Annotated in this window: 53 protein-coding genes and 2 pseudogenes (1 of these 55 running past the window's edge); 22 read left to right on the top strand and 33 right to left on the bottom strand. The window is 74.9% G+C overall.

The annotated features are described in order from the left end of the window. Positions 1–414, bottom strand: the 5' portion of a protein-coding gene (locus tag ACGFIZ_RS03065) for a M1 family metallopeptidase (protein WP_393415219.1). 1044 nt of this gene lie to the left of the window's left edge; the window shows 414 of its 1458 coding nt (coding positions 1–414); the start codon lies at positions 412–414; its stop codon lies off the left edge, out of view. Between the two features lie 297 nt (positions 415–711). Here ACGFIZ_RS03065 and ACGFIZ_RS03060 point away from each other — a divergent pair. Further along, positions 712–888: pseudogene (locus ACGFIZ_RS03060) on the top strand (phytochelatin synthase); the annotation flags it as partial. A 76-nt stretch (positions 889–964) separates the two neighbouring features. Here ACGFIZ_RS03060 and ACGFIZ_RS03055 read toward each other — a convergent pair. From ACGFIZ_RS03055 to guaB, 3 genes are all read right to left on the bottom strand, one after another. Then, positions 965–2365: a M1 family metallopeptidase gene (locus ACGFIZ_RS03055; protein ID WP_393415216.1), complete on the bottom strand. Its 1401-nt coding sequence runs from the start codon at positions 2363–2365 to the stop codon at positions 965–967. A gap of 77 nt (positions 2366–2442) precedes the next feature. Further along, positions 2443–3561, bottom strand: a complete 1119-nt coding sequence (locus tag ACGFIZ_RS03050; RefSeq protein WP_393415213.1) for a GuaB3 family IMP dehydrogenase-related protein — start codon at positions 3559–3561, stop codon at positions 2443–2445. Positions 3562–3592: 31 nt separating this feature from the next. Beyond that, on the bottom strand, positions 3593–5185 hold the full coding sequence (gene guaB, locus ACGFIZ_RS03045; RefSeq protein ID WP_393415210.1) for an IMP dehydrogenase: 1593 nt from the start codon (positions 5183–5185) through the stop codon (positions 3593–3595). 267 nt (positions 5186–5452) lie between these two features. On the opposite strand from guaB, the gene ACGFIZ_RS03040 reads away from it, so the two are divergent. Next, positions 5453–5863 carry a DUF5319 domain-containing protein gene (locus ACGFIZ_RS03040; RefSeq protein ID WP_393415207.1) on the top strand — a complete coding sequence of 137 codons (411 nt, stop codon included), beginning with the start codon at positions 5453–5455 and terminating at the stop codon, positions 5861–5863. Positions 5864–6122: 259 nt separating this feature from the next. On the opposite strand, the gene ACGFIZ_RS03035 is transcribed toward ACGFIZ_RS03040, so the two are convergent. Beyond that, complete coding sequence (locus ACGFIZ_RS03035) at positions 6123–6941, bottom strand: response regulator transcription factor (protein WP_393415204.1); 819 nt, start codon at positions 6939–6941, stop codon at positions 6123–6125. Between the two features lie 253 nt (positions 6942–7194). On the opposite strand from ACGFIZ_RS03035, the gene ACGFIZ_RS03030 reads away from it, so the two are divergent. Next, complete coding sequence (locus ACGFIZ_RS03030; protein ID WP_347666492.1) at positions 7195–7578, top strand: WhiB family transcriptional regulator; 384 nt, start codon at positions 7195–7197, stop codon at positions 7576–7578. A 307-nt stretch (positions 7579–7885) separates the two neighbouring features. Here ACGFIZ_RS03030 and ACGFIZ_RS03025 read toward each other — a convergent pair whose 3' ends face one another. The 3 genes from ACGFIZ_RS03025 to groES all read right to left on the bottom strand — a co-directional run bounded on the left by ACGFIZ_RS03025 (position 7886) and on the right by groES (position 11693). Further along, positions 7886–9535 (bottom strand): sulfite oxidase, encoded by a 1650-nt coding sequence (locus ACGFIZ_RS03025; protein ID WP_393415201.1) that lies wholly within the window; start codon positions 9533–9535, stop codon positions 7886–7888. Positions 9536–9661: 126 nt separating this feature from the next. Beyond that, entirely contained in the window at positions 9662–11308 is a 1647-nt protein-coding gene (gene groL, locus ACGFIZ_RS03020) for a chaperonin GroEL (protein ID WP_393415198.1), read from the bottom strand. Positions 11309–11378: 70 nt separating this feature from the next. Continuing rightward, positions 11379–11693, bottom strand: coding sequence for a co-chaperone GroES (gene groES, locus ACGFIZ_RS03015; RefSeq protein ID WP_145773611.1), 315 nt, complete (start codon positions 11691–11693; stop codon positions 11379–11381). 391 nt (positions 11694–12084) lie between these two features. On the opposite strand from groES, the gene ACGFIZ_RS03010 reads away from it, so the two are divergent. The 8 genes from ACGFIZ_RS03010 (at position 12085) to ACGFIZ_RS02975 (ending at position 19431) form a co-directional block, all read left to right on the top strand. Continuing rightward, a complete protein-coding gene (locus ACGFIZ_RS03010; RefSeq protein WP_393415194.1) occupies positions 12085–12885 on the top strand; it encodes a Scr1 family TA system antitoxin-like transcriptional regulator in 801 nt (266 codons plus the stop codon). Beyond that, complete coding sequence (locus tag ACGFIZ_RS03005) at positions 12876–13064, top strand: DUF397 domain-containing protein (protein ID WP_393415191.1); 189 nt, start codon at positions 12876–12878, stop codon at positions 13062–13064. Before ACGFIZ_RS03010 ends, ACGFIZ_RS03005 begins: the two co-directional genes overlap by 10 nt. A gap of 124 nt (positions 13065–13188) precedes the next feature. After that, entirely contained in the window at positions 13189–14403 is a 1215-nt protein-coding gene (locus ACGFIZ_RS03000) for a methyltransferase domain-containing protein (RefSeq protein WP_393415188.1), read from the top strand. A gap of 21 nt (positions 14404–14424) precedes the next feature. Beyond that, on the top strand, positions 14425–14904 hold the full coding sequence (ybaK, locus tag ACGFIZ_RS02995) for a Cys-tRNA(Pro) deacylase (protein WP_393415185.1): 480 nt from the start codon (positions 14425–14427) through the stop codon (positions 14902–14904). 87 nt (positions 14905–14991) lie between these two features. Further along, positions 14992–16083, top strand: coding sequence for a sugar ABC transporter substrate-binding protein (locus tag ACGFIZ_RS02990; protein ID WP_393415182.1), 1092 nt, complete (start codon positions 14992–14994; stop codon positions 16081–16083). A gap of 93 nt (positions 16084–16176) precedes the next feature. After that, on the top strand, positions 16177–16983 hold the full coding sequence (locus tag ACGFIZ_RS02985) for an ATP-binding cassette domain-containing protein (protein ID WP_347666498.1): 807 nt from the start codon (positions 16177–16179) through the stop codon (positions 16981–16983). Then, positions 16980–18242: a sugar ABC transporter permease gene (locus ACGFIZ_RS02980; RefSeq protein WP_393415178.1), complete on the top strand. Its 1263-nt coding sequence runs from the start codon at positions 16980–16982 to the stop codon at positions 18240–18242. The genes ACGFIZ_RS02985 and ACGFIZ_RS02980 overlap by 4 nt, the downstream gene beginning before the upstream one ends. 7 nt (positions 18243–18249) lie before the next feature. Further along, the gene (locus ACGFIZ_RS02975; RefSeq protein WP_393415176.1) at positions 18250–19431 is read left to right on the top strand and encodes an ROK family protein; all 1182 of its coding nucleotides are present in this window, start codon (positions 18250–18252) and stop codon (positions 19429–19431) included. A 110-nt stretch (positions 19432–19541) separates the two neighbouring features. Here the strand turns inward: ACGFIZ_RS02975 and ACGFIZ_RS02970 are convergent, their stop codons facing one another. The 12 genes from ACGFIZ_RS02970 to ACGFIZ_RS02915 form a co-directional block, all read right to left on the bottom strand. Continuing rightward, entirely contained in the window at positions 19542–21392 is a 1851-nt protein-coding gene (locus tag ACGFIZ_RS02970; protein ID WP_393415173.1) for an ABC transporter ATP-binding protein, read from the bottom strand. After that, positions 21392–23095, bottom strand: a complete 1704-nt coding sequence (locus ACGFIZ_RS02965) for an ABC transporter ATP-binding protein (protein ID WP_393415170.1) — start codon at positions 23093–23095, stop codon at positions 21392–21394. The genes ACGFIZ_RS02970 and ACGFIZ_RS02965 overlap by 1 nt, the downstream gene beginning before the upstream one ends. A gap of 123 nt (positions 23096–23218) precedes the next feature. Beyond that, complete coding sequence (locus tag ACGFIZ_RS02960) at positions 23219–23473, bottom strand: hypothetical protein (protein WP_347666503.1); 255 nt, start codon at positions 23471–23473, stop codon at positions 23219–23221. A gap of 23 nt (positions 23474–23496) precedes the next feature. Further along, positions 23497–24543, bottom strand: a complete 1047-nt coding sequence (gene tsaD / locus ACGFIZ_RS02955; RefSeq protein ID WP_393415166.1) for a tRNA (adenosine(37)-N6)-threonylcarbamoyltransferase complex transferase subunit TsaD — start codon at positions 24541–24543, stop codon at positions 23497–23499. A gap of 2 nt (positions 24544–24545) precedes the next feature. After that, positions 24546–25004, bottom strand: coding sequence for a ribosomal protein S18-alanine N-acetyltransferase (gene rimI / locus ACGFIZ_RS02950; RefSeq protein WP_393415612.1), 459 nt, complete (start codon positions 25002–25004; stop codon positions 24546–24548). 11 nt (positions 25005–25015) lie between these two features. Next, positions 25016–25693: a tRNA (adenosine(37)-N6)-threonylcarbamoyltransferase complex dimerization subunit type 1 TsaB gene (gene tsaB, locus ACGFIZ_RS02945; RefSeq protein WP_393415164.1), complete on the bottom strand. Its 678-nt coding sequence runs from the start codon at positions 25691–25693 to the stop codon at positions 25016–25018. A gap of 258 nt (positions 25694–25951) precedes the next feature. Continuing rightward, the gene (gene ung / locus ACGFIZ_RS02940) at positions 25952–26653 is read right to left on the bottom strand and encodes a uracil-DNA glycosylase (protein ID WP_393415161.1); all 702 of its coding nucleotides are present in this window, start codon (positions 26651–26653) and stop codon (positions 25952–25954) included. A gap of 405 nt (positions 26654–27058) precedes the next feature. After that, positions 27059–27541, bottom strand: coding sequence for a tRNA (adenosine(37)-N6)-threonylcarbamoyltransferase complex ATPase subunit type 1 TsaE (gene tsaE / locus ACGFIZ_RS02935; protein ID WP_393415158.1), 483 nt, complete (start codon positions 27539–27541; stop codon positions 27059–27061). Between the two features lie 22 nt (positions 27542–27563). Then, complete coding sequence (locus ACGFIZ_RS02930) at positions 27564–28658, bottom strand: alpha/beta fold hydrolase (RefSeq protein WP_393415155.1); 1095 nt, start codon at positions 28656–28658, stop codon at positions 27564–27566. Between the two features lie 69 nt (positions 28659–28727). Beyond that, positions 28728–29846: an alanine racemase gene (gene alr, locus ACGFIZ_RS02925; protein WP_393415153.1), complete on the bottom strand. Its 1119-nt coding sequence runs from the start codon at positions 29844–29846 to the stop codon at positions 28728–28730. A gap of 160 nt (positions 29847–30006) precedes the next feature. Further along, positions 30007–31476 (bottom strand): NAD(P)H-hydrate dehydratase, encoded by a 1470-nt coding sequence (locus ACGFIZ_RS02920; protein ID WP_393415150.1) that lies wholly within the window; start codon positions 31474–31476, stop codon positions 30007–30009. Next, the gene (locus ACGFIZ_RS02915) at positions 31473–31601 is read right to left on the bottom strand and encodes a hypothetical protein (RefSeq protein ID WP_393415147.1); all 129 of its coding nucleotides are present in this window, start codon (positions 31599–31601) and stop codon (positions 31473–31475) included. Before ACGFIZ_RS02915 ends, ACGFIZ_RS02920 begins: the two co-directional genes overlap by 4 nt. A 236-nt stretch (positions 31602–31837) precedes the next feature. On the opposite strand from ACGFIZ_RS02915, the gene ACGFIZ_RS02910 reads away from it, so the two are divergent. Continuing rightward, the gene (locus ACGFIZ_RS02910) at positions 31838–32134 is read left to right on the top strand and encodes a hypothetical protein (protein WP_393415144.1); all 297 of its coding nucleotides are present in this window, start codon (positions 31838–31840) and stop codon (positions 32132–32134) included. Beyond that, positions 32131–33831, top strand: a complete 1701-nt coding sequence (locus ACGFIZ_RS02905) for an alpha/beta hydrolase (RefSeq protein WP_393415141.1) — start codon at positions 32131–32133, stop codon at positions 33829–33831. Before ACGFIZ_RS02910 ends, ACGFIZ_RS02905 begins: the two co-directional genes overlap by 4 nt. 189 nt (positions 33832–34020) lie before the next feature. Here ACGFIZ_RS02905 and glmS read toward each other — a convergent pair whose 3' ends face one another. After that, entirely contained in the window at positions 34021–35934 is a 1914-nt protein-coding gene (gene glmS, locus ACGFIZ_RS02900) for a glutamine--fructose-6-phosphate transaminase (isomerizing) (protein WP_393415138.1), read from the bottom strand. Positions 35935–36341: 407 nt separating this feature from the next. Between glmS and ACGFIZ_RS02895 the strand changes: the two genes are divergently transcribed. Both ACGFIZ_RS02895 and ACGFIZ_RS02890 read left to right on the top strand, forming a co-directional pair. Continuing rightward, positions 36342–37013 (top strand): hypothetical protein, encoded by a 672-nt coding sequence (locus ACGFIZ_RS02895; RefSeq protein ID WP_393415135.1) that lies wholly within the window; start codon positions 36342–36344, stop codon positions 37011–37013. 42 nt (positions 37014–37055) lie between these two features. Further along, positions 37056–38249 (top strand): pyridoxal phosphate-dependent aminotransferase, encoded by a 1194-nt coding sequence (locus ACGFIZ_RS02890; RefSeq protein ID WP_393415133.1) that lies wholly within the window; start codon positions 37056–37058, stop codon positions 38247–38249. 42 nt (positions 38250–38291) lie between these two features. Here the strand turns inward: ACGFIZ_RS02890 and ACGFIZ_RS02885 are convergent, their stop codons facing one another. Then, entirely contained in the window at positions 38292–38897 is a 606-nt protein-coding gene (locus ACGFIZ_RS02885) for a PadR family transcriptional regulator (protein ID WP_393415130.1), read from the bottom strand. Between the two features lie 103 nt (positions 38898–39000). Between ACGFIZ_RS02885 and ACGFIZ_RS02880 the strand changes: the two genes are divergently transcribed. Next, positions 39001–39843 (top strand): hypothetical protein, encoded by an 843-nt coding sequence (locus ACGFIZ_RS02880; protein WP_393415127.1) that lies wholly within the window; start codon positions 39001–39003, stop codon positions 39841–39843. Between the two features lie 2 nt (positions 39844–39845). Next, positions 39846–40289 (top strand): ATP-binding cassette domain-containing protein, encoded by a 444-nt coding sequence (locus ACGFIZ_RS02875; RefSeq protein ID WP_393415124.1) that lies wholly within the window; start codon positions 39846–39848, stop codon positions 40287–40289. Between the two features lie 61 nt (positions 40290–40350). Here ACGFIZ_RS02875 and glmM read toward each other — a convergent pair whose 3' ends face one another. The 7 genes from glmM to ACGFIZ_RS02840 all read right to left on the bottom strand — a co-directional run bounded on the left by glmM (position 40351) and on the right by ACGFIZ_RS02840 (position 45802). Further along, entirely contained in the window at positions 40351–41706 is a 1356-nt protein-coding gene (glmM, locus tag ACGFIZ_RS02870; RefSeq protein ID WP_393415121.1) for a phosphoglucosamine mutase, read from the bottom strand. 116 nt (positions 41707–41822) lie between these two features. Next, positions 41823–42287, bottom strand: coding sequence for a 30S ribosomal protein S9 (rpsI, locus tag ACGFIZ_RS02865; protein WP_145773639.1), 465 nt, complete (start codon positions 42285–42287; stop codon positions 41823–41825). A gap of 20 nt (positions 42288–42307) precedes the next feature. Beyond that, entirely contained in the window at positions 42308–42751 is a 444-nt protein-coding gene (rplM, locus tag ACGFIZ_RS02860) for a 50S ribosomal protein L13 (RefSeq protein ID WP_347666521.1), read from the bottom strand. 209 nt (positions 42752–42960) lie between these two features. Next, complete coding sequence (locus ACGFIZ_RS02855; protein ID WP_393415117.1) at positions 42961–44334, bottom strand: nitrate/nitrite transporter; 1374 nt, start codon at positions 44332–44334, stop codon at positions 42961–42963. A 122-nt stretch (positions 44335–44456) separates the two neighbouring features. Further along, the gene (locus ACGFIZ_RS02850; RefSeq protein WP_393415114.1) at positions 44457–44750 is read right to left on the bottom strand and encodes a hypothetical protein; all 294 of its coding nucleotides are present in this window, start codon (positions 44748–44750) and stop codon (positions 44457–44459) included. Continuing rightward, positions 44740–45000 (bottom strand): DUF6364 family protein, encoded by a 261-nt coding sequence (locus ACGFIZ_RS02845; protein WP_265007346.1) that lies wholly within the window; start codon positions 44998–45000, stop codon positions 44740–44742. The genes ACGFIZ_RS02850 and ACGFIZ_RS02845 overlap by 11 nt, the downstream gene beginning before the upstream one ends. Before the next feature lie 106 nt (positions 45001–45106). After that, positions 45107–45802, bottom strand: coding sequence for a class I SAM-dependent methyltransferase (locus tag ACGFIZ_RS02840; protein WP_393415112.1), 696 nt, complete (start codon positions 45800–45802; stop codon positions 45107–45109). A 146-nt stretch (positions 45803–45948) separates the two neighbouring features. On the opposite strand from ACGFIZ_RS02840, the gene ACGFIZ_RS02835 reads away from it, so the two are divergent. Genes ACGFIZ_RS02835 through ACGFIZ_RS02815 form a run of 5 tightly spaced genes read left to right on the top strand, consistent with a single transcriptional unit; the run spans position 45949 to position 53513 of the window. Next, positions 45949–48069, top strand: a complete 2121-nt coding sequence (locus ACGFIZ_RS02835; protein WP_393415109.1) for a molybdopterin oxidoreductase family protein — start codon at positions 45949–45951, stop codon at positions 48067–48069. Beyond that, complete coding sequence (locus ACGFIZ_RS02830; RefSeq protein ID WP_393415106.1) at positions 48066–49550, top strand: FAD-dependent oxidoreductase; 1485 nt, start codon at positions 48066–48068, stop codon at positions 49548–49550. Before ACGFIZ_RS02835 ends, ACGFIZ_RS02830 begins: the two co-directional genes overlap by 4 nt. Further along, complete coding sequence (gene nirB, locus ACGFIZ_RS02825; protein ID WP_393415102.1) at positions 49547–52084, top strand: nitrite reductase large subunit NirB; 2538 nt, start codon at positions 49547–49549, stop codon at positions 52082–52084. Before ACGFIZ_RS02830 ends, nirB begins: the two co-directional genes overlap by 4 nt. Beyond that, positions 52081–52425 (top strand): nitrite reductase small subunit NirD, encoded by a 345-nt coding sequence (gene nirD, locus ACGFIZ_RS02820; protein WP_347666529.1) that lies wholly within the window; start codon positions 52081–52083, stop codon positions 52423–52425. Before nirB ends, nirD begins: the two co-directional genes overlap by 4 nt. After that, complete coding sequence (locus tag ACGFIZ_RS02815) at positions 52425–53513, top strand: uroporphyrinogen-III synthase (protein ID WP_393415098.1); 1089 nt, start codon at positions 52425–52427, stop codon at positions 53511–53513. Before nirD ends, ACGFIZ_RS02815 begins: the two co-directional genes overlap by 1 nt. Positions 53514–53578: 65 nt before the next feature. On the opposite strand, the gene ACGFIZ_RS02810 is transcribed toward ACGFIZ_RS02815, so the two are convergent. The 4 genes and pseudogenes from ACGFIZ_RS02810 to ACGFIZ_RS02795 form a co-directional block, all read right to left on the bottom strand. Beyond that, positions 53579–54199, bottom strand: a complete 621-nt coding sequence (locus tag ACGFIZ_RS02810; RefSeq protein ID WP_393415095.1) for an ATP/GTP-binding protein — start codon at positions 54197–54199, stop codon at positions 53579–53581. Next, positions 54180–54545, bottom strand: coding sequence for a DUF742 domain-containing protein (locus ACGFIZ_RS02805; RefSeq protein WP_393415092.1), 366 nt, complete (start codon positions 54543–54545; stop codon positions 54180–54182). Before ACGFIZ_RS02805 ends, ACGFIZ_RS02810 begins: the two co-directional genes overlap by 20 nt. Positions 54546–54611: 66 nt before the next feature. Further along, positions 54612–55019, bottom strand: a complete 408-nt coding sequence (locus tag ACGFIZ_RS02800) for a roadblock/LC7 domain-containing protein (RefSeq protein ID WP_043965587.1) — start codon at positions 55017–55019, stop codon at positions 54612–54614. Beyond that, positions 55016–55800, bottom strand: a pseudogene (locus ACGFIZ_RS02795) (ATPase); the annotation flags it as partial. The pseudogene ACGFIZ_RS02795 and the gene ACGFIZ_RS02800, both read right to left, overlap by 4 nt.

Below are 55800 nucleotides of genomic sequence, written 5' to 3'. Positions count from 1 at the left end.
GGTCAGCCCGGAGGCGGGGGTGATCACCAGTTCGTCGCCGGTGCGGCTGTGCCGGGCCGGGGCGCCGTCCACGGTCACCTCGCGCACGCTCAGCCCGGCCAGGTCCAGGTTGAACGAGGACAGGTCGGTGGTGGCGGTCGCCTGCACGGTGGTGGTGCCGGAGAGCCGGTCCCGCGCGGGGTCGTAGCGGACCTTCACGATGTACCGGGTCACGTCGTACCCGCCGTTGCCGTACTTCGGGAAGTAGTCGTCGCCCACCCCCGCGGCCCCGGGCTCGAACTGCCGCACCCGGGTCGGCTGCTCGCTCTCCGCCGGTAGCGGCTCGGTCGGCGTCGATCCGCAGCCGGCCACCGCGAGCGCGGCGGTCAGCAGCAGACCGGTGCCGAGGCGCGCGCCCCGCAGGCTCAGCGTCATACCCGTCGTCCCCTTCCGGCCCCCGGTGCCCGGCCCGCCCGGCCGGCGCCCCGTTCCGCCCGCGGCAGCCTACCGAGCGCGCGCGACGGGAGCACGACGCCGCCGCCCGGCCACCGCGATCTTGCACTCCCACCCCTGACAACCCTGACAAATCGCCCCAACAGCGAGCCCGAGTTGCAAGATCGCGAACAGCGCTTCGGGCAAGATCCGCGCAACTTCAGGGAAACTGTGGCCACAGTGTGCGACGAGGGGACAGTTTCCCCGAAAATGCGACCAAACCGCAGGCTCTTGCCGCCTGACGGCACCACCCACTCCTTCGAAGGCGGCCACTACATCAGCATCGTCGGCTACCACGACGGCGGGAAGACCGTCACCATCGCCGACTCCGCCAACCCCGACCAGGCCTCCTACCAGATGAGCATCGACAACCTCGCCGACTGGATCGCCACCCGCGGCTACAGCGCCACCTCCTGACCCCAGGGTGTTGCGGGGATCGCTAGAACCCGCCCACGGGGACGGGCCCTTCGGCGTACCGGAGAGCTGAAGCGGGTCACGGGAGGGTGGGCGGCGTGTCGGCGGCTAGCCAGGCGTCGAACAGGGCGCCCAGTCGCCGGCCGGACACCCGCTCGGCGAGGGCGACGAAGTCCGCCGTGGTGGCGGTGCCGCCGCGCCGCTCGGCGGTCCAGGCACGCAGGATCCGGAAGAAGGCGTCGTCGCCGACGGTGCGGCGCAGGGCGTGCACGGCCAGCGCGCCCCGCTGGTAGACGGCGGTGCCGAACATCTCCGCCCGGCCCGGGTCCACCGACGGCTCCGACCAGTCCGTCGCGGCGTACCGCAGCTCGAAGCTGCGCTGCGCGGTCGGGCCGCCGTCGTGCTCGGCCCAGAGCCATTCCGCGTACGTCGCGAAGCCCTCGTTGAGCCAGATGTCGCTCCACCGGGCCAGCGAGACGCTGTCGCCGAACCACTGGTGGGCCAGCTCGTGCGCGACCACCCCCGGGTCGGGCCGGCCGGAGCGGAAGAAGCCCGGCCCGTACACCGGCCGGGACTGCGTCTCCAGCGCGTACCCCACGCGCTCGTCGGCGACGGCTATCCCGCCGTACGCCTCGAACGGGTACGGCCCGAACCGCTCGGCGAGGAAGTCGGCGATCTCACCCGTACGGGCCACCGACGCGGCGGCCGGTCCGTCGGCCGGCAGGCTCGCCGCCACGGCGGTCACGATCGGCCTGCCGGCGTGGGTGCCGGTGTCGACCCGGTAGTCACCGATCACCAGGAAACTCAGGTAGCTGGCCATCGGGGCCCGCTCGGCCCAGCGCCACGTCGTCCAGCCGCCGCCGCTGGTACGGCCCAGCGGCACCCCGTTGCTCAGCGCGGCGAGCCCGTCCGGGACGGTCACCTCGACCTCGTAGCCGGCCTTGTCCGAGGGGTGGTCGTTGACGGGGAACCAGGTGGCCGCCGAGTCGGGCTGGCCGAGGGCGATCGCCCCGTCGGGGGTGGCCAGGAACCCGCCGCCGCCCAGCGTGCTCTCGGCGACGGGTCGGGGCACCCCCGCGTACTCCACGTCGACCGTGAACCGGGCCCCCCGGGGCAGGCCCCCCGCCGGGGTGACGACCAGCTCGCGGCCGTCCCGGGCGTGCCGGGCGCGGGCGCCGTCGACGCGTACGGCGGAGACGGTCAGGCCGGCGAGGTCCAGGTTGAACCGGGACAGCCCCTCGGTCGCCGTGGCCGTGACGGTGGCGTGGCCGGTGAGCCGGTCGTCGGCCGGGTCGTAGCGGACCCGCAGCCGGTAGCCGGCCACGTCGTACCCGCCGTTGCCGTAACCGGGGACGTACGGGTCGCCCGCGTCGGCCGCCCCGGCGCGCAGCCCGGACCGGTCGTCGTGCCCGGTGCAGCCGGTGACCAGCAGCGCCAGCGTCAGCAGGACACCGCCCCACCGCCCGCGACCGCCGTTCACCCCGCCGAGCCTAGAACGCGGCGCGCGGGCGCGGACCGGAATCCGCACCCGCGCGCCGAATCAGACCGGGCAGACCGTCAGCGGTCGAGGACCAGGCCGACCTTCTGGAACTCCTTGAGGTCGCGGTAGCCGCACTTGGCCATCGCCCGGCGCAGGCCACCGAAGAGGTTGAGCTGGCCGTCCGGCTCGTCGGCGGGGCCGAAGAGCAGCTGCTCCATCGAGCCCAGCGGGTCGCCGGCCGCCTCGAACGCGCCGCGCGGCAGCGACGGGTGGCTGGCCGCGGAGTGCCACCAGGCACCGCCGGCCGGGGCCTCCTCGCACAGCGACAGCGGCTCGCCGAGCATCACCGCGTCCGCCCCGCAGCCGAGCGCCTTGGCGATGTCGCCGGAGGTCTTGATGTCGCCGTCGGCGATCAGGTGCACGTACCGGCCGCCGGTCTCGTCGAGGTAGTCCCGGCGGGCGGCGGCGGCGTCCGCGATCGCGGTGGCCATCGGCACCCGGATGCCGAGCACCGAGTCGGTCGTCGACCAGTCGTCGCCGCCGATGCCGACGATCACGCCGGCCGCGCCCGTACGCATCAGGTGCAGCGCCGTCTTGTAGTCGGTGCAGCCGCCGACGATGACCGGCAGGTCGAGGTCCGCGATGAACTCCTTGAGGTTCAGCGGCTCCTCGGTGGTGGAGACGTGCTCGGCCGAGACGATGGTGCCCTGGATGACCAGGATGTCCACGCCGGCGTCGAGGATGACCGGGGCCAGCGCCAGGGTGTGCTGCGGGGAGACCCGGACGGCCACGGTCCCGCCGCCGGACCGCAGCTCGCGCACCCGCTCGGCGATCAGGTGCGGGCGGATCGGCTCGGCGTACGCCTGCTGGAGGCGCCGGGTGGTGGGGGCGTCCTCGTCGAGGGCGGCCAGGTCCTCCAGCATCTTGGTCGGGTTCTCGTACCGCGTCCACAGGCCCTCGACGTTGAGCACGCCGAGGCCGCCCAGCTCGCCGAGCCGGATCGCCGACTGCGGGCTCATCGTCGCGTCCGACGGGTGCCCCACGCACGGAATGCCGAACGGGTACGCGTCCAGCTGCCAGGAGGTGGAGACGTCGTCGACGTCGCGGGTGCGGCGACTCGGCACGATGGCGATGTCGTCCAGGTGGTAGCCGCGCTGCGCGGTCTTGCCCAGCCCGATCTCGACCACGTCACGCATGGGGGACTCCAGTTGTCTTGGTGGGGGACGGTCAGCGGGAGTGGTAGTTGGGCGCCTCGACGGTCATCTGGATGTCGTGCGGGTGGCTCTCCTTGAGCCCGGCCGCGGTGATCCGGATGAGCTGGCCGCGGCGGTGCAGCTCGGGGATGCTCTCCGCGCCGACGTACCCCATCGCGGCCCGCAGCCCACCGGTGAGCTGGTGGGCGACCTGGGCGAGCGGGCCCCGGTACGGCACCTGACCCTCGACGCCCTCGGGGACCAGCTTGTCCTCGGCGAGCACGTCCTGCTGGAAGTAGCGGTCCTTCGAGTACGACTTGCCCTGGCCCCGGGATTGCATCGCGCCGAGCGAGCCCATGCCCCGGTACGCCTTGTACTGCTTGCCGTTGATGAAGATCAGCTCGCCGGGGCTCTCCTCGCAGCCGGCGAGCAGGCTGCCCAGCATCACGGTGTCCGCGCCGGCCACGAGGGCCTTGGCGATGTCGCCCGAGTACTGGATGCCGCCGTCACCGATCACCGGGACGCCGGCCGGGCGGGCGGCCCGGGCCGCCTCCATGATCGCGGTGATCTGCGGCACGCCGACCCCGGCGACGATCCGGGTGGTGCAGATCGCACCCGGACCCACCCCGACCTTCACGCCGTCGGCGCCGGCCTCGACCAGGGCCCTCGCCCCGGCGTACGTGGCCACGTTGCCGCCGACGATGTCGATGACCGTGTCCTTCTTGAGCCGGCGGACCATCTCCAGCACGGCCCGCTGGTGGCCGTGCGCGGTGTCCACGATCAGCACGTCCACGCCCGCGTCGACCAGGGTGCGGGCCCGCTTGTACGCGTCCTCGCCCACGCCGACGGCGGCGGCCACCCGGAGCCGCCCCGCCTCGTCCTTCGTGGCGTTCGGGTACTGCTCGCTCTTGGTGAAGTCCTTGACCGTGATCAGCCCGCGCAGCTTGCCCGTGGCGTCGACGATCGGCAACTTCTCGACCTTGTGCCGGCGCAGCAGGTCCAGCGCCTCGTCCTTGCTCACCCCGACCGGCGCGGTGACCAGCGGCGTCGGGGTCATGATCTCGCGGACCCGGGTGGCCGGGTCGGAGACGAAGCGCATGTCCCGGTTGGTGACGATGCCGACCAGCTGACCCTCACCGTCGACCACGGGCACGCCGGAGATGCGGTAGCGGCCGCAGAGCGCGTCGACCTCGCGCAGGGTGTCGTCGGGGCTGGCGGTCACCGGGTTGGTGATCATGCCGGACTCGGAGCGCTTGACCAGGTCGACCTGGAGCGCCTGGTCCTCCACGGAGAGGTTGCGGTGCAGTACGCCGATGCCGCCCTGGCGGGCCATGGCGATCGCCATCCGCGCCTCGGTGACCGTGTCCATCGCGCTGGACAGCAGCGGCACGTTGAGCTCGATGTTGCGGGTCAGCCGGGTACGGGTGTTGACCCGACTGGGGACGACGTCCGACTCGCCCGGCTGGAGCAGCACGTCGTCGAAGGTGAGGCCGAGCGGGACGACCCGGGCCGAGCCGGCGGGCAGCTCCGGCAGGTGGCCGCCCAGCCCGCCGTTGTCGGCGCCCGCGGCAGGTCCCGTGCCGTCCTCGGCGCCTACAGGAAAGTCGGTGCTGGGCGAATTCTCCACGTTTTGCTCTCCTGAGCTGTCTCGGGGGCTGCGAGCGGGATGGCGCGCGGGGGCGCCGGCCACGCGGCGTGACGGCGGGCCCGCCCCAATCGTACCCATCGGGCCCGCCCGCCCTCGTCGGTGCCGCCCGCCGGACGACGCAGCGTGACGACGGTCGCAGGGCGGCCTTCGACGCGGGGTGACCGGCGGGGACGGGAGACCCTTCGGCGGCGGGTGACCGGCGGGACGGGTGCGGACGGGACGGCGCGCGGGGTTTACGGTGAGGGGGTGCACGACGAGCCCATCGACCCGTTCAACGGCGACCCGGCCGATCCGGCGGCGGAGCTGCACGATCCGGACGACGACGCCGCGCTCGACCCGCTGACCGAGGTCGAGCGGCAGGACGTGCTCGAGGACCTGGCCGACCTGGAGATCTACCAGGCCCTGCTGGCGCCGATCGGGGTGCGCGGCCTGGTGATCGAGTGCGAGGACTGCCGGGAGCCGCACTACTTCGACTGGGGCCTGCTCCGGGGCAACCTGCGCCACCTGCTCAACTCCGGCCGGCCGCGGGTGCACGAGCCGGCCTACGACCCCGACCCGGACCACTACGTCACCTGGGACTATGCCCGCGGCTACGCGGACGGGGTGCACGACACCCTCAGCGAGGGCCCCGACGACGAGGCCGAGCGGACCACCTGACCCCGACGGCCGGCCCTGCGCAGACGAACGACCGCCTCCCGACGCGCGGCACGCCGCCGCCTCCCGACGCGCGGCACGCCGTGACGCCTCCCGGGCGCGCCGCGACCACAACTTCTCGGAAGTTGCTGCCTCCCGGCGCGCCGAGACCGCAGTTTCCCGGAAGTTGTCGGGATCTTGAGCCGTGCCGCCGGGCAGCGGGTGAGGCCCAGGCGGGGTGCGGCGCCTAGAGGCCCAGGCGGGGTGCGGCCCCGGGAGGCCGTCAGGCCACCAGGCCGGCGCGGAAGCCGGCGGCGACCGCGTGCGCGCGGTCGCGGGCGCCGAGCTTGCGGAACAGGCGGCGGGCGTGCGTCTTGACGGTGTCCTCCGAGACGAACAGCTCCCGGCCGATCTCGGCGTTGCTCTTGCCCTCGGCCATGCCCAGCAGCACCTGCAACTCCCGCTCGGTGAGGCCGATCTGGCTCCGGGGGCCCCGGGTCGCGCCCGGTCGCGCCTCCTCGGGCGCTTCGCCGGGCTCGCCGCCGGCGGAGTCCTGCTCGTCGTCGCCGCGCTGCACCGGCACCACGGCCGGGGCGGCGCCCGGCCCGTCCTGAGTCCCGGACCAGGCCGGCGCGGGCTCGTCGGGTGCGCGGCCGGCCGGCGCGGGGCGGCCCGTGCCGCCGACGGCCGCGGCGTCGCGGGCCGGGTCGGTCACCCGGTGCCGGGCGGCCCGACCGGGCGCGGAGAGCAGCAGCAGTGCCTTGGCCACGGCGCTGGTCAGGTCGTGGTCGGCGCCCTGGATCAGCCCGCGCGCGCCGGCCCCGATCGTGGCGGCGGCCGCCTCGGACTCCTCGGCGCCGAGCAGCAGCACCGCGGCCTGCGGCGAGCGGGCCAGCACCCGGCGGACGAAGCCGGGGCTGTCCGGCCGGGTGAGCGCCGTGTCCGCCAGCACGACGTCGGCCGGGCGCTCCGCCAGCCGCAGCATCACCTCGGGATCGGAGACGGCGGTACGGACGGCGGCGGACAGTCCGAGACGGGCCGCCGCTGAGGTGAGTTGCTGCGCGGCGAGCGGTGTCCGAACGCACACGAGAACGGTACGCACTGTGATCTCCTCTCCGACCTGAGTCGACCACGGCGAGGTCGGGTCGGGTGGGTGTTCCCGGCAATCCTCCGAACTTTTCCGACAGATGGGGCATATGCCGCATCTTGTCCGAGGTTTTCGATCACATGGGTGTGAGCGAACGCCCACGGGGGTACGGGGGATGCCAAGCTGGACACGGTGCGCCAGCGCGGCCAGCCGGCCGGACACCGGTCAACGACGATCTCCGCGGTGCCGCGCGGGAGGAGGGGTGCTGATGTCGAACGTACGCAGACTGCCTGGGCCCATCGTGGACCTCTGGGACTGGCAGCGGCTCGGTGCCTGCCGGGGTCGCGACAGCGCCCAGTTCTTCCACCCGGACGGCGAGCGCGGCTCCTCCCGCCTGCGCCGCGAGTCCGGCGCGAAGGCGGTCTGCCGGGCCTGCCCGGTGCGCGCCGAGTGCGCCGCCCATGCCCTGTCGGTACGGGAGCCGTACGGCGTCTGGGGCGGCTTCAGCGAGTCCGAGCGGCTGCGGCTGCTCGCGCTGGGCTGGGAGGACCTCGCCGACCGCCGGCAGACCCGCGTCGACGTGGCCCGCCTGGAGGCCCGCCTCGGCGCCCCGCACAAGTCGACGGTCCCGACCCAGCGCAACGTCGCCTGACCGGCCCCACCGTCCGCACCGACGCCGCGCCCCACCCCGGGGCGCGGCGTCGCCGCATCCCCACCACCGCCCCGGGATATCGCGCCGGCTCCAGCTCCCGCTCCAGCTCCAGCTCCAGCTCCCGCTCCAGCTCCAGCTCCAGCTCCCGCTCCAGCTCCAGCTCCAGCTCCAGCTCCGATGATCATGGAGTTGGCGGCATTTTCGATCTCCAGACCGCCGGTCAACCTCATGGTCGACGGGAGGGAGGGGCGCCGGTGGAGGGGCGCCGGGGGGCGGGTGGGGGAGGTCGGGCGGGGGGCGGGGTGGGTCAGTGGACGGTTACGCGGAGCGTGTGCCAGCCGGTGGCGCCGTCCGGGGCGACCGGCTGCCGGCGCTCCGGCTGGGTCTCACCGTCGGTATCCGTCGCCCGCACCTGGAGGACGTGCTCGCCCGGCGTGGCCTCCCACTGCCAGGACCACTGCACCCAGGTGTCCGCCGACACCGCCGGGGCCAGCGTCGCCTGCCGCCACGGCCCCCCGTCGACCCGTACCTCGACCGCCCGGATGCCCCGGTGCTGCGCCCACGCCACCCCCGCCACCGGGACCGTCCCGGCGGTGAGCCGATTGCGCGACCGGGGCGTGTCGATCCGCGACTGGGTCTTCACCGGCCCCTGCGCCGACCAGCCGCGCGGCACCCAGTACGCGTCGAAGTCGGCGAAGCTGGTCAGCTCCAGCTCGGTCACCCACTTGCAGGCCGAGACGTAGCCGTACAGGCCGGGCACCACCATCCGCACCGGGAAGCCGTGCTCCACCGGCAGCGGCTCGCCGTTCATCCCCACCGCCAGCAGGGCGTCCCGGCCGTCGCGCAGCACCGCCGTGGGGGTGCCGCAGGTCCAGCCGTCGACCGAGCGCCCCACCACCTGGTCCGCGCCGTCCTCCGGGCCCGCCTCGTCGAGCAGTTCCCTGATCGGTACGCCCAGCCAGCGGGCGTTGCCGATCAGGTCCCCGCCCACCTCGTTGGAGACGCAGGCGAGGGTGACGTACCGCTCGACCATCGGACGGGCCAGCAGGTCGGCGAAGCTCAGCTCCAGCGGGTTGCGGACCCGGCCGTGCACGCGCAGCCGCCAGGTGTCGGGATCGACCTGCGGCACCACCAGGGCGGTGTCGATCCGGTAGAACCCGAAGTTCGGGGTGACGTAGGAGGCGAGCTGGGCGAGGGAGAGGTCCGCCCCGGCCGGCACGGCCGGGGCGGGCGAGGCCGGTGCCGGCAGGACGACCGCCCGGCGGGCGGCGGACACGCTGCGCCGGCCGGCCAGCCAGTGGCCGCCCAGCCCCGCGACGGCCGCCCCGCCGGCCAGCGCCCCGACGCCGGCGAGGAACCGCCGCCGCCCCTCGGGCTGAACGGCGGACGCCTCCGGGACGTCAACGGACGCCTCCGGGACGTCAACGGACGCCTCCGCGGCGCCAGCGGGCACCTCCGGGGCCTCAGCCGGCGCGGTGAGCGGCGATGCCTCCGGGGTGGGCGGGATCCACGGCCAGGGATCGGGCTGGAGCGGGCCGGCCAGCAGGAGCCAGAGCGCCAGCGCCCCGAGGCCCGCCCCGACCAGCGCGGGCAGCGCGTCGGCGGCGTTCGCGCCGGCCCGGGTCAGCGCGGCGGCCACCCCCAGTGCGGCGAAGGCCGCGATCCCGGCCAGCCCGACCCGGAAACGACGCGCGGCGAGCACCCCGAACAGCGCCGCGAAGGCCGCCAGCAGCAGCGCCGTCCCGACCAGAAGGGCGACCTTGTCGTACGTGCCGAAGACGGCGATACCGAACTGCTTGACCGACTCGGGGACGGTGTCCACCACCAGTCCCCCGACCGCGACCAGCGGCGCCGACCGGGGGCCGGTCAGCACCGCCACCGGCTCGGCCGCGCCGATCGCCACGGCGGCGGCGGTGATCCCGGCCAGCGCGGCGTACCCGCGCGACATGCTCTCCATGCCGCCAGTGTCGACGCTCCGGCCGGCCGGGCAACAGCCACGGGGGCGTTCCGTAAGCATCCCGAAAGGCGTCAGGGCACGCCGTCGGGTGACGGCGTGCCCTTCAGCGTTGTCGTACGGCGTCGGTCAGAAGCCCGGGCCGTGCTGGTGGCCGTGGCCGTGCGAGTGGCCGTGGCCCCCGGCGGCGGCCGGCGCCGGCTTCTCCGGCTTCTCCACCACCAGGCTCTCGGTGGTGAGCAGCAGGCCGGCGATCGAGGCGGCGTTGGTGACCGCGTTGCGGGTCACCTTCACCGGGTCGATGATGCCGGACTTGACCAGGTCGACGTAGACGCCGCTGGCGGCGTCGAGGCCGTTGCCCCACTCCTGGCCGACGACCTTCTGCACCACCACGTAGCCGTCGTGGCCGGCGTTCTGGGCGATCCAGCGCAGCGGCTCGACCAGCGCCTTGCGCACGATCGAGACGCCGACCTTCTCGTCCCCGGTGAAGCCGAGGTCGTCGTCGAGCACCGGCACGATCTGCGCCAGGGCGGCACCGCCGCCGGGCACCGTACCCTCCTCGACCGCGGCCTTGGTGGCGGCGATGGCGTCCTCGATGCGGTGCTTGCGCTCCTTCATCTCGACCTCGGTCGCCGCGCCCACCTTGATGACCGCGACGCCGCCGGAGAGCTTCGCCAGCCGCTCGGAGAGCTTCTCCCGGTCCCACTCGGAGTCCGAGGCCTCGATCTCCTTGCGGATCTGGGCCACCCGGTCGGCAACCTCGCCCGCCTGGCCGCCGCCGTCGACGATGGTGGTGTTCTCCTTGTCCACCACGACGCGGCGGGCGGTGCCGAGCACCTCCACGCCGACCTGGTCGAGCTTGTAGCCCAACTCCGGGGCGATCAGCTCGGCGCCGGTCAGGATCGCCAGGTCCTGGAGCATCGCCTTGCGGCGGTCGCCGAAGCCCGGGGCCTTGACCGCGCAGACCTTGAGGGTCTTGCGGATCGCGTTGACCACCAGGGTGGACAGCGCCTGGCCCTCGACGTCCTCGGCGATGATCAGCAGCGGCTTGCTGTCCTGGAGGACCTTCTCCAGCAGCGGCAGCAGCTCCTCGATCGCCGAGATCTTCTGCGTGGTGATCAGGATGTACGGGTCCTCCAGGACCGCCTCCTGAGCCTCCACGTCGGTGACGAAGTTCGGGGAGATGAAGCCCTTGTCGAACTGGAGACCCTCGGTCACGTCCAGCTCGGTGGTGAGGGCGGAGCCCTCCTCGACGGTGATGACGCCGTCGCGGCCGACCTTCTCCATCGCCTCGGCGATCAGCTCGCCGATGGTGGCGTCCTGCGCGGAGATCGTCGCGACGTGCGCGATCGACTCCTTGCCGGCGACCTCGACGGCCCGGCCCAGCAGGGCCTCGGAGACCTTGGCGGCGGCCGCGTCGATGCCGCGCTTGAGCCCGGCGGGGTTGGCCCCGGCGGTCACGTTGCGCAGGCCCTCGCGGACCATCGCCTGTGCGAGCACGGTCGCGGTGGTGGTCCCGTCGCCGGCGACGTCGTTGGTCTTGGTCGCCACCTCCTTGACCAGCTGCGCGCCGAGGTTCTCGTACGGGTTGGTGAGCTCGATCTCCTTGGCGATGGTCACGCCATCGTTGGTGATCGTGGGCGCACCGAATTTCTTGTCCAGGACGACGTTGCGCCCGCGCGGGCCGAGGGTGACCTTGACCGCGTCCGCGAGGGCGTTGACACCGTGCTCCAGCAGGTGCCGGGCGTCGTCCGAGAAGCTCAGGATCTTCGCCATCTGTATCCCTTCGAAGCGACGTTGCCCCGGCCCGGCGAGCCGGACCGGGGCAACGACACTGATCGGTTGCTTACTTCTCGATGACCGCGAGGACGTCGCGGGCGGAGAGCACCAGGTACTCCTCGCCGGCGTACTTGACCTCGGTGCCGCCGTACTTCGAGTAGATGACGGTGTCGCCGACCTTGACGTCAACCGGAATCCGGTTGCCCTTCTCGTCGACGCGGCCCGGGCCGACAGCGAGGACGGTGCCCTCCTGCGGCTTCTCCTTGGCGGTGTCGGGGATCACGATGCCCGACGCCGTGGTGGTCTCAGCCTCGTTCGCCTGGACCAGGATCCGGTCCTCGAGCGGCTTGATCGCAACCTTGGTCGCGGTAGTCACGGGCATACCCTCCTGGGGTACTTGGTTTCGTTGCCGGTCGGCACGCCGACCAGCGTCAATCTGCCACATGCCACCGGGCGGGGCCGTCGTCGCGGGTGCCGGTCCGCCTGGCGCTCAACCCCCGGGCACGGGCCCGGAAGCTGGCACCCTCGATGGGAGAGTGCTAATCGCAGGTTATTCCTCGGCTAGCACTCCGTCAAGGAGAGTGCCAACGCGACCACCTCCGTGTCGCCGCACCGTCGCCACCGTGTGGCCGCATCGTCGCCACCTGTCGCCGTGGCGCCGCCACACTTCCGCCACTCGTTACCGCAACACGCCGGGAGCACCTCGCTACGCCGCGCGCAGCTCCCTAGCGTCGCTCGGGTCCCGCATCAGAAGCCGAGAAAGGGATCACCGAGTGTCGCGAATACCCACCCTGACGTTGTTGCACGAGCAACTGCGCCGGGCCCGCCAGGCGCGCGGGCTCAGCCAGGAGGAGCTGGGCAAGCTGATCAACTACTCGTCGTCGAAGGTGAGCGCCGTCGAGACCGGCCAGAACCCGGTCACGCCCGACTACCTGGCCCGGGTCGACACGGCGCTGGACACCGGCGGCCTCTTCGTCGCCATGCTGGAGCTGATCCGATTCCACGCCGCGCCGGAGTGGTTCCGCCCGTGGGACGAGAACGAGCGGGAGGCGACGGCGCTGCGCTGGTACGACCCGACCGTGATCCCCGGCCTGCTCCAGACCGAGGGGTACGCGCGGGCGATGCTCGCCCTGGGCGGGGAGCTGACCGCCGATGAGGTCGAGACGCGGGTGGTGACCCGGCTCGCCCGGCAGGAGGTGCTGACCGCCACCCCGCGCCCGCAGTTCGTCGCGGTGCTGGAGGAGCACACGCTGCGCCGGCAGGTCGGCGACCCGGCCACGATGCGCGAGCAGCTGGAGCACCTGCTGGCCGTCGGCGCCGAGCCGAACGTGCAGGTCCGGGTCGTGCCGGCCGAGGCCCCCTGGCACAACGGGCTCAACGGCCCGTTCGTCCTGGCCCGGCTCGGCAACGGCGCCGAGCTGGCCCACCTGGACAACCAGCTCCGGGGCCAGACCGTCGACTGCCCGAGCGATGTTGCCGCCCTGGAGCACCGCTGGGAGACTGTGACGGGTGAAGCGCTGCCGTGCCGGCAGTCCGCCCGACTCATCGAGGAGGCGGCAAAGACATGGACCTGACCCGAGCCACCTGGCGCAAGGCGTCCCGCAGCAACAGCAATGGCGGCGCCTGCGTGGAGGTCGCCGACAACCTGCCCGGCGTCGTCGCCGTCCGCGACAGCAAGGATCCGACCGGGCCGCTGCTCACCTTCACCCCGGCGAGCTGGCGGGCCTTCGTCGCCGACACCCGCACCCGCTGACACCAGCGTCCACTGACGCCTTCGTCCGCTGACGACGCCCTGCGCTGACGCCACCGTCCGCTGACGGCCCCGCCGCGCCGACACCACCGTCCGGGCGGCCCGGCGGGGCCGGGACAATGGCCGCGTGGATCTGGACCAGCTCGCCGCGCTGCGTACCCCCGAGGGGTCGGCCGCCCTCGCGGCGGCGACCGAGGTGGCCGGCGGCGACCCGCTGGCGGCGGCGGCCGCGCTCCGCTCGGCCGGGGTGCCCGGCGGGCTGGCCGCCGCCGCGCTGACCCAGGCGGAGCTGCGCCGCCGCGCGGCGGTCAAGTTCGGCCCGGCCGCCGCCGGCATGTTCCTCACCCGGCCGGGGCTGGAACAGGCCACGCGCGGGGTGGTGTCGGCCCGGCGGGCCCGCCGGCTGCGCGCCGCCGGGGTGCGCACCCTCGCCGACCTGGGCTGCGGCCTCGGCGCGGACGCGCTCGCCGCCGCCCGCGCCGGCATCCGCGTGTACGGGGTGGAGGCCGACCCGCTCACAGCCGCGATGGCCGCCGCGAACGCCGAGGCCGCCGGGCTGGCCGACCTGTTCACCGTCGAGTGCGGCGACGCCACGGAGTTCGACGTGTCCCGCGTCGACGCCGCCTTCTGCGACCCGGCCCGCCGCCGGGCCGGCACCGGCCGGCGGATCTTCGACCCGAACGCGTACTCGCCGCCGTGGGGCTTCGTCGTCCGGCTGGCCGAGCGGGTGCCGTACACGGTGGTGAAGGTCGCCCCCGGCCTGGACCACGCGCTCATCCCGGCGGGCGCGGAGGCGGAGTGGGTGAGCGTGGACGGCGACCTGGTCGAGGCCGCGCTCTGGTGCGGCCGGCTCGCCGAGGTCCCCCGCCGCGCGACGCTGCTGAAGGAATGGCCCCCTGTCGACGCCTCCGGCAGTGAAGGACCCCCCGCCCACCAGCTCACCGGCTCCGGCGCGGCGGAGGCGCCGGTCGGCCCGGTACGCCGGTACGTCCACGACCCCGACCCGGCCGTGGTCCGCGCCCACCTGGTCGCCGAGCTGGCCAACGTCCTCGGCGCGACGCTGGCCGACCCGAGCATCGCCTACCTGTACGCCGACGCCCCGGCCGCGACGCCGTTCGCCCGCTGCCTGGAGGTCACCGACGTGCTGCCGTTCTCGCTGAAGCGGCTGCGGGCCCTGCTGCGCGAGCGGCGGGTGGGCCGGGTCGAGATCCTCAAGCGCGGCTCGGCGCTGGAGCCGGAGCGGTTGCGGCGGGACCTGCGGCTGGCCGGCCCGGAGGCGGCGAGCCTGGTGCTGACCCGGGTCGCCGACGCGCCCACCGTCCTGGTCTGCCGCCCGGTGTGAAAGTCCGTTAGCTTGTCCGTCATGGCGGGACAGGGCACTCCGGCTACGGCGCTGCTGACCAAGCGGAAGATTCCGCACAGCACCCACCCGTACGACGTCTCGCCGGACGCGCCGAACTACGGCGCGCTCGTCGCGGCGGCCCTGGGGGCGTCCCCGGAGCGGGTGTTCAAGTCCCTGGTCACCGAGGTCGACGGGGCGCTCGCCGTGGCGGTCGTGCCGGTGACCGGCGAGCTGGACCTCAAGGCCATGGCCGCCGCGCTGGGCGGCAAGCGGGCGACGATGGCCGACCGGGCCGTCGCCGAGCGGGTCACCGGATACGTCCGCGGCGGGATCAGCCCGCTCGGCCAGCGCAAGCGCCTGCCCACGGTGCTCGACTCCTCCGCGCTGGCGCACGACACGATCTACGTCTCCGCCGGCCGCCGGGGCCTCCAGGTCCAACTCGCCCCCGCCGACCTGATCGCCCTCACCGACGCCGCGACCGCCCCGCTGGCCGCCCGCTGAGCGACCGGCCACGTCTCCGGCGCGTGCTGCCGGGCGCGTCCACCACACACCCCTCGCCAGTTCCGTCCCCGAAAGGAAACCGTGCACATGCGCAGCGGGATCCTCACCATCGCCGCGGCCGGCCTGCTCGTCACCGGCAGCCTGACCGCCTGCGGCGGGGGCTCCGGCGCCGGCCCGGCCGGCCGGCCGAAGCCGAAGATCGGCGTGATCCTGCCGGACAGCGGCTCGTCGAACCGGTGGGAGACCGCGGACCGCCGGTACCTGGCGGCCGCGTTCAAGGCCGCCGGGGTGGACTACGACATCCAGAACGCGCAGAACGACAAGGCGCGGTTCGTCACCATCGCGGAGCAGATGATCACCAACGGCGTGACGGCGCTGATGATCACCAACCTCGACTCGGGCACCGGCAGGGCCGTGCTGGACAAGGCCACCCAGAAGGGTGTCGCCACGATCGACTACGACCGGCCCACCCTCGGCGGCTCCGCCCAGTACTACGTCAGCTTCGACAACGTCGCGGTCGGCCGGCTCCAGGGCGAGGGCCTGGTCAGGTGCCTGGCGGACAAGGGGGTACGGAATCCCGTGGTGGCTGAACTGAACGGCGCGCCGACCGACGACAACGCCGCCCAGCTCAAGGAGGGCTACGACTCGGTCCTCAACCCGAAGTACGCGGCCGGGGAGTACGTCAAGGGCCCCGACCAGGACGTACCCGAGTGGAACAACACCACCGGCGGCACCACCTTCGAGCAGATGCTGACGCAGACCGGCGGCCGGATCGACGGCGTGCTCGCCGCCAACGACGGGCTGGCCAACGCGGTCATCTCCGTGCTGGCGAAGAACAAGCTCGCCGGCAAGGTCCCGGTGACCGGCCAGGACGCCGACGCGCAGGCGCTGCAGCACATCCTGTCCGGCGACCAGTGCATGACCGTGTACAAGCCGATCAGGCAGCAGGCCGAGGCCGCCGCCCGGCTGGCCGTCGCGCTGGCCAGGGGCGAACGGAGGAGGACCGACCAGGTCTTCCGGGACCCCGAGGGCAACCGGGACGTGCCCGCGGTGCTGCTGGCCGCCCAGCCGATCACCAGGGAGACCGTGAAGAACGTCATCGCCGACGGCTTCGTCAGCAAGGACGCCGTCTGCACCGGGAAGTACGCGGCGCTCTGCGCCTCGGCCGGCGTGAGCTGAGCCGACCGGGCCCGGCCGGCGGGCGCGCACCCGCCGGCCGGTGCTGGCCATCGCCGGACCGCCGATTCGCCACGCGCACGCGAAGGAGACCCCTTGCCCGAGACACCCCTGCTGGAACTGCGCGGAGTCGACAAGAGCTTCGGCCCCGTGCAGGTGCTCCGCGACGTCGCCTTCTCCGTCCATCCGGGCCAGGTGACCGCGCTGGTCGGCGACAACGGCGCCGGGAAGTCGACGCTGGTCAAGTGCATCAGCGGCATCTACGACACCGACGCGGGCGAGTTCTTCTTCGAGGGCCGGCCGGTGACGGTGAACGGCCCCCGGGACGCCGCCGGCCTGGGCATCGAGGTGGTGTACCAGGATCTCGCCCTCTGCGACAATCTCGACATCGTGCAGAACATGTTCCTCGGCCGGGAGCGGCGCTCGGGCCTGGTGCTCGACGAGGCGGCCATGGAGGAACTGGCCGCCGAGACGCTGGCCGGGCTGTCGGTGCAGACCATCGGCTCGCTGCGGCAGCACGTCTCCGCCCTCTCCGGCGGGCAGCGTCAGACCGTGGCGATCGCCAAGGCCGTGCTGTGGAACAGCAAGCTGGTCGTCCTCGACGAGCCCACCGCGGCGCTCGGCCTGGCCCAGACCGCCCAGGTGCTCGAACTGGTCCGGCGGCTGGCCGACAACGGGCTGGCCGTCGTGCTCATCTCGCACAACATGAACGACGTCTTCGCCGTCTCCGACCGGATCGCGACCCTCTACCTCGGGCAGATGGTCGCCCAGGTCAGGACCACGGACGTCACGCACGCCCAGGTGGTCGAGCTGATCACGTCGGGGCGCAGCGGCAGGCTCGGCCGGGCCGCCGAGAACACCAACGGGTACGGCGGCGCCGGGACGGCGGGGGCCGGGGAATGACGACCCAGCCGAAGACGGTCCCCCGCGAGCCGGCAGCCGTCACCCCGCCGCCCTCCATCGGCAGCCACTTCCGGGGCTACCTCGCCCGCCTGCGGGGCGGGGACATGGGCGCCCTGCCGGCCCTGCTCGGCCTGCTCGTGCTCTGCACGTTCTTCTCGGTCATCCGGCCCAACTTCCTCACCGCCGGCAACTTCGCCAACCTGTTCACCCAGGGGGCGACGGTCGTACTGATCGCGATGGGTCTGGTGTTCGTCCTGCTGGTGGGCGAGATCGACCTGTCCGCCGGCTTCGCCAGCGGGGTCTGCGCGGCGGTGCTGGCCAACCTGCTGACCCTGCAGGGACAGCCGTGGTACGTGGCCACCCTCGCCGCGCTCGCCACGGGCGCGCTGATCGGCCTGGTGCTGGGCTTCCTGGTCACGAAGGTCGGGATACCGTCCTTCGTGGTCACCCTCGCGGCCTTCCTCGCCTTCCAGGGGGTGATGCTGCTGCTGATCAAGGGCGGCACCAACGTGCCGGTCCAGGCGGCCCCCATCGTCGCCATCGAGAACAGGTACCTGCCGCCGCTGGTCGGCTGGCTGGTCGCCGCCGTGGCCGTGGGCGGCTACGCCGCCGCGCAGCTGCTGCGCCACCGCGACCGCTCCGCCCGGGGGCTGGTGACCGACCCGCTGTCGGTGGTGCTGCTCCGGATCGGCGGGCTCGCCGCGCTCCTGGGCGCCGGCGTCCACGTGCTCAACCTGGAGCGCAGCCTCAACGCCCTGATCAGCTCGAACCGCGGCATGCCGGTGGTCGTACCGTTGCTCGGCTCGCTGCTCGTCGGGCTGACGTTCCTGCTGAGCCGCACCGCGTACGGGCGGCACGTGTACGCGGTCGGCGGCAACCGGGAGGCCGCCCGCCGGGCGGGCATCGACGTGGACCGGATCCGCATCTCGGTCTTCGTGGTCTGCTCGTCCATGGCGGCGGTCGGCGGCATCGTGGCGGCCAGCCGGTTCAGCTCGGTCGACGCCAACACCGGCGGCAGCGACGTGCTGCTGTACGCGGTCGGCGCGGCCGTCATCGGCGGCACCAGCCTCTTCGGCGGCAAGGGCCGGGTGATGGACGCGGTGCTCGGCGGGGCGGTGGTGGCGGTGATCGACAACGGCATGGGCCTGCTGGACGCCAGCTCCGGCGTGAAGTACGTCTTCACCGGGCTGGTGCTGCTGCTGGCCGCCGGGGTCGACGCGCTCACCCGACGCCGGGCCGCCGCCACCGGGAACCGCTGAGCACGCCATGCGAGTCGGGCCGAGCCAGGAGGAGATCCGCCGCCAGAACCTGGGGGCGTTGCTCCGTTACGTCCACATCCACGGCGCGACCTCGCGGGCCGAGCTCACCTCCGCCCTCGGCCTCAACCGCAGCACCATCGGTGCGCTGACCGCCGACCTGACCAACGCCGGGTTGGTCAGCGAGGGCGCGCCGAAGGAGACCGGGCGGGCCGGCCGCCCCTCGCTGGTCGTCCAGCCCGAGTGGGACCGCGTGCACGCGTTCGCGTTCAGCATCGAGGTGGACCGCCTACGGATCGCCCGGATCGGCCTCGGCGGCGCCGTACTCGACCGCCGCGAGCTGGCCCGGCCCCGCGGGCTGGTGGCCACGGAGACCGTCCCGCTGCTGACCGGCGCCCTGAGGGAGATGCGGCGGGCGGTACCGGCCGGCACGATCTGCGTCGGCGCCGGAATCGCGGTCTGCGGGATGGTCCGCCGCGACGACGGCATGGTCCGCCTGAGCCCGCACACCGGCTGGGTGGACGAGCCGATCGGGGCGGCCCTGGCCGCCGAGCTGGGCGCCGGGGCGACGCTGGCGGTGGGCAACGTCGCCGACGTGTGCGCCTTCGCCGAGCACGCCCGCGGCGTGGCGGCGGGCTGCGACAACGTCCTCTACCTGCACGGGGACGTGGGCGTCGGCGCCGGCATCATCGCGGGCGGCCGGCGGCTGACCGGGCACGGCGGGTACGGCGGCGAGGTCGGCCACATGGTCGTCGACCGGGACGGGAAGCCCTGCGAGTGCGGCTCGCGGGGCTGCTGGGAGACCGAGATCGGCGAGTACGCCCTGCTGCGCGGCTCGGGCCGGGCGGAGGCCCACGGCCGGGAGGCGGTGCTCGCGGTCTTCGACGCCGCCTCCCGGGGTGACGCGCGGGCCCAGGCGGCGGTACGCCAGGCCGGCGACTGGCTCGGCTTCGGCGTCGGGAACCTGGTCAACATCTTCAACCCGGAGATGGTGGTCTTCGGGGGGACGCTGCGGGACCTCTACCTCACGGCGGCGGCCCAGGTGCGCAGCCGGCTCAACTCGGTGGCGCTGCCGGCCTGCCTGGAGCACGTCCGGCTGCGCACCCCCGGGCTGGGGGACGACGCGGTCCTGATCGGCGCGGCCGAGCTGGCCTTCGAGCGGCTGCTCGCCGACCCGCTGGACGCCGCCTGACGGCTCCCCGCCGCCCCCGTGCCCGGCCTCGGTGTGGAGCGACGCCTCTCGTGCCCGGCCGCGTTGTGGAGCGACGCCCCTCGTGCCCGGCCTCCCTGTGGACCGCAGGCTCAGCCGTGCCAGGAGCGCCAGAGGGCCGCGTACGAGCCACCGGCGGCCACCAGCTCGTCGTGCGAGCCCAGCTCGGTGATCCGGCCGCCCTCCACCACCGCCACCCGGTCGGCGTCGTGGGCGGAGAAGAGCCGGTGCGCGATGGCGACGACCGTCCGGCCCTCCAGTACGGCGGCCAGCGACCGCTCCAGGTGCCGGGCGGCCCGCGGGTCGATCAGCGAGGTGGCCTCGTCCAGGACCAGGGTGTGCGGGTCGGCCAGCACCAACCGGGCCAGTGCGAGCTGCTGCGCCTGGGCCGGTGAGAGCGGGTGCCCGCCCGCGCCGACGACCGTGTCCAGCCCCCGCGGCAGCGCGTCCGCCCAGTCCAGCGCGTCGACGGCGGCCAGCGCGGCCCGGACCCGGGCCGGCTCGGCGTCCGGCCGGACCATGGCCACGTTGTCGGCGAGCGTGCCGATGAAGACGTGGTGCTCCTGGCTGACCAGCGCGACGTGCCGGCGCAGCTCGGCCAGGGGCAGGTCGCCCAGCGGCCGGCCGTCCACCGTCACCGACCCGGCACGCGGGGCGTGCACCCCGGCCAGCAGCCGACCCAGGGTGGACTTGCCCGCCCCGGACGGGCCGACCATCGCCAGCCGCTCCCCCGGCTCCAGCACCAGGGTCACCCCGTGCAGGACGTCCCGGCCCTCGCGGTAGGCGTACCGGACGTCCCGGACGGCGAGCCGGGGGCCGTGGGCGCGCCCGCCGGCCCCGCCACCCCGGTCCTGGCCCTGCTCGCGGCGCTGCGGCGACTCGTCGCCGTCGACCGGGAAGCTGTCGTCGGCCGGGGACCTGCCGTCGGCCGGGGACCTGCCGTCGGCCGAGGGCCGGTCCTCGTCGGCGGGGGCGGCCACGCCGAGCAGGCGGGCCATCGACGCGCCGCCCACCTGGAGCTCGTCCAGCCAGACCAGCAGCCGGTCGACCGGGTCCACGAGCTGTTGCGCGTAGAGGGTGGCCGCGGTGACCTGGCCGAGGCTGACCCAGCCCTTCAGATGGAACCAGCCGCCGATGACCAGGGTGGCGACCACCGGCACCACGTACCCGAAGTCGGCGACCGGGTAGAAGACGGTGCGCAGGTTGAGGGTGTACCGCTCGGCCGCGTACGACCGGCGGATGTCGGCGTCGGTGCGGACCCGGCGGCGGCCCGGCTGCCGCAGCGCGTCCGTCGTCCGCGCCCCCTCGACGGTCTCGCTGATCCCGTCGGTGATGTCCGAGTAGGCGGCGTTCTGCCGCAGGTAGCCCGCCGGCGCCCGGCGCAGGTACCACCGGGTGCCCGCCCACAGCATCGGCACCGCGAGCAGGCCGGGCAGGACGAGCAGCGGACCGGTGAGCAGCAGCGCGCCGAGGATGAACACGACGGTGACGAGCGCGATCAGCGTCTCCGGCCCCGCGAACCGGACCGTCTGGGACAGCGCCGAGACGTCCCGGGACGTCCGGGTGAGCAGGTCGCCGGTGCCCGCGCGCTCCACGGTGGACAGCGGCAGGGCGAGCACCCGGTCGACGAACTCCTCGCGCAGCTCGGCCAGCACCCCCTCGCCGAGCCGGGCGGAGGCCAGGTAGGCGTACCGGACCAGCACCGACTGGACCAGCACGAACCCGCCGATGACCAGCGCGATCCGGTCCACGGTGACGGTCGACACGCCCCGGGAGATGCCCTCCACGAGGTCGCCGAGCAGGCGCGGCGCGACCAGCCCGGTCGCCGCGGCCAGCGCGTGCAGGCCGAGCGCGGCGGCCAGGGCGCGCGGGTGGCGGCGGACCAGGGCGCGGGCGTACCGGCGGACCTGGTCGGTGTCGGCGACGGGCAGGGCCGTGGCCATCAGTCCTCCCCCCGGCGGACCGCGGCCGCGTAGCGCGGCTCGGCGGCCAGCAGTTCCTCGTGCGTCCCCTCGGCCACCACCTTGCCGTCCTCCACGAAGACGACGCGCTCGGCACGGCCCAGCACCAGCGGGCTGGTGGTGCAGACCAGGGTCGTGCGGCCGCGCCGGGCCGGCCCGAGCCGCCCGGCGATCCACGCCTCGGTGTGCGCGTCCACCGCGCTGGTCGGCTCGACCAGCACCAGCGTCTCCGGGTCCGCGACCAGCGCCCGGGCCAGCCGCAGCCGCTGCCGCTGGCCGCCGGAGAACTCCCGGCCGCGCTCGGCGACCGCGCTGTCCAGCCCGTCGGGCAGCGCGTCGACGATGTCCGTGGCGCCCGCCGCGTCGAGGGCCGCGAGGATGGACGCCGCGTCGGCCGTGTCGTGCGGGTCCAGCTCCGCGCGCAGCGGCCCGGTGAACAGGTGCGCGTCGTTGTCGGCCACCAGGATCCGCTCCCGCACCGTCGCCAGCGCCAGGTCCCGCAGCGGTACGCCGTGCAGCGTCGCGTCCCCGTCGACGTACCGGCCGAGCCGGTCGGCGATCGCGGCGGCGTCCTCGGGCGCGGTGGCGGCCAGCGCGGTGAACCGGCCGGGCGGCACGACCAGCCCCGACTCGACGTCCACCAGCTCCCCCGGGCTCTCGGGCAGGGTCGCCGGCCGGGCCGGGTCGACCAGCTCGGGCGTGGTCCGCAGCAGCCCGATCACCCGCCGGGCGGCGACGTGCCCCAGGGTCAGCGAGTCCACCGCCTCGGTGAGGTTGCGCAGCGGGCTGACCAGGAACGCGGTGTAGCCGTAGAAGGCGACGAGCTGCCCGGCGCTGATGTCGCCGCGCAGCGCGAACCGGGCGCCCAGCCACACGACCAGCACCAGGAACGCGCCGGGCAGCAGGACCTGGGCGGCCTCCAGCAGCGAGTCGACCCGGGCCACCCGGAGGCCGTCGGCGCGCAGCGCCTGCGACTGCGCCCGGTACCGGGCCGAGAGGACCGGCTCGCCGCCGACCCCGCGCAGCACCCGCAGCCCCGAGACGATGTCGACGGCGCGGGCGGTCAGCGCCCCCTCCGAGTCCCGGTACGCCTGCTGGCGGTGGTGCAGCGGCCGGATGAGCAGCGCCACCAGGGCCATCTGCAGCGGCACCCCGAGCACCACGACCAGCCCGAGCGGCACCGAGGTGGAGAGCAGGATCACCGCCACGGCGACGATCCCGACCAGCGAGCCGGTGCCCCGGGCGAGGATGTTCATGGCGTGGCCGAGGTGGGAGATGTCGGACGTACCGATGCTGACCACCTCGCCCGCCGCGACCCGGCGGGGCAACTCGGAGCCGAGCCGGTTCGCCGCGCCGACGGAGAGCTGCACGGTCCGGTACGCGGCGGCCAGCCAGTTGTGCACCGCGAAGCGGTGCCGCAGGATGGCGGCCACCGCCTGGAGCAGGCCCAGCCCCAGCAGCGTGAGCCCCCACGTGAGCAGCGCGCCCTGGTCGCGGTGGGTGAGGCCGGCATCGACGGCCCGGCCGACGACGGCCGGCATCAGCGCCTGGGCGCCCATCCAGAGCACGCCGAACGTGATGGCGGTGCCCAGGAGCACCGGGTGCCGGCCGGCCAGCCACACCATGTAGCGGGCCGGCGACCGGTCGTCGGGTACGCCGGGTTCACCGGCCGGTTCGAAGCGCATGACAGGTCGACGGTAGGCGGCGGGAACCTTGCTGCGCCAACCCGATCCCCGGCCCGGTCCACACAGGCCGGAGATCCACGGCCCGGGCTCGGCGGCGGCCCTGGACCGGGCGGCCTGTCGGATTCAGCGATCTACCTGGGTGAAGTCCCAGGAGTGCGGCGGCCGGGCGACCAGCGTGGGCGGCGGGTCCGGCAGCGTGCGCGGGTTGCTCCGCCACTTCGAGATCACCACCACCCGGTGGTCAGTCGAGCTGAACACCTCGCTGGACAGGTGCAGCGGGTCGTGGTCGAGCTCGGGCAGCGCGGTCTCGCAGACCCAGGTGATCAGGTCGGCGAAGCCGTACGACTCCGCCCGCGCCTCCCACATCCGTACAATCACGGTCGTCCTCCCCTCGCGAAGCGTCAGACGCTGACGGTGGTCAGCGGCAGGGCCGAGTCGGCCGGCAGGTCGAGCCGGCTCGGCGCGACGCCCGCGGCGACCAGGTGTGAGCCGAGCGCCGCCACCATCGCGCCGTTGTCGGTGCACAGCCCCGGCCGGGGCACCCGGACCCGGATGCCGAGCTTCGCGGCCCGGTGCTCGGCCATCGCCCGCAGCCGGGAGTTCGCCGCCACTCCCCCACCGACCACCAGCGTCTCCACGCCGTGCGCCTGGCAGGCGGCCAGCGCCTTCGCGGTCAGCACGTCGCACACCGCCTCCTGGAACGACGCGGCGACGTCGGCCACCGGCACCGGCTCACCGGCCCGCTCCCGGGCCTCCACCCAGCGCGCCACCGCGGTCTTCAGGCCCGAGAAGGAAAAATCGTACCGGTGGGCGGCGAGGTCCCGGGCGGCGGTCAGCCCGCGCGGGAAGCCGATGGCGGCGGCGTCGCCGGCCCGGGCCTCCCGGTCGATGTACGGCCCGCCGGGGAACGGCAGGCCGAGCAGCCGCGCCACCTTGTCGAACGCCTCGCCGGCGGCGTCGTCGATCGTCGCGCCGAGCGGGGTCACGCCCCGGGCCAGGTCGTCGACGAGCAGCAGGGACGAGTGCCCGCCGGAGACGAGCAGGGCCACCGCCGGCTCGGGCAGCGGGCCGTGTTCGAGGGTGTCCACGGCGACGTGCGCGGCCAGGTGGTTCACCCCGTACACCGGCTTCTCGGCGGCCAGCGCGTACCCCTTGGCGGCGGCGACGCCGACCAGCAGGGCGCCGGCCAGGCCGGGCCCGGCGGTCACCGCGATCGCGTCGATGTCGGCGATGGTCACCCCCGCCTCGGCCAGCGCCCGGTCCATGGTGGGCACGATGGCCTCCAGGTGTGCCCGGCTGGCCACCTCGGGCACCACCCCACCGAACCGGGCGTGCTCGGCCACGCTGGAGGCCAGCGCGTCGGCGAGCAGGGTGTGCCCGCGCACGATGCCGACCCCCGTCTCGTCGCAGGAGGTCTCGATGCCGAGGATCAGTGGTTCGTCAGCCATGGTCAGTCCTGACTCCGTCGCATGACCAGCGCGTCGGTGTTGCTCGGTTGGTAGTAGCCGCGGCGCACCCCGATCGGCTCGAAGCCGTACGTCGCGTAGAGCCGCTGGGCCGGGGCATTGTCCGCCGCGACCTCCAGCAGGGTGTGCCGCGCGCCGCGGCGGGCCGCCTCGGCGAGCAGCGCCTCCAGCAGGACCCGGCCGACGCCGCGCCGCTGGGCGTCCCGGCGGACGGCGACGTTCTGCACCCACGCCTCGTCCGGCGGCGCCACCATCAGCCCGGCGTAGCCGAGCACGCCGCCGCTGCCGTCGGTGGCATTGGCGTCGAGGGCGACCAGGTAGAAGTGGCCGTTGGCCAGCTCGTTCCAGAACATCGCGGCCGACCAGCGCTCCGCGCCGAACAGGTCCGCCTCGATCGGCAGCACCTGCTCCACGTGCCACCAGCGGAACCGCTCCAGCCGCACCCCGAGGTCACTCAAGGCAGGACCGGCTTGCGGGCGGTGGCCGCCACGGCGTCCGGGCGGCGCAGGTAGAGCGGGGTGAGCGGGTCGCCGGGCGCGCCGGCCCGGATCCGCTCGGCGGCCAGCGCGGCGAGCGCGGTCGGGTCGGGGTAGCGGGGCTCCGCGCGCAGCGGCAGGCCGAGGACGTCGGCGTACCGGTGCGCGCCGTCGCCGACCGCGACGGTGACGGCCAGGTCGCGGGCGCGCTGGGCGGCGACGGCGGGCGCGGACACGTCCGGGCCCGTGATCCGCTGGCCCGCGCCGTCGTAGATTGCCCAGTAGATCTCCCGGCGGCGGGCGTCGCTGGCCGCGAGGACCGGCTCGCCGGCCGCCGCCGGGTGGCCGATCGCGTCCAGCGAGCAGACGCCGTACGTCGGAACGCCCAGCACCTGGCCCATCGTGGCGGCGGTGACCAGCCCCACCCGCAGCCCGGTGAACGGGCCGGGACCGAGCCCGGCGACGATCGCGGCCAGGTCGGCGGGGCGGGCGTCGACGTCCGCGAGGACCGCGTCGACCTGGGGCGCGAGCAGCTCGCCGTGCGCGCGGGCGTCGACGGTGCACCGCTGCGCGCGCGACACGACGCCATCCGCCGTGACCTCGACCAGCGCCGCGGTCACCGCGGGCGTCGAGGAGTCCACCACCAGTACGAGCACGGATGCCACCCTAACCGGCCCGCCGGTCACCCCGCGTGACCCCCCGGCCCGGCGCACGACACCTCCCCCGCTCGGCGCGGACGGCACCACCCCGGGGTGCTCGACGCCCGACACCCGCCGCCCCCGGCGCGGACGGCACCACCCGGCGTGCTCGACGCGCGACACCCGCCGCCGCCAGGGCGGACGGCACCACCCGGGCCGACACCCACATCGGACGGTCAACGCCCCGTCATGTCGTGACGGGGCGGTGTGGCCCGGTCAGCCCGCCGACCGCTCCCAGTCGATCGTCGGCAGGCCGGCGTCGGCGAGGGCCTTGTTCGTCGCGCTGAACGGGCGGCTGCCGAGGAAGCCGCGCGGGTTCATCGGGCTCGGGTGGCCCGCCTCCAGCACGACATGCTGCGGGTTGGTCACCAGGGCCGCCTTCTTGCGGGCGTACCCGCCCCAGAGCAGGAAGACGACCCGCTGGTCGAGGGCGTCCAGGGCGCGGATGGTGGCGTCGGTGAACTCCTCCCACCCCTTGTTCGCATGCGAGCCGGGGGTGGCCTGCCGGACCGTCAGCACCGAGTTGAGCAGCAGCACGCCCTGCGCGGCCCAGCCGTCGAGGTTGCCGCCGCGCGGCTTGGCGACGCCCAGGTCCTCACTCAGCTCCTTGAAGACGTTGCGCAGCGACGGTGGGACGGGCACCCCGGGGCGGACGCTGAAGCTCAGCCCGTGCGCCTGCCCGGCCTTGTGGTACGGGTCCTGCCCGAGGATCAGCACCCGGCAGTCCCGCGGCGCGCACAGCCGGTACGCCGAGAACAGGTCCTCGACCGGCGGGAAGACGGTCTGGGTGGCGTACTCCCCGGCGACGAACTCGGCCAGGGTGGCGGTGCGGGCCGGGTCGAGGTGCGGGGTGAGCACGGCACGCCACTCGTCGGGCAGCAGGCCGAGCAGGTCGAGGGCGGGGGCGTCGTCGGGCATCGGCAACCTTTCGCAGTCGGTCGACCCTCTTCCTACCAGCCCCCACCGACACCCCCATCGCAAGGACCGACAGTCGAGGACGGATTCCGCAGGACGGCGGAGTCGGAGGGTGATTCTCCTGGCGGCGGCACGGTTCGCACCCCGATCACAGCGGTGCCTCGGAAGACGACTGGTACGTTGCGCGCCGCCTGGAGCTGGACGTCGCCAGTCTGGGCGAGACGCCGGACGAGGCCCCGGCCGACATTCCAGGTCGGCAACGCCATGGCCGTCTCGATGTTGGCAGCTCAGCCACTTCCTGCCCGGCGTGTCGAGTTGCTCGTGCGTCAACGTCCGGCCGCCGGCCGCCGGTCGAGCGGTACCGGCGGCTACCGGAACCGACCGTCCTACGACAACCGGTACGACCCGTCAGGCGAGCGCGGTGATCCGGTCCGCCCAGTCCCCGCCGGCCGGTTCCAGCTCGACCACGCGGGTGTCGTCGTCCCGGCGGTCGACGCGAACCCGCAGGTGGGCGTCCACCAGCTGCTCCACCAGCCCCTCGCCCCACTCGACGACGGTGACCGAGTCGTCCACCGAGGTGTCCAGGTCGAGGTCGTCGATCTCGGCGCGCGGGTCGCTCGCGTCCCCGAGCCGGTACGCGTCGGCGTGCACCAGCGCCACGGTGCCGCCGCGCGCGGGGTCGGGCCGGTGCACCCGGGCGATCACGAAGGTCGGCGAGGTGACGTCGCCGTGCACCCCGAGCCCGGCGCCGATGCCCCGGGTCAGCGCGGTCTTGCCGGCGCCGAGCGGGCCGGTGAGCAGCAGCAGGTCCCCGGCGCGCAGCACCCGGGCCAGCCGGCGGCCGAAGGCGTGCGTGTCCTCGACGGTCGGGAGCGTGACGACGATGCTCACGGCACCTCCGCGGAAACGACGCTCACAGGGCCTCCAGGAAGCGGATCAGGGCGGCGTTGACCTCGTCGGCGTGTTCCAGCATCACCACATGACCGCTGTCCGGGATCTTGAGGAACTCGGCGTGCGGCAGCCGCCGCACGATCTCCTCCGAGTGGGCCACAGGGGTGATCATGTCCCGGTCGCCGACCACCACCAGCACGGGGGTGCCGGCCAGCGCGGCCAGCGCCGGGTGCCGCGAGTGGGTGGCGATCGTCCGCAGGTAGCGGGTGACCGTGTCGGCCGAGGTCCGGGAGTTCATCTGCTCGACGTACGACACCAGGGCCGGGCTGGGCCGCCGGGAGCCGAAGCCGTACCTGCGGGTGAGCAGCCAGGCGAGGTCGGACCTGGACCGGCGGGCCGCGTCGATCACCGTGCCGCCGTACCGGGTGGCGTTGCTCATCATGAACAGCACCGGGCCGCCCATCCGGGCCAGCAGGGCGGGCGCGACCAGCCTGCTCTCGGCGAGCAGGCCGCCCGAGGTGGCGACCAGCACGGTGCCGACCACCCGGTCGCCGAACAGCTCCGGGTACAGCTCGGCGAACGCCATGATGGTCATCCCGCCCATCGAGTGGCCGACCAGCACCAGCGGCCCTTCGGGGGCGGTCCGGTCGATCACCCGGCGCAGGGTACGGCCGAGCGCGCCGAGGTCGTACTCGCCGGTCTCCAGCCGCCCCGACCGGCCGTGCCCCGGCTGGTCGTACGCGACGATCCGGTGCTCGCCCCGCTCGGCGAGCAGCTTGCGCTGGAAGTGGAACGTCCCCATGTCGAGGCAGAAGCCGTGCACCAGGACCACGGTCGGGTTGCCGGCGACGGGGCGGGTCGGCTCCACCACCTCGACGTGGATGTCGGTGCCGTCCGGCAGCTCCAGCCGGAACGCCTCGTCGCACCGCTGCTCGCCGAAGACCTCGTCGGCGTACGGGTCGGCCGGGTCGGCCTTGAGCCGGCGGACGAGGACGCGCTCGCTGACGACGCCGGCCGCGAGCCCGGCGGCGGCGACGCCGACGGCCGCCCCGACCACTCCCGCCACCCGGCCGGCGGCGGTACGCGGCCGGGGGACGCGGAACCTGCGCCGGCTCACCGGACCCGCCTTCCGTTCGCGACTGCGGGGCTCGCTCCGCAGCGCTCCTCGCGCATCACAGGGCCCCCGTCACGGGCGCTCGCCGTCGTAGACCCGGGGCACCCGGACCCCGCCGAACCGGGTGACGATCTCGTAGTTGATCGTGCCGACCGCGTCGGCCCAGTCGTCGGCGGTGGGCTCGCCGTCGGTGCCGGGCCCGAACAGGGTCGCCACGTCGCCGGCCGCCACCGGGTCGTCGCCGCAGTCGACCATGATCTGGTCCATGCAGACCCGCCCCGCGATGGTCCGCCGCCGGCCGGCGAGCTGCACCGGCCCGACGTTCGAGGCGTGCCGGGGCACCCCGTCGGCGTAGCCGAGCGGCACCACGGCCAGGTTCGCCTCCCGCTCCGTGACGTACGTGTGACCGTACGAGACGCCGGTGCCGGCGGGCACCCGCTTGGTGAGCATCACCCGGGCCCGCGCGGTCATCGCCGGACGCAGCCCGAACCGCTCGCCCGACACCGGCGACAGGCCGTAGGTGGCCAGCCCGGGCCGGACCAGGTCGAAGTGGGTGTCCGGGCGGGTCAGCGTGGCGGCGGAGTTGGCCAGGTGCCGGTAGCGCGGGCGCAGCCCGGCCCGCTCGACCATGTCCAGCCCCTCGTGGAAGACCGCGAGCTGGCGGTCGGTGGTGGGATGGCCGGGCAGGTCCGCGTACACGAAGTGGCTCCACACCCCGACCACCTCGACCAGGCCGTCGGCCTGGGCCTTCGCGGCGGCCTCCAGCAGCGCCGGCCAGTCGGCGACGGTGGCCCCGCCCCGGGACAGCCCGGTGTCGATCTTCAGGTGCAGCCGGGTCGGCCGGTCAACCCGCCGGCTCGCCTCGATCATCTCGTCGAGCTGCGGCAGGCTCGCGGCGGCCAGGTCTACCCCGGCGGCGACCCCGTCGTGCAGCGGCAGCCCGGGGGCGAGCAGCCAGGCAAGCACGGGCGCAGTGACCCCGGCCCGGCGCAGGGTCAGCGCCTCGTCGAGGGTGCAGACGCCGAGCCAGTCCGCACCGGCGTCGAGCGCCGCGCGGGCCGCGGGGACCATCCCGTGGCCGTATCCGTCGGCCTTCACCACCGCCATCAGCTCCGCGCCGGTCCCCGACCGCAGCAGGGCCACGTTGTCACGGATCGCGTCGAGATCGACGCGCACCTCGGACTGCCACATGGCCCCAGCCTACTGACCACGCTGATCATCCCGGGGCGGAGCCGCCGGACCGGGCGCGCCGGCCGGGCCGCCCGCCGCTGGTCGGGGCGCGCCGGCCGCGCCGCCCGCCGCTGGTCGGGGCGCGCCGGCCGCGCCGCCCGCCGCTGGGCGGCGGCGGAGGTCAGGACAGCCGGGCGAGGACCGGCCGGAGGGCGGCGGCGACGTCGGAGGCGGTCACCGGGCCGCCGCGGGCCGCCTCCCGGCCGGCCAGCCCGTGCAGGTACGCGGCGGCGGCCGCCGCCCGTTCCGGGGCCAGCCCCGCGGCGAGCAGCGAGCCGAGCAGCCCGGCGAGCACGTCGCCGGTGCCGCCGGTGGCCAGCGCGGCGGTGCCGGTCGGGTTGACGTACGCCCGGCCGTCGGGGGTGGCGATGATCGTCCGGTCCCCCTTGAGCAGCACGACCGCGTTCATCCAGGCGGCCAGGCGCAGCGCGGCGGCCGGCCGGTCGGCGCCGGGCAGCTCGCCGCAGAGCCGGGCGAACTCCCGGTCGTGCGGGGTGACCACGATCGGGGCGTCCCGCCGGCGCAGCCGGTCCGCCATCGACCCGTCGACCAGCAGGGTCAGCGCGTCGGCGTCGAGCACCACCGGGACCGGCGCGGCGAGCACGGCGCGCAACTCGGCCGCCGCATCCTCGCCGGTGCCCAGGCCCGAGCCGCAGACCCACGCCTGGACCCGCCCGGCGTCGGCGACCCGGCCCGTGGCGATCACCGACGGGTGGTGGTGCAGCACCTCGTCCCGGGCGCTGCCGGCGTACCGGACCATCCCGGTCGGCCCGGCGAGCGCGCCGCCGACGGAGAGCACGGCCGCCCCCGGGTACGTCGCCGAGCCCGTCGCCACCCCGACCACGCCCCGGCTGTACTTCTCCGCCGCCGGCCCGAGCTCCGGCCACCAGCCGACCACGTCCGACCACTCGGTGACCCGCAGCGCGGGGCTGCCGCGCAGCGACGGCCCCAGCCCGATGTCGACCAGCTCGACCTCCCCGGCGAGGGCGGCGGCCGGGCCGACCACCAGCGCCGGCTTCAGCGCGCCGAACGCGACCGTCACGTCGGCCCGGATCGCCGTGGGCCGCCCGGACGCGGCCGGCGGGACGTGACCGGTGTCGACGGCAACCCCGCTCGGCACGTCCACGGCGACCACGGCGGCCCGGGCGCCGTCCCGGCCGCGCAGCCCGGGCAGCTCGGCGGCGAGCCGCTCGGCCGCCTCGCGCAGCCCGCCCGTGCCACCGATCCCGACGATCCCGTCGAGCACCACGTCGACCACGGCGGGCGGGCCGTCGACCAGCCGGCCACCGGCGGCGCGCAGCGCGGCCAGCCCGTCGCCGTGCGCCCGCCCGGGGCTGAGCAGCAGGGCGGAGACGGCGGCGCCCCGGCGGGCCAGTTGGGCGCCGGCGTACAGGGCGTCGCCGCCGTTGTCGCCCGTCCCCACCAGCAGCAGGACCCGGGCCCCGTACACCCCGCCCCGGTCGGCGAGCAGCAGCGCGCAGCGGCGGGCCAGCCCGGCGGCGGCCCGCTTCATCAGCGTCCCGGCGGGCAGGCCGGCCATGAGCGCGGCCTCCGCCGCCCGTACGTCCCCGACCCGCCACACCGGCTTCATGCCACCACGTCCCGTCCGTACCCGTGCCGGCCGCGCCCCGGCCGGTACGCGCGCAGCGGCGTCCGCGCCGTCGCCCGGGCGAACCGCCCGGCCGGGACGACGTCGGTGCCGACAGCGACGACCACCGCCTCACCCTACCGGCGGAGGGGCCGCAAATTAGCCGCCGGAGGGGGCGTGGGCAAGGCCTGTGGACAACCCGGGGTACGGCCGTCGGCCCGTTGTCCACAGGGGCGTTCCGGGCCGCCCCGGGCCGCCTAGCGTCGTCGGCGTTCGGTGTCCCCCGCCCCCGCCGGCCCCTCGGCCGGCGCGGTCGCCGCCCGCCGTCGCCGGCCGACGGCGCCGAGTCAGGAGGAGCTCCCCGATGGAAGGCGAGCCGTTCACCGTCCGCCCGGACCTGCTGCGGGAGGTGTCCAGGGCGCTGGGCGACGACGCGTACCGGCTGGCGCGCGGGCTGGCCGGGGTGCCCGGGCTGCTGGTGCCCGCCCCCGGCTGGCGCGCGGCGTCCGCCCTCGCCGGGCTGGAGTCGGCGGTGCACGCCTGGTGCGACGCGCTCGGCGCGCGGGTGGCGGCCACGGCCGGGGCGCTGGCCACGGCCGCCGACGGGTACCAGGCGGTCGACGAGCGGGCGGCCCGCCGGCTGACCGCCCTGCCCCGGTGACCGGCCCGGCGCCGAGCCGGCCCGGTTTGGGGAGCCGGCCGGCGGGAGGCCGACCCGACCCGGCGGGACGCCCGGCGGGAGGCCGACCCGACCTGGCGGGACGCCCGGCGTCCGCCGGCGTCGGCAACGGGTACGCGCGGCTCTGGGCTGCCGACCCGGCCGGCTGGGCGGCGGCCGGCGCGGCGTGGTCGGGGCTGACCGGGCTGGTCGACCGGCGGGCCGCGGCGCTGGAGGGGGCCGCCGGCAGGCTGCGGACCGGGTGGACGGGCGCGGCGGCGGGGTCGGCCGGCGGACGGGTCGACGCGTTGCGGGGTCAGCTGACCGCCCTCGCGCCGGCGGCGATCGAGGTCGACCAGGTGCTCGCCGAGTTCGCCGGGCGGCTCCACCTGGCCAAGGCCCGGCTGGCGGAGGCGGTCGCCCTGGCCGACGCCGGTGGGGTGCGGCTGGACCGGCAGGGGCGGGCGGCCGTGAACCCCGCGGCGGCGCGGCCGGTCGAGTCGGCTGCCGTGGCGCGCGTCGCCGCCGCCGTGGCCGCCGCCCTGGAGTCGGCGGACGCGGCCGACCGGGAGGCCGCCGGCCGCCTCGACGCATTGGCGGCGGCGGCCGGCGCCGGCTGGCTGTGCCCGCCCCCGCCCTGGCGGCCGGCCCCGGGCACCGACCCGGCGACCGTCCGTTCCTGGTGGGCCGGGCTCACCGCCGCCGAGCGCCGGTGGCTGGTGGCCCGGGAGCCGGAGTTGGTCGGTCACCTCGACGGCGTGCCGGCGACCGCGCGGGACCAGGCCAACCGGCTGCTGGTCGGGCAACGGCGGGAGGTGCTGCTCGCCGAGCGGAGCCGGCTGCTGGGCCGGCTGCCGGGCGGGCCGCTGGAGCTGGCCGGGCTGGCCCGGGTCGAGGCGAGCCTGTCCGGTCTCGACGCGCTGACCGCGCGGCTGGCCGGCGGCGGGCAGCCGCGGACGTACCTGCTGGGGCTCGACCCGGGCGGGGAGGGCCGGGCGATCGTGGCGCTGGGCGACCCGGACCGGGCGGACCGGGTGCTGACCTACGTGCCGGGGATGACCGCCGGCCTCGCCGACGCCACGGGCGAGCTCGGCCGGGCGGCCCGGGTGCGGGACCGCTGCGCGGCGCTGGACCCGACCGGGTCGACGGCGGCGGTGCTGTGGCTCGACTACGACGCGCCCGACTTCCTGCACGAGGCGGCCCTGCCGGGCCAGGCCCGGGACGCCGGCCCGGCGCTGCACCGGTTCCAGGGGGGGCTGCGGGCGACCCACGACGGGCCGCCGGCCCGGCAGACGGTCCTCGGGCACAGCTACGGGTCGCTGGTGGTGGGCACCGCAGCGCGGGACCACGGGCTCGCCGCCGACGCGCTGGTCTTCGTCGGCTCGCCCGGCGTCGGCGTGGACGGGGCCACCGGGCTGCGCCTGCCGGCCGGCGAGGTCTGGGCGAGCACCGCGCCCGACGACGTGATCCGGCTGGCCCGGCCCCCGGACGCGCTGGCCCGGCGGATCCTGCTCGGGGCCGGGCCGCTGGCCGCCGTGCTCGCCGACCCCGAGGACCATGCCCTGTGGTTCGGCAGGGATCCGACCGACCCCGGGTTCGGCGCGCGCACGTTCCCCAGCGGCCGGTACGGCCACACCGGCTACTGGGAACCCGGCAACCCGGCCCTCGACGGCATGGCCCGCATCGTGCTCGGCCGTTGACACGGCGGGCGCCCCGACGCCGGCGGTCGGAGGCCGCCCATGTCGGCGACGTGGCGGGGTCCTGGCCGCCGGGATGCCGCCACGTCGGCGACATAGCGGGCGGGATCCCGGCCGACCGGACCCCGCAGTGTCGGCGACATGGCGGGCGGGGTGCGGGCCCCGGCCACCTCCGGCGGGGCCCGGTGGCGGCTATTCCACAGTGACGGACTTGGCCAGGTTGCGGGGCTGGTCGACGTCGTGGCCCCGGGCCGCCGCGATCTCGGCCGCGAGCACCTGCAACGGCACGGTGGTCACCAGCGGCGCGAGCAGCGTCGGCGTACGCGGCACGTAGATCAGGTCGTCGGCGTACCGGACCACCGACTCGTCGCCCTCCTCGGCGATCACGATCGTCCGGGCCCCCCGGGCGCGGACCTCCTGGATGTTGGAGACGACCTTGTCGTGCAGCACGCCCCGGCCGACCGGCGACGGCACGATGCAGATCACGGGCGTGCCCTTGTCGATCAGCGCGATCGGGCCGTGCTTGAGCTCGCCCGCGGCGAAGCCCTCGGCGTGCATGTACGCCAGCTCCTTGAGCTTGAGCGCGCCCTCCAGGGCCACCGGGTAGCCGACGTGCCGGCCGATGAACAGCACGGTCGGCTCCGACTTGATCTGCCGGGCCAGCTCGCGGACCGGCTCGATCCGGTCCAGCAGCTCGCGCAGCTTGCCCGGCATCTGGTGGAGCTGGTCCACCACGGCGGCGACCTCGTCGGCGAACTTGATCCCGCGCACCTGCGCCAGGTGCAGGCCGATCAGGTAGCAGGCCACGAGCTGGGTGAGGAACGCCTTGGTGGAGGCGACCGCGATCTCCGGCCCGCCGTGGGTGTAGAGGACGGCGTCGGACTCGCGCGGGATCGTCGAGCCGTTGGTGTTGCAGATGGCCAGCACCCGGGCCTTCTGCTCCTTGGCGTGCCGCAGCGCCATCAGGGTGTCCATGGTCTCGCCGGACTGCGAGATGACCACGATCAGCGTGGACCGGTCGAGGACCGGGTCGCGGTAGCGGAACTCGCTGGCCAGCTCCACCTCGCAGGGGATGCGGGTCCAGTGCTCGATGGCGTACTTGGCGACCAGCCCGGAGTGGTACGCGGTGCCGCACGCGACGATGAAGATCTTGTCGACGTCGCGCAGGTCCTGGTCGCTCAGGCGGACCTCGTCGAGCACGATCTCGCCGCTCTCGGTGAGCCGGCCGAGCAGCGTATCGGCGACGGCCTGCGGCTGCTCCTCGATCTCCTTGAGCATGAACCAGTCGTAGCCGCCCTTCTCGGCTGCCGACGAGTCCCAGTCGATGTGGAAGTCCTTACCGGCCGCGGGCTGGCCGGCGAAGTCGGTGATCTCGATCGTGTCGGCGGTGATGAGGACGATCTGGTCCTGGCCGAGCTCGACCGCGTCGCGGGTGTGCTCGATGAACGCGGCGACGTCGCTGGCGAGGTAGTTCTCCCCCGCGCCCCGGCCGACGACCAGCGGGGAGTTGCGCCGGGCACCGACCACCGCGCCGGGCACCTCGGCGTCGACGGCGAGCAGCGTGAACGCGCCCTCGAGGCGCTGGCACACCGCGCGCATCGCGGCGGCCAGCAGCTGCGGCCCGTTCGCCTCGCCCGCGGCGCGCAGGTCGGCCAGCGCGGCGGAGAGCAGGTGGGCCGCGCACTCGGTGTCGGTGTCGCTGTAGAACTGGACGCCCTCGGCCTCCAGCTCGGCGCGGAGCTTGGCGAAGTTCTCGATGATCCCGTTGTGGATCACCGCGACCCGGCCGTCCGCGGCGACGTGCGGGTGTGCGTTGCGGTCGGTGGGACCGCCGTGGGTGGCCCAGCGGGTGTGCCCGATGCCGGTGGTGCCGTCGCCGATGCCGATCGGGCTCGCGGCGCAGCCGTCCGGGTCGGTGGCGGACCGCTCGGAGAGCACCTTCTCGAGATTGGCCAGCTTGCCCGCCTTCTTCTCGATCAGCAGCTCGTCCTCGCAGACGACGGCGACGCCGGCCGAGTCGTAGCCGCGGTACTCCAGGCGGCGCAGCCCGTCGAGCACGATGCCGAGCGCCGGGCGCGCCCCGGCGTAACCCACGATTCCACACATGGTCCGCAGCCTAACCCAGTTTCGCTCATCGCGTGTGCGCAGAAGCCAGGTAAACAAACACCGAATTTGATCGAACGGCGGGAAGTCGTGATCGGGGGAGGTTGACGGGGCGGCGCGGCTTCCCGGGCATTCCGGCGCGTATCGGGTCTGTTCGGGGGATCGGTGATGGCCGGCGCGGGACCGCCGGGGCCGGCTGACTGGGCTCGACCACGTACATTGGGGGCCCCTCGGGGAAGGCGGCCCGGCAGCGGGTGCCGGCGTCCCCACCCCGCACCGCGGTCCCGGCCGCGCCCCTCGCCAGAGGCGCTCATGTCCGAGGCGTCGTCCTCCCCCGAGCCGGCCCCGTCCGGCGGCTCCTCCCCCGAGCCGACCCCGTCCGGCGGGTCAGAGCCGGCCGGCACATCCGGTTGGCCCGACCCGACCGGCCCTCGACCCCGGAGCCACCCGGCCCGACCGGCCCGTCGACCCCGGAGCCACCCGGCCCGGCGGGCTCGCCGTGGTCGCCGCCGGACCCGCTGGCCCCGCCGCAGGCGTGGACCGCGCCGGACCCGTGGGTGGCGCCTGCCCCCTGGTACCCGCCGCCCGCGCCGACGGGCACCGAACCGCCCGCGGCGGGGCCCGTTCCGCCGCCCCCCGCCGGGGCACCCTGGCCCGGGTACGTCCGGCCCGGCTGGCCGCCGGCGGGGTACCCGCCGCCGTACGCGTACCCCGGGCGGCCACCGGCGCGCTCCGGCTCCGACCGGACCGTGGTCGGCCTCGTCATCACGCTGGTCGTCGTGCTGGTGGTCGGGCTGTGCGGCTGCGCCTGCGTGGCCGGCGCCCTCGTCGGCATCGGCGAGGACCGGGCGGCATCGGAGGAACCCTGGTACGACGACCCGATCGACGACGGCGGGTACCACGGGGACGAAACCCCATCGTCCGACCCGACCACCTTCCCCGCCGACCCGACCAAGAAGCCGATCACCCGGCCGACCTCCGGGCCCGCCCCCGTGACCATGGTGTACGAGGTCACCGGGGCCGGCAAGCCGGTCATCGACGTGCAGCAGGGCTACTGGAACACCGCCTGCCGGCCCGAGTGAGGGGGTAGGCCCCGGGCGGTGGCTCCCCGTAGGCTGGCCGGCGTGACGACAAGCGCCGATGTCGACCCGCTGGTGGCCCGGATGCGGCCGTTCGGGACGACCGTGTTCGCCGAGATGTCCGCCCTGGCCGTGCGCACCGGCGCGGTCAACCTCGGCCAGGGCTTCCCGGACACGGACGGTCCGCCCGAGATGCTGGCCGCCGCCGCGGAGGCGCTGCGCGCCGGGCAGAACCAGTACCCGCCGGGCCCGGGCGTCCCCGCGCTGCGTGCCGCCGTGGCCGCCCACCAGCGCCGGTTCTGGGGCCTGGAGTACGACCCGGACGGCGAGATCGTCGTCACCGCCGGGGCCACCGAGGCGATCGCCGCCAGCGTCCTGGCCCTCTGCGAGCCGGGCGACGAGGTGGTCTGCTTCGAGCCGTGCTACGACTCGTACGCGGCCTCGATCGCGCTGGCCGGGGCGGTGCGGCGGCCGGTGACCCTGCGGCCCGGCCCGGACGGCCGGTACGTCTTCGACCCGGACGCGCTGCGCGCCGCGTTCGGGCCGCGGACCCGGCTGGTGCTGCTGAACTCCCCGCACAACCCGACCGGCAAGGTCTTCACCCCCGACGAGCTGGCCCTGGTCGCCGAGCTGTGCCGGGAGCACGACGCGTACGCGGTGACCGACGAGGTGTACGAGCATCTCGTCTTCGCCGACGCCGCCGCGCCGCACGTCCCGCTGGCCACCCTGCCCGGCATGCGCGAACGCACGCTGCGCATCTCCTCGGCCGGCAAGACGTTCTCCTGCACGGGCTGGAAGGTGGGCTGGGTCAGCGGTCCCGCCCCGCTGGTGTCGGCGGTGCTGCGGGTCAAGCAGTTCCTCACGTTCGTCAACGCGGCGCCGTTGCAGCCGGCCGTCGCGGTGGCCCTCGCCCTGCCGAACGCGTACTTCACCGACTTCGCCGCCGGCATGCGGGCCCGGCGGGACCAGCTCGTGGCCGGGCTGACCAACGCCGGGTTCGACGTGCTCACCCCGGAGGGGACGTACTTCGTCACCGCCGACGTCACCCCGCTCGGCGGGCGGGACGGCATCGAGTTCTGCCGGTCGCTGCCGGAGCGCTGCGGGGTGGTGGCCGTGCCGACGCAGGTCTTCTACGACGACCCGGAGGCGGGCCGGCGGCTGGTCCGGTTCGCCTTCTGCAAGCGGCCCGAGGTGCTCACCGAGGCCGTCACCCGGTTGCGCACGCTGCGCACCGGCTGACCCGCCGGCCCACCGCCTCAACTGGCCGCGCGGGCCGCCACGTCAGCCGGCCACGCGGGTCGGCGCGGCGCCCGGCTCGGCGGGCGCGGCCGGGCTCCGGTCCCGCGCGAGCGTGCCGAGCAACGCGCCGCCGTCGGCCAGCAGCACCTGCTCGGCGTCGTCCACGAACGCGAGGTCGGCCTCGACGTGCCGGCTGGCCGCGGAGAGCAGCAGCCGCACGACCGGGTCGTCGGCCCGGCGGCGCAGGCCGTCGAGGTTGCGCAGCTCGCGCATGAGGTGGCCGCGCTGGTTGCCGAGCACCGTGCGGACGGTCTCCGCCGCGCCTGAGCGCGCGGCGGCGGTGACCTTGAGGAAGAAGTCGTCCCGGAAGCCGCCGCCGCGCGCGCTGGGCTCGCCGAGCCAGCGTTCCAGCTCGGCCCGCCCCTCGGGGGTCAGCTCGTAGACCACCCGGTCCGGCTTCACCGGCTGGGCCTGCCGCTCTGCCACGACCAGGCCGTCGCGGGAGAGCCGGTCGAGGATCTGGTAGAGGTGCCCGATGTTCAGGGGCCCCCACTGCGGGCCGACCGCCTCCTCGAACGCGCCCTTCAGCTCGTAGCCGTAGCTGGGGCCGCGCGCGAGCAGGGCCAGGACCGCGTGCTGGATCGCCACCGTCTCCTCCGTTCCCGGCCCGGATCGTCCGATCTCCGTCCCGGGCCTTGCATTGCCACAATGTATCGCGCACGGTGTGGTGCAGCACACGGGGAGGCGCGACATGCTCAACATCATCTGGCGACAGCTGCGCGGCCGTGCGGGACGGTCGGTGGCGCTGCTGGTCGGCGTGCTGGTGGCGACCACCGGCTTCGTCGTCCTGACCGGCACCACCACCGCCTCCCGGCTCGCCGTCACCGGCACGGTGGAGCAGAGCACCCGGGCCGCGTACGACATCCTCGTCCGACCCAAGGGCGCGCGCACGCCCCTGGAGGCCGAGCGCGGGCTGGTCCAGCCCAACTACCTCTCCGGCCTGTTCGGCGGCATCACCACCGCCCAGTACGGCCAGGTGCGGGCGGTCCCGGGCGTGGACGTGGCCGCGCCGATCGCGATGCTCGGCTACTCCACGACCCCCGTCCCCGTCGATCTGGACCTGACCGACGCCGTGGACCGCTCGCTCGACCGGCAGGTCATCCGGATCGACCCCCGCTTCGTCGCGGAACGGGGCCTCTCCAGCGCTACCGGCCACGCCTGGTACGTCTACGTCACCAAGCACCCGGTGATCCACGCCCGGATGGACACGCTCCACGGCCCGGATTCCACCCTCTACACCGACGGCAAGACCTATCCCTGGTACGACGATTGCGGTCCCGCCCCGAAGCTGCTGGACGGCGGGGGCAGCCCGCAGCTGAAGACCCCGATCAGCGCGATCCGGGTCCGGGTCGCCGGCGTCTCCGGCTACAGCGAGCGCTCCGCCGAGCGGGTCCGGCTCGTCGCCGAGCAGACGCTGGTGCTGGTCGCCGCCACGGTGGCCGCCGCCGGGGTGCTGGTCGCCTGCGCGGCGGCGCTGATCCCGGCCGCGCTGCTGCGCCGCCTCCCGACCGCACGACTACTGGCAGAGGATTGACCATGGACGCGACCACAGGCAGCACGGTCCGGACGCAGGCGCTGGTCCGGCAGTTCCGCACCGGCGCCGAACGGCTCACCGCCGTCGACGAGGTGTCGGTGGAGATCACCGCCGGATCGGCGGTGGCGTTGACGGGGCCGAGCGGCTCCGGCAAGTCGACGCTGCTGCACCTGATCGGGGCGATCGAGCAGGCCGACAGCGGCACCGTGACCGTGGACGACACGGAGGTCACGGCCCTGCGGCGCGCGGCCCTCGCCCGGTACCGGCAGCGGGTCGGCTTCGTCTTCCAGCGCTACCACCTGCTGCCGGCGCTGACCGTGCTGGACAACGTGATCGCCCCGGTGCTGCCCCGACGCGGCCGCGCCGACCACGTGGCCCGCGCCCGGGAGCTGCTCGGCGCGGTCAGCCTCGCGGACCGGGAGCGGGCGACGCGCCTGCGCCTCTGACCGGCGACCGCGGTGCCCGGTCCCGGCGCGGTCCGCCGGCCCGGGGCCGGGCACCGGCGGGTCAGGCGGTGGGACTGGCGGCCCGGACCCGCTCGGCGATGCGCTCGGCGACCTCCCGGGCGGTCGTCTCCGTGGCCGCCTCCACCATCACCCGCACCAGCGGCTCGGTGCCGGAGGGACGCAGCAGCACCCGGCCGCTCTCGCCCAGCTCCGCCTCGGCCCGCTCGACCTCGGCCCGGACGGCCGGCGCGGCGGCGCCGACGGTACGGTCCCCGACCGGCACGTTGATCAGCACCTGGGGCAGCCTGGTCACCACCGAGGCCAGTTCGGCCAGGGACTTCCCGGTGGCGGCCAGCCGGGCCATCAGGTGCAGCCCGGTCAGCACCCCGTCGCCGGTGGTGGCGTACGCCGGCATGACGATGTGCCCGCTCTGCTCGCCGCCGAGGGCCAGCCCGGAGGCGCGCAGCTCCTCCAGCACGTACCGGTCGCCGACCTTGGTCTCGACCAGCCGGATGCCCTGCGCGGACATGGCCAGGCGCAGGCCGAGGTTGCTCATCACCGTGGCGACGAGGGTGTCGTCGGTGAGCTCGCCGGCCTCGCGCATGGCCAGGGCGAGGATCGCCATCACCTGGTCGCCGTCGACCTCGTCGCCGTCGGCGGTGACCGCGACGCACCGGTCGGCGTCGCCGTCGTGGGCGATGCCCAGGTGGGCGCCGTGCTCGACCACCGCGGCGCGCAGCGCCGCGATGTGGTTCGACCCGCACTCGTCGTTGATGTTGAGCCCGTCCGGCTCGGCGTGGATCGCGACGACCTCGGCCCCCGCCTCCCGGTACACCACGGGGGCCACCTCGGCCGCCGCGCCGTTGGCGCAGTCAACCACGACCTTGATCCCGTCGAGGCGGTACGGCACCGTGTTGACCAGGTGCTGGACGTAGTGGTCGGCGCCGTCGAGCAGGTCGTGCACCCGCCCCACCCCGGCGCCCGTCGGCCGGTCCCACGCGCTGGCGGCGTTCGCCTCGACGGCCGCCTCGATCCGCGCCTCGATCTCGTCCGGCAGCTTGTGCCCGCCGGCCGCGAACAGCTTGATCCCGTTGTCGGGCATCGGGTTGTGCGACGCGGAGAGCATGACGCCCAGGTCGGCCTTGGCCTCGGCGGTGAGGAACGCCACCGCCGGGGTGGGCAGCACGCCGACCCGCACGACGTTGGCGCCGGCGCTGGTGAGCCCGGCCACCACGGCGGCCTCCAGCATCTCGCCGCTGGCCCGGGTGTCCCGGCCGACGACGGCCAGCGGCGGATGGCTCCGGTCCGACTCGGCCAGTGTGTGGGCGGCGGCGACCGCCACCGCGAGCGCCAGCTCGGGAGTGAGATCCGCGTTCGCCCGCCCGCGTACGCCGTCCGTGCCGAACAACCGGCCCATACCCGCCAACCTCCGAGGAAACGGTGCAACCAGGAAAAGCGGAACGGCCGGGCCACCTCCCCGTGGAGGGGAGGCGGACCCGGCCGTTCGTCAGAAGTACAACGCGACGCTGATGGTCAGCGCTTCGAGTACTGGGGCGCCTTACGGGCCTTCTTGAGGCCGTACTTCTTGCTCTCCTTGACCCGGGCGTCGCGGGTCAGGAAGCCGGCCTTCTTCAGGGCCGGGCGGTCGTCCGGCTCGCTGACGATCAGCGCGCGGGCGATGGCGAGCCGCAGCGCACCGGCCTGGCCGGTGGTGCCGCCGCCCCGCAGGTTGGCGATGACGTCGAACGCCTCGGCCTTCTCGGCGGTCACCAGCGGGTCCTTGATGAGCTGCTGGTGCACCTTGCTCGGGAAGTAGGCCTCGAGGTCACGGCCGTTGCAGGTGATCTTGCCGCTGCCCGGGACGATACGGACCCGGACGATGGCCTCCTTGCGCCGACCCACGGTCTGGATCGGCCGGTCGCCACGGGGCGCGCGGGCGACGGGCGCCGGCGCCTCGGCGGCCTCGGGGGCAACCTCGGTGGCGGTGATGTCGGTCATGCTGATTCCTTCGCCCGCGCTCACTGCGCGATCTGCTTGATCTCGAACGGCACCGGCTGCTGCGCGCCGTGCGGGTGCTCGGCACCGGCGTAGACCTTCAGCTTCTTGATCAGCTGACGGCCGAGCTTGTTGTGCGGGAGCATCCCCTTCACGGCCAGCTCGATGGCCCGCTCGGGACGCTTGCTGAGCAGCTCCTCGTAGCCGACCTGCTTGAGGCCGCCCGGGTATCCGGAGTGGCGGTAAGCGACCTTGGTCTGGCGCTTGTTGCCGGTCAGCGCGACCTTGCCCGCGTTCACGACGACGACGAAGTCGCCCGTGTCGACGTGCGGCGCGAAAGTCGGCTTGTGCTTACCGCGCAGCAGCGTGGCGGCGTGGGTGGCCAGGCGGCCCAGCACGACATCAGAGGCGTCGATGACGTGCCACTGACGCTCGATCTCACCCGGCTTCGGGCTGTACGTACGCACAGGTCTACCTTGTCTCGTCGTCGGTCTGGGATTGCGCGCCGAGGTGACCGGGACTTCCCGGCCGGACCAGCGCGCACGAACGACCAAGCGTACCTGATGTGGCACGCCTCTGGATGTCGTACAACAGCAGGCAACGATACCCGGCGCCCGGTCGGCAGGTCAAAACGGGGTACCACGCCGCGCGGCCTGCTCCTTTCCGATGGTGCAGGTCACACGCCGGACAGCCTACGCGGCCCCGGCCGCAGGTACACCACCCAGGTCACGACGAAGCAGAGGGCGTACCAGCCGATGAAGGTCAGGTAGGCGGCGTCCGCCGTTCCGGAGGCGAGGAAGGACTGCCGGAAGGCCACGTTCACCAGCACCCCACCCGAGGCGCCGACCGCCCCCGCGATGCCGATCAGCGCCCCGGACAGCCGCCGGCTCCGGCGCTCGGCCGCCGCCCGGTCCCCGGTCCGCTCCGCCTCGGCGACCGCGCGGGCCCGGAAGATCGCCGGGATCATCTTGTACGTCGACCCGTTGCCGATCCCGGAGAACACGAAGAGCGCCAGGAACCCGGCGAGGTAGAGCGGGAACGACCGCTCCCGCGCGGCGTACAGCACCGCAGCAGCGCCCGCGGCCATGGCGACGAAGTTCCAGAAGGTGACCCGCGCCCCGCCGAGCCGGTCGGCGAGCTGGCCGCCGAGCGGCCGGATCAGCGAGCCGATCAGCGGCCCGAGGAAGGTCAGCCAGGCGGCGTCGACCGGGGTGGGGAACCGGTCGTGGAACTGGAGCTGGAGCACCTGGCCGAAGGCGAAGCCGAAGCCGATGAACGAGCCGAAGGTGCCGAGGTAGAGCAGGGACATCACCCACGTGTGCGGGTCGCGGGCGGCCGTCCGCAGCGCCCCCGGCTCGTTGCGCGCCCCGGGAACGTTGTCCAGCCAGCGCGCCGAGGCGAGGGCCGCGACCACGATCAGCGGCAGGTAGACCGCCGGCACCAGCCGGGGGTACGCGGCCCCGGCGGCGGCCATCACCGCCAGCCCGACGAGCTGCACCGCCGGCACGCCGAGGTTTCCGCCGCCGGCGTTGAGGCCGAGCGCCCGCCCCTTGAGCCGCTCCGGGAAGAACTGGTTGATGTTCGCCATCGAGGAGGCGAAGTTGCCCCCGCCGACCCCGGTCAGGCAGGCCAGCACCATGAGCGTCGAGTACGACACCCCCGGCTCGATCAGCACCGCCATCGGCACCGCGGGCACCAGCAGCAGCAACGCGCTGACGATCGTCCAGTTCCGGCCGCCGAACCGGGCCACCGCCAGGGTGTACGGCAGCCGCAGCACCGCGCCAAGGGCGGCCGGCACGGCGGTGAGCAGGAACTTCCCTGCCGGATCGATCCCGTACTCGGGGCCGAGGAAGAGCACCATCACCGACCAGAGGCTCCACACGGAGAAGCCGACGTGCTCGGCGAAGATCGAGACATACAGGTTCCGGCGGGCGATCGGGGCGCCGGTGGTCGCCCAGAATTCGGGGTCCTCGGGGCGCCAGTCGGTGATCCGCCGCCGGCGCCCGGGGGCGTCCGGGGCCAGGGACCTGGTGGAAGCGAGCGTGCTCACGGCGACTCCTCCTCGTCGGTGACGAGGGGGACGCTAGGAACGGGCGGTTTCCCGGCGGTGCCCGTCGCGCGTCGGCCCGGAAACGGAGACCGCACGTTCGCCGGGAGCCGGCGGTGAGACGTTCACAGCTCCTGGAGGATGCGCAGCGCCCGGCCCACCCGTTGCATGGTCTCGGTGTCGGCCACGTCCACGCACTCGGTGAACCACTGCTTCAGCGGCGCGGAGAGGCGGTCGGGCATCACCACGTGCCCGCCCATGGGCACCGCCAGGGGCGAGTCCCGCAGCAGCGACTCCTCGACCACCTCGGCCACGATCACGATCGGCACGTCGGTGGAGTTGTAGACGTCGGAACTGATGACCAGCCCGAGCCGTTCCCGGGCGCCGGAGATGCGCCAGACCTCTCCCCTACGCAGCACGCGGGCGCCCGCCGCCGAAGAGGGCGTCGTCGACCATGGCGGCCTCCTGGGCGTCGGCCAGGGCGGCGGACTCCAGGTCCAGGCCGGCGCGTCCGACTGCGGCGGCGTGCGCGGTGAAGACCTCGCGCAGCGCCTTCTCCCGGGCGGCCTGGTCCATCCAGGCGGAGAGGGAGAGGCCCTCCCGCTTGGCGAACCGGCGCGCCTCCTCGATCGTCTCGTCGGAGAACGACAGTGTCACCTTGGCGGTCATGCCGGAGAGATTACCCACTGGTATGACCGCCAGTCGTCCCCGCTCGCACCCGTCGGTGAACGGGACAACCCGACCCGCCGGGGCCGTCAGGGCGGCGACCAGGCCGTCAGGGGCGGCGACCGCCGAAGACGGCGAAGCGCCACTCCTTGAAGAAGCAGTCCACGTCCGCCAGGCCGGCCTCGGTCAGCCAGCGGCACTGGTCGGCCACCGGCGCCGGGCGGTCGTGGCGCATCCGCTCCCGGGCCGCGGCGATCTCCTCGGCGTCCGAGCCCAACTCGGTGATCCGGGCCGTCCAGACCTCGTCGTAGCGCCTGTCCAGCGCCGGGGTCGGGCCGGCGACCTGTTCGGCGTTGACGAACACGCCGCCCGGCGCCAGCGCCTCGGCCGCCCGCCGGTAGAGCGCCTGCTTGCCGTCGTCGGCGAGGTGGTGGATGGCCAGGGCGGAGACCACCGCGTCGTACCGGCCCGCGGGCAGCGGATCGGTCAGGTCGGCGAGCACCGTCCGGTGCGGCACGTCCCGGGCGGCCAGGTGCCCGGCGGCCACCGCAAGCATGCCCGCCGCGCCGTCGACCAGGGTCAGCCGGATGCCCGGGACCGCCGCGGCGAGCAGCAGGGAGAGCAGGCCGGTGCCCGCGCCCAGGTCCAGCACCTCGGGGGTACGCCCCGACGCGAGCGCCGCCCGCAGCGGCGGCGCGGCCACCTGGACGGCCGTGCCGTAGAACGCGTCGAAGCAGGGCACCAGCCGGCGCCGGGCCTCGTCGTAGCTGCCCGCGACGGCGTCGAACGCCTCCGCCACACTCATCCCGTCTCCCATTATCTAGGATTTTTGTCCCACATTCTAAACCACGCGGCCCGGCCCGTCGCTCCCGTGCGGTGTGAGGCGCTCTTGACAGGACCGAAACAAAAGGGACCCGGACCGGAAACCGCCCGGCGGCACGCTCTCTTGGCATGACACAGGGTGCGCGCGTGACGACACGACCGGGGACACCGTCCCGGGAGGCGGCCACGCACTGCCCGTACTGCGCCCTCCAGTGCGGCATGGTGCTGCGCGAGAACGGGCGGCGGGTCGAGGTGCTCCCCCGGCAGTTCCCCACCAACCGGGGCGGCCTCTGCCAGAAGGGCTGGACCGCCGCCGAGCTGCTCGACCACCCGGACCGGCTCACCACCCCGCTGGTGCGGGACCGCCGCGGCGGCGAACTGCGCCCGGCGAGCTGGGACGAGGCCCTCGACCGGGTGGCCACCGGGATCCGCGCCGTCCAGGACCGGTACGGGCGGGACGCGGTCGCGGTCTTCGGCGGCGGCGGGCTGACCAACGAGAAGGCGTACGCGCTCGGCAAGTTCGCCCGGGTGGCGCTGCGTACCCGGCACATCGACTACAACGGCCGCTGGTGCATGTCCTCGGCCGCGGCGGCCGGGCTGCGCGCCTTCGGCGTCGACCGGGGGCTGCCCTTCCCCCTCGCCGACCTCGGCCGGGCGGAGACCCTGCTGCTGGTCGGCGCGAACCCGGCCGAGACCATGCCGCCGCTGCTGCGCCACCTCGCCGACCAGCGCGCCCGGGGCGGCCGGCTGATCGTGGTCGACCCCCGGCTCACCGCCACCGCCCGCCAGGCCGACCTGCACCTGCAACCACTCCCCGGCACCGACCTGGCGGTGGCCAACGCGCTGCTGCACATCGCGCTCTCCGAGGGCTGGGTCGACCGGGCGTACGTGGCCGAGCGGACCAGCGGCTTCGACGAGGTCCGGCGGACCGTGGCGGGATACTGGCCGGCCGAGGTGGAACGCCTCTCCGGGGTGCCGGTGGCCGACCTGGAGGCGACCGCCCGGGCGCTGGCCACCGTGGACCGCGCGATCGTCCTCACCGCCCGGGGCGCGGAACAGCACGCCAAGGGCGTGGACACCGTCGCCGCGTTCATCAACCTGACGCTCGCCCTGGGCCTGCCAGGCCGCCCCGGCTCCGGGTACGGCTGCCTCACCGGCCAGGGCAACGGCCAGGGCGGCCGGGAACACGGGCAGAAGGCCGACCAGCTCCCCGGCTACCGGCGGATCGACGATCCGGCGGCCCGGGAGCACGTGGCGCGGGTCTGGGGCGTACCCGCCGAGGACCTGCCCGGGCCGGGCGTCCCCGCGTACGCGCTGCTGGACTCCCTCGGCACCGCGACCGGCCCCCGGGCGCTGCTGGTCTTCGGCTCCAACCCGGTGGTGTCCGCGCCCCGGGCGGCCCGGATCGAGTCCCGGCTGCGCGACCTGGACCTGCTGGTGGTGGCCGACTTCCTGCGCTCCGAGACCGCCGAGCTGGCCGACGTGGTGCTGCCCGTCGCCCAGTGGGCCGAGGAGGACGGCACGATGACCAACCTGGAGGGTCGGGTGCTGCGCCGGCGGGCGCTGCGGGAGCCGCCCGCCGGGGTCCGTACCGACCTGGCCGTGCTCGCCGCCCTGGCCGCCCGCCTGGAAGGAGGGGCCGCCGGCGGCGAGGGCTTCCCGACCGACCCGCGTGCGGTGTTCGAGGAGCTGCGCCGGGCCTCAGCCGGCGGACCGGCGGACTACGCCGGGGTGACCTGGGATCGGGTCGAGCGGGACGACGGCGTCTTCTGGCCCTGTCCCGACCCGGACGGGCCCGACACGCCCCGGCTCTTCGCCGACTCCTTCCCCACCCCGGACGGGCGCGCCCGGTTCCACGCCGTGACGCACCGGCCCGCCGCGGAGGCGGTGTCCGCCGAGTACCCGCTGCACTTCACCACCGGCCGGGTGCTCGCCCAGTACCAGTCCGGCGCGCAGACCCGCCGGGTCGACGCGCTGCGCCGGGCCGCCCCCAACGGCTTCGTCGAGCTGCACCCGGACCTGGCCGACCGGCTCGGCGTGACCGAGGGCGACGAGGTGCGGGTGGTCTCCCGCCGGGGCGAGCTGCGGGCGCCGGCCCGGGTCAGCCCGGCGATCCGGCCGGACACCGTCTTCGCCCCGTTCCACTGGCCGGGCGCGGCCCGGGCCAACTCGGTCACCAACGACGCCGTCGATCCGATCTCCGGCATGCCGGAGTTCAAGATCTGCGCGGTCCGAGTGGAGAGAGCATGAGCGAGCGAGTGGTCGTCGTCGGGTACGGGATGGCGGGCGCGCGGCTCGCCGCCGAGCTGCACGCGCGGGACGGGGACCGGAAGGTCACCGTGCTCGGCGCGGAGCCGCACCGGGCCTACAACCGGATCATGCTCTCCACCCTGCTCGCCGGGAAGATCGACGAGCCGGACGTGGAGCTGACCCACGTCACCGGGCAGGGCGTGGACGTCCGGACCGGGGTGGCGGTCACCGCGATCGACCGGGCCGCCCGGGAGGTGCACACGGCCGACGGCGACCGGCACGGCTACGACCACCTGGTCCTCGCCACCGGCAGCCGCGCCGTGGTGCCGCCGCTGCCCGGGCTCGACCCGCTGCCCGACCGGGTGATCCCGTTCCGCACCCTGGACGACTGCCGGCGGATCCTCGCCGCCGCCCGGGACGCCCGCCGCGTCCTGGTGCTCGGCGGCGGGCTGCTCGGTCTGGAGGCGGCCCGCGGGCTCGCCGCCCGGGGGCTGGACGTGACGGTGGTGCACCCGACCGGCTGGCTGATGGAACGGCAGCTCGACGCGACCGCCGGGACGATGCTCGCCGGCACCCTCGCCGGGCTCGGCGTACGGACCGCGCTGGCCGTCCCGGCGATCGGGGTGGCCGCCGACTCCCACGGGGTCCGCCTCGACCTCGCCGACGGCCGCTCGCTCGACGCCGACCTGCTGGTCCTCTCCTGCGGCGTACGCCCCGACACCGCCCTGGCCGCCGCGGCCGGGCTGACCGTGGACCGGGGTGTGGTGGTGGACGACCGGATGCGGACCAGCGACCCGCACGTCTCGGCGATCGGCGACTGCGCCCAGCACGCCGGCGCGCTGACCGGGCTGGTCGCCCCCGCCTGGGCGCAGGCGCGGGTGGTGGCCCAGGTGCTGGCCGGGGACGAGCCGCAGGCCCGGTACCGGCCCCGCCCGGTGGTGACCCGACTCAAGGCGGCCGGCATCGACCTGGCCGCGATGGGCGACGCCGCCGACACCGCGCCGGACGACGGCGGCGACCACGGCGGAGCGGTCGAGGAGCTGACCTTCGCGGACCCGGCCCGCGGCACGTACGCCCGGCTGCGGATCCGCGACGACCGGTTGACCGGGGCGATCCTGCTCGGCGACAACCCGGCCGTCGGCACGGTGGTGCAGCTCTTCGACCGGGGTGGCCCGGTGCCGGCGGACCGCCGGTCGCTGCTGCTCGGGCGGGCGTTCGGCGCCGCCCCGGCCACCCCGGCCGCGTCCCCGGCGCTGATGCCGGACGCGGCCACGGTGTGCCAGTGCAACGACGTCAGCAAGGGCGCGCTGGTGGCCTGCTGGCGCTCCGGCGCCCGCACCACGGAGGAGTTGTCGGCGGCGACCCGGGCCGGGACCGGCTGCGGCGGCTGCCGGGACGCGGTGGCCGGCATCGCCGAGTGGCTCGCCGGGGCGGAACCGGCGACGGCTGGAACGAGGAACGGCATGGAGGTGACCCGATGAGCGAGCGAACCAGCAGGGTGGTGGTCGTCGGCAACGGCATGGTCGGGCAGCGCTTCGTCGAGGCGTTGCGGGCCCGGGACCACGAGCGGCGCTGGCGGGTGACGGTGCTCGCGGAGGAGCGGCGGCCGGCGTACGACCGGGTGCGGCTCTCGGCCTTCTTCGACGGGGCCAGCGCCGAGGAGCTGAACCTGCACACCCCCGACGACGGGGTGGAGCTGCGCCTGGGCGAGCCGGCCACCGGGATCGACCGGGCCCGGCGGGTGGTGACCACGGCGACCGGCGAGCACCCGTACGACGCCCTGGTGCTGGCCACCGGGTCGTACGCCTTCGTGCCGCCCGTCGACGGCACCGACCTGCCGGGAGTCTTCGTCTACCGGACGCTGGACGATCTGGAGGCCATCCGGGAGCACGCCCGGGGCCGGCGGACCGGCGCGGTGATCGGCGGCGGCCTGCTCGGCCTGGAGGCGGCGAACGCGCTGCGCCTGCTCGACCTGTCCACCAGCGTGGTGGAGTTCGCGCCCCGGCTGATGCCGGTGCAGGTCGACGAGGCCGGCGGGGCGATGCTCCGCCGCTACGTCGAGGAGCTGGGCGTCACCTCGTACCTCGGGGTGGCCACCACCGCCCTGCGCCCCGGCCCGGACGGCGCGGTCGCCGCCCTGGAGCTCTCCGACGGCCGTACGGTCGACGCGGAGCTGGTCGTGGTGGCCGCCGGCATCCGGCCCCGGGACGAGCTGGCCCGGGCGGCCGGGCTACCACTCGGGCCGCGCGGCGGCGTGCTGGTCGACGACACCTGCCGGACGGCCGACGAGCGGATCTGGGCGGTCGGCGAGTGCGCCGCGGTGGACGGCATCTGTCACGGCCTCGTCGCCCCCGGCTACGCGACCGCCGAGGTGGCCGCCGACCGGCTGCTGGGCGGGGCGGCGACCTTCCCCGGCGCGGACACCGCCACCAAGCTGAAGCTGCTCGGCGTGGACGTGGCCTCGTTCGGCGACGCGCACGGCGTCACCCCGGGCTGCCTCGACGTCACCTTCACCGACCCGGCCACCCGCACGTACGCGAAGCTGGTCCTCTCCGACGACGCGCAGACACTGCTCGGCGGCGTGCTGGTCGGCGACGCGAGCGCGTACCCGACGCTGCGGGCCTGTGTCGGCGGGCCGCTGCCCGGTCCTCCGCTGGCGCTGCTGGCGCCGGCCGGTGGCGCGACCGCCGGGGTCGGCGCGCTGCCGGCCGCGGCGCAGGTGTGCTCGTGCAACGCGGTGACCCGCGAGCAGATCGACGCGGCGATCGCGGACGGCGCGGCCGACGTGCCGGCGCTCAAGGCCTGCACCCGGGCGGGCACGAGCTGCGGCTCCTGCGTGCCGATGCTCAAGCAGCTGCTGGACGCTGCCGGGGTGAAGCAGTCCACCGCGCTCTGCGAGCACTTCGACGCCAGCCGGCAGGAGCTGTTCGACATCGTCCGGGTCCGCGGCATCCGCACCTTCTCCCAGCTCATCGCCGAGCACGGGCGGGGGCGCGGCTGCGACATCTGCAAGCCCGTGGTGGCCTCGATCCTCGCCTCGCTCGGCACCGGGCACGTGCTCGACGGCGAGCAGGCGTCCCTCCAGGACACCAACGACCACTTCCTGGCCAACCTGCAACGCGACGGCAGCTACTCGGTGGTGCCCCGGATCCCGGGTGGGGAGATCACCCCGGAGAAACTCATCGTGATCGGTGAGGTGGCCCGGGACTTCCGGCTCTACACCAAGATCACCGGCGGGCAGCGGATCGACCTGTTCGGGGCCCGGGTCGAGCAGCTCCCGCAGATCTGGCGCCGGCTGGTCGACGCCGGCTTCGAGTCCGGCCACGCGTACGGCAAGGCGCTGCGCACGGTGAAGTCCTGCGTCGGTGAGACCTGGTGCCGGTACGGGGTGCAGGACTCCGTCGGGCTGGCCGTCGCCCTCGAACTGCGCTACCGGGGGCTGCGCGCCCCGCACAAGCTCAAGTCGGCGGTCTCCGGCTGCGCCCGCGAGTGCGCCGAGGCGCGCAGCAAGGACTTCGGCATCATCGCCACCGAGACCGGCTGGAACCTCTACGTCGGTGGCAACGGCGGCTTCCGCCCCCGGCACGCCGACCTGTTCGCCACCGACCTGAGCACCGAGGAGCTGGTCCGGCTGATCGACCGGTTCCTGATGTACTACATCCGCACCGCCGACCGGTTGCAGCGCACCGCCGCCTGGATCGAGGCGATGGACGGCGGCCTCGACCACCTGCGCTCGGTGATCGTGGACGACTCGCTCGGGCTCTGCGCCGAACTCGACGCGGCGATGGCCCGGCACGTCGCGTCGTACTCCGACGAGTGGCGGGACGTCCTGGAGGACCCGGAGCGGCTGCGCCGCTTCACCTCCTTCGTCAACGCCCCCGACGTACCCGACTCGTCCATCACGTTCGCCGTCGAACGCGGCCAGCCGGTGCCCGCACGCGGGGCACCGCCGACGGCCGCCGCCGACCGCCACCGCCAGCCCGTCACCCTGGGACTCCCGGAGGTTCGCCGATGACCGCGCCGACCATGTTGGACTGGGCAGTGGTCTGCCCGCTCGACCTGCTGGACCCGGACCGGGGGGTGGCCGCGCTGGTCGACGGCGTGCAGGTCGCGCTCGTCCGGACCGGCGGCGAGCTGTACGCGGTCGACAACCTCGACCCGGTCGGCGGCGCGTACGTGATGTCCCGCGGGATCGTGGGCAGCCGCGGCGGCGTGCCCACGCTCGCCTCCCCGCTGCACAAGCAGGTCTACGACCTGCGGACCGGGCGGTGCCTGGACCGCCCGGACGTGGCGCTGCGGCGGCACGAGGTGCGCTGCCGGGACGGGCTGGTCGAGGTGCGGCTGCGGGAGGAGTGATGCGGGAGGAACTGGCCGGCTTCACCATCGGGGTCACCGCCGACCGGCGGCGCGACGAGTTGGCCACGCTGCTGCAGCGGCGCGGCGCCCGGGTGGTGCTCGCGCCGGCCCTGCGGATCGCCCCGCTGGCCGACGACACCGACCTGCGCGACGCCACCCGGGCGTGCCTCGACCGTCCGCCGGACGTGCTGATGGCGAACACCGGCATCGGGATGCGCGGCTGGCTTGAGGCTGCCGAGGGGTGGGCCCTGGGCGAGCCCCTGCGCGACGTGCTCTCCCGGTCGTACGTGGTCGCCCGCGGTCCGAAGGCGACCGGCGCGATCCGGGCGGCCGGGCTGCGCGAGCACTGGTCCCCGGCCTCGGAGAGCTGCGACGAGGTCGTGGACCACCTGGTGCGGCGTGGGGTGGCGGGCCAGGTCGTCGCGCTCCAACTGCACGGCGAGCGGCAGCCGGAGTGCACCGAGGCGCTGGAGGCGGCCGGGGCCACGGTGATCGAGATCCCCGTCTACCGGTGGGCCCCGCCGGCCGACCCGGCTCCGCTGCACCGGCTGATCGACCTCGTCGCCGGACGGCTGGTGGACGCGGTCACGTTCACCTCCGCCGCGGCCGCCGAGGCGCTGCTGCGCGCCGCCGGGGACCGGACCGAGACGGTGCTGGAGGCGCTACGCGGCGACGTGCTGGCCGGCTGCGTCGGCCCGGTGACCGCGGAACCCCTGATCCGCCGCGGTGTGCCGGTCAGCGCGCCGAGCCGGGCGCGGCTCGGTGCGCTGGTCCGGACCATCGTGGACGAGCTGCCCCAGCGTGCCGTCACCATCCGGGCCGCCGGGCATCTGCTGACCCTGCGCGGGCACGCGGCGGTGGTCGACGGCGAGCTGTGTCCGCTCGCCCCCGCCCCGATGGCGGTGCTGCGGGCGCTGGCCGCGTCCCCGGGGCGGGTGCTGTCCCGCACCGTGCTGCTGCGCACGCTGCCACGCGGCGCCGACGAGCACGCGGTGGAGATGGCGGTGGCCCGGCTGCGGGCCGGGCTGGGCGCGCCCCGGGTGGTGCAGACGGTCGTCAAGCGCGGCTATCGCCTGCGGGTGGACTGAGCGCGGCCACCGCCGCCGGGTCGGCTTGAGCGCGGCTCAGCGCCGGCCCGGGGTGGAGCGTGGCCTCAGACCCGGGCCGGGTAGCCCCGGCCGTGCTCGGCCTGCAGCCGCATCATCGCGTGCTCGACGACCGTGACCAGCACCTGCTTCACCGCCTCGCGGTGCCGGGCGTCGGTGTGGATGAGCGGCACCTGGGGCGAGATGGCCAGGGCCTCGCGCACCTCGTCCAGCTCGTACTGCGGGGCGTTGTCGAACCGGTTCAGCGCCACCACGTACGGCAGGCCGCGGTTCTCGAAGTAGTCCAGCGGCGCGAACGCGTCGGTGATCCGGCGGGTGTCGACCAGCACCGCCGCGCCCACCGCACCCTTGATGATCTCGTCCCACATGAACCAGAACCGGGTCTGGCCGGGGGTGCCAAAGAGATACAGGATGAGGTCCTCGGCCATGGTGATACGGCCGAAGTCCATGGCGACGGTGGTGGTGTGCTTCCCCGGCACCTTCGACGGATCGTCGATACCGACGCCGGCCGCGGTCATCACCGCCTCGGTGGTCAGCGGAGTGATCTCCGAGACCGCGCCGACCAGAGTGGTCTTGCCCACGCCGAAGCCGCCCGCAATCACGATCTTCGCGGAGGTGATCCCGCGGTTGCGGCGCGCCCCGGCGGGGTCATAGCCTGCGAAGTCCACTTAGCACCCTTCCAAGGATTTCCATCCGCTCCTCGTATCCGTCGGGGGGAGCGGCAGTGTGTAGCGTCAGCAGGTTCTCGGCCACCATGTCGGCGACCAGCACCCGCGCGACGCCGAGCGGCATTCGGGCGTACGCGGCGATCTCCGCGAGCGACTGGGGCCGGCCCTCGCAGATCGTGGCGATGCGGTGCTTGTCGTGGCCCGCGAACCGGGACTCGGCGACCGCGGTCGGGCTGGCGGTCAGCACCGCCTCCAGCGCGATGTTCTGCCGCGGCTCGGTCCGGCCGCGGGTGACCGCATACGGACGTACCAGCGCACCCCGCGGGTCCTCTCGCCGTTGGTCCATCCGCGATCACCTCCTCCCGGTCGGCGCCGTCCCTCGACGCCGTTCGTACTCGTGCCTGCGGCCGCGCTACGCGCGCACCGCGTCGCGGGGCAGCGGCACCAGCGCGGCGCCCACCCGCTCGACCAGCAGCGCCATCTCGTAGCCGACCTGGCCGACGTCACAGCTGCGCGCGGCGAGCACGGCCATCGACGAGCCATCGCTGATCGACATGAGGAACAGGTACCCGCTGTCCATCTCGATTACCGTCTGGAGCACACCGCCCGCGCTGAACATCCGGGCCGCACCCTCGGTCAGGCTCACCACGCCGGACGTGATCGCGGCGAGCTGGTCGGCCCTGTCCGGGGGCAGGTCCCGCGACGAGGCGAGCAGCAGCCCGTCCGCGGACACCGCCACCACGTGCGCGATGCCGGCCACGCTGTCGGCGAAGTTGGTGAGCAGCCAACCCATGTCCTGCATGGCCGCCGGCCTGTTCATCGGTTCGTCTCCTTGGTCGAGGTGCTGTTGAGGTTCCCGCCGGCCGAGCGGCCCCGCTGCACGCCGCGGTGGTAGGCCGACAGCAGGCCGCGTACTTCGTCCGGGCTGCGCCGGGTGCGCTGGCTGCTCTTGGTCTCGATCCCACCGGGGACGAGCTGCGCCTGCGGCACCCGCTTCGGCAGGCCGGAGCGGGTGGTCCCGCCGACATCCGGCTCAGCCGCCCGGCTGGCGCGGGACCAGCCCTCGTCGGCCGCGGTCCGCCAGGCGTCCGGGTCGATCGCCGGGGTGGCGGGCGGGGCGTACGCGGGCGGCGGCGTCGGGGCGGCGGCCGGCGGGGCGGCGACCGTGGGGGCAGGGGCCGCCGTGGGGGCAGGGGCCATGGGCGCGAGGGGTGTGGGGGCGGTGGCCATGGAGGTGGCGCCCGGGACCCGGGTGGCCAGCGTGGGCCGGGGCGCCTCCGCGACGCGCGGCGCGGCCGGCGGCGGCTCCTCGTCGAAGCTGGGCCGCTGGAAGATCGCGGTCGTGTCGTTGCCGTGCGACCGGAACCAGACCGCCTCCATCTCGCGGAAGATCGGCGCCTCGGCCGGCGGGGCCGGCGGGGCCGGCGGGGCCACCGGCACGGCCGGAGCGCTCGGCACCGCGCCCGCGACCGGGCCGGCCGGCAGCACCGGCGCGGCCGGGGCAGCCGGCGCGGCCGGGGCAGCCGGCGCGGCCGGGGCAGCCGGCGCGGCCGGGGCAGCCGGCGCGGCCGGGGCAGCCGGCGCGGCCGGGGCAGCCGGCG

Origin of the sequence: Micromonospora sp. NPDC048830 (assembly GCF_043198215.1) — a bacterium.
Lineage (GTDB): Bacteria > Actinomycetota > Actinomycetes > Mycobacteriales > Micromonosporaceae > Micromonospora.
Note: the sequence above shows the minus strand (reverse complement) of the source record. Positions and strands in the feature narration are given on the sequence as shown.

What these genes read in the sequence shown, in the direction of transcription:
- ACGFIZ_RS03050 (WP_393415213.1), bottom strand. Translation starts at nt 3,561, where the DNA reads ATGCGTGACGTGGTCGAGATCGGGCTGGGCAAGACCGCGCAGCGCGGC.
- ACGFIZ_RS03030 (WP_347666492.1), top strand. Translation starts at nt 7,195, where the DNA reads ATGTCGAACGTACGCAGACTGCCTGGGCCCATCGTGGACCTCTGGGAC.
- ACGFIZ_RS03025 (WP_393415201.1), bottom strand. Translation starts at nt 9,535, where the DNA reads ATGGAGAGCATGTCGCGCGGGTACGCCGCGCTGGCCGGGATCACCGCC.
- groL (WP_393415198.1), bottom strand. Translation starts at nt 11,308, where the DNA reads ATGGCGAAGATCCTGAGCTTCTCGGACGACGCCCGGCACCTGCTGGAG.
- groES (WP_145773611.1), bottom strand. Translation starts at nt 11,693, where the DNA reads ATGCCCGTGACTACCGCGACCAAGGTTGCGATCAAGCCGCTCGAGGAC.
- ACGFIZ_RS03005 (WP_393415191.1), top strand. Translation starts at nt 12,876, where the DNA reads ATGGACCTGACCCGAGCCACCTGGCGCAAGGCGTCCCGCAGCAACAGC.
- ybaK (WP_393415185.1), top strand. Translation starts at nt 14,425, where the DNA reads ATGGCGGGACAGGGCACTCCGGCTACGGCGCTGCTGACCAAGCGGAAG.
- ACGFIZ_RS02990 (WP_393415182.1), top strand. Translation starts at nt 14,992, where the DNA reads ATGCGCAGCGGGATCCTCACCATCGCCGCGGCCGGCCTGCTCGTCACC.
- ACGFIZ_RS02980 (WP_393415178.1), top strand. Translation starts at nt 16,980, where the DNA reads ATGACGACCCAGCCGAAGACGGTCCCCCGCGAGCCGGCAGCCGTCACC.
- ACGFIZ_RS02975 (WP_393415176.1), top strand. Translation starts at nt 18,250, where the DNA reads ATGCGAGTCGGGCCGAGCCAGGAGGAGATCCGCCGCCAGAACCTGGGG.
- ACGFIZ_RS02970 (WP_393415173.1), bottom strand. Translation starts at nt 21,392, where the DNA reads ATGGCCACGGCCCTGCCCGTCGCCGACACCGACCAGGTCCGCCGGTAC.
- ACGFIZ_RS02965 (WP_393415170.1), bottom strand. Translation starts at nt 23,095, where the DNA reads ATGCGCTTCGAACCGGCCGGTGAACCCGGCGTACCCGACGACCGGTCG.
- tsaD (WP_393415166.1), bottom strand. Translation starts at nt 24,543, where the DNA reads ATGGCTGACGAACCACTGATCCTCGGCATCGAGACCTCCTGCGACGAG.
- ung (WP_393415161.1), bottom strand. Translation starts at nt 26,653, where the DNA reads ATGCCCGACGACGCCCCCGCCCTCGACCTGCTCGGCCTGCTGCCCGAC.
- alr (WP_393415153.1), bottom strand. Translation starts at nt 29,846, where the DNA reads ATGTGGCAGTCCGAGGTGCGCGTCGATCTCGACGCGATCCGTGACAAC.
- ACGFIZ_RS02920 (WP_393415150.1), bottom strand. Translation starts at nt 31,476, where the DNA reads ATGAAGCCGGTGTGGCGGGTCGGGGACGTACGGGCGGCGGAGGCCGCG.
- ACGFIZ_RS02910 (WP_393415144.1), top strand. Translation starts at nt 31,838, where the DNA reads ATGGAAGGCGAGCCGTTCACCGTCCGCCCGGACCTGCTGCGGGAGGTG.
- glmS (WP_393415138.1), bottom strand. Translation starts at nt 35,934, where the DNA reads ATGTGTGGAATCGTGGGTTACGCCGGGGCGCGCCCGGCGCTCGGCATC.
- ACGFIZ_RS02880 (WP_393415127.1), top strand. Translation starts at nt 39,001, where the DNA reads ATGCTCAACATCATCTGGCGACAGCTGCGCGGCCGTGCGGGACGGTCG.
- ACGFIZ_RS02875 (WP_393415124.1), top strand. Translation starts at nt 39,846, where the DNA reads ATGGACGCGACCACAGGCAGCACGGTCCGGACGCAGGCGCTGGTCCGG.
- glmM (WP_393415121.1), bottom strand. Translation starts at nt 41,706, where the DNA reads ATGGGCCGGTTGTTCGGCACGGACGGCGTACGCGGGCGGGCGAACGCG.
- rpsI (WP_145773639.1), bottom strand. Translation starts at nt 42,287, where the DNA reads ATGACCGACATCACCGCCACCGAGGTTGCCCCCGAGGCCGCCGAGGCG.
- ACGFIZ_RS02845 (WP_265007346.1), bottom strand. Translation starts at nt 45,000, where the DNA reads ATGACCGCCAAGGTGACACTGTCGTTCTCCGACGAGACGATCGAGGAG.
- ACGFIZ_RS02840 (WP_393415112.1), bottom strand. Translation starts at nt 45,802, where the DNA reads ATGAGTGTGGCGGAGGCGTTCGACGCCGTCGCGGGCAGCTACGACGAG.
- ACGFIZ_RS02835 (WP_393415109.1), top strand. Translation starts at nt 45,949, where the DNA reads ATGACACAGGGTGCGCGCGTGACGACACGACCGGGGACACCGTCCCGG.
- ACGFIZ_RS02830 (WP_393415106.1), top strand. Translation starts at nt 48,066, where the DNA reads ATGAGCGAGCGAGTGGTCGTCGTCGGGTACGGGATGGCGGGCGCGCGG.
- nirB (WP_393415102.1), top strand. Translation starts at nt 49,547, where the DNA reads ATGAGCGAGCGAACCAGCAGGGTGGTGGTCGTCGGCAACGGCATGGTC.
- nirD (WP_347666529.1), top strand. Translation starts at nt 52,081, where the DNA reads ATGACCGCGCCGACCATGTTGGACTGGGCAGTGGTCTGCCCGCTCGAC.
- ACGFIZ_RS02815 (WP_393415098.1), top strand. Translation starts at nt 52,425, where the DNA reads ATGCGGGAGGAACTGGCCGGCTTCACCATCGGGGTCACCGCCGACCGG.
- ACGFIZ_RS02805 (WP_393415092.1), bottom strand. Translation starts at nt 54,545, where the DNA reads ATGGACCAACGGCGAGAGGACCCGCGGGGTGCGCTGGTACGTCCGTAT.
- ACGFIZ_RS02800 (WP_043965587.1), bottom strand. Translation starts at nt 55,019, where the DNA reads ATGAACAGGCCGGCGGCCATGCAGGACATGGGTTGGCTGCTCACCAAC.